General features: G+C 68.4%; 52 protein-coding genes and 1 pseudogene (1 of these 53 running past the window's edge). 22 read left to right on the top strand and 31 right to left on the bottom strand.

Annotated elements, in window-relative coordinates; all coding sequences use genetic code 11:
- The 4 genes from pstC to RJ03_RS03100 form a co-directional block, all read right to left on the bottom strand.
- A protein-coding gene (gene pstC, locus RJ03_RS03115; protein ID WP_036497844.1) for a phosphate ABC transporter permease subunit PstC crosses the window boundary here: on the bottom strand, window positions 1-940 show its 5' portion. Its footprint begins 32 nt before the window's first position; 940 of the gene's 972 nt are visible here — the first part of the coding sequence; the start codon lies at window positions 938-940; the stop codon falls past the left edge of the window.
- 104 nt (window positions 941-1,044) lie between these two features.
- A complete protein-coding gene (gene pstS, locus RJ03_RS03110; RefSeq protein WP_036497804.1) occupies window positions 1,045-2,157 on the bottom strand; it encodes a phosphate ABC transporter substrate-binding protein PstS in 1,113 nt (370 codons plus the stop codon).
- A gap of 228 nt (window positions 2,158-2,385) precedes the next feature.
- Entirely contained in the window at window positions 2,386-3,366 is a 981-nt protein-coding gene (gene mshD, locus RJ03_RS03105; protein WP_036497803.1) for a mycothiol synthase, read from the bottom strand.
- A 210-nt stretch (window positions 3,367-3,576) separates the two neighbouring features.
- On the bottom strand, window positions 3,577-4,350 hold the full coding sequence (locus RJ03_RS03100; RefSeq protein WP_036497800.1) for a winged helix-turn-helix transcriptional regulator: 774 nt from the start codon (window positions 4,348-4,350) through the stop codon (window positions 3,577-3,579).
- Window positions 4,351-4,651: 301 nt separating this feature from the next.
- Between RJ03_RS03100 and RJ03_RS03095 the strand changes: the two genes are divergently transcribed.
- The 6 genes from RJ03_RS03095 to RJ03_RS03065 all read left to right on the top strand — a co-directional run bounded on the left by RJ03_RS03095 (window position 4,652) and on the right by RJ03_RS03065 (window position 8,938).
- Window positions 4,652-5,458, top strand: a complete 807-nt coding sequence (locus tag RJ03_RS03095) for an LmeA family phospholipid-binding protein (protein ID WP_036497841.1) — start codon at window positions 4,652-4,654, stop codon at window positions 5,456-5,458.
- Window positions 5,455-5,901: a thioredoxin family protein gene (locus RJ03_RS03090; RefSeq protein ID WP_036497799.1), complete on the top strand. Its 447-nt coding sequence runs from the start codon at window positions 5,455-5,457 to the stop codon at window positions 5,899-5,901. The genes RJ03_RS03095 and RJ03_RS03090 overlap by 4 nt, the downstream gene beginning before the upstream one ends.
- A gap of 359 nt (window positions 5,902-6,260) precedes the next feature.
- Window positions 6,261-6,746, top strand: coding sequence for a DUF4395 domain-containing protein (locus RJ03_RS03085; RefSeq protein ID WP_036497797.1), 486 nt, complete (start codon window positions 6,261-6,263; stop codon window positions 6,744-6,746).
- Window positions 6,747-6,810: 64 nt separating this feature from the next.
- A complete protein-coding gene (locus RJ03_RS03080) occupies window positions 6,811-7,644 on the top strand; it encodes a sulfurtransferase (RefSeq protein ID WP_036497794.1) in 834 nt (277 codons plus the stop codon).
- Window positions 7,645-7,650: 6 nt separating this feature from the next.
- Complete coding sequence (locus RJ03_RS03075) at window positions 7,651-7,956, top strand: DUF1416 domain-containing protein (RefSeq protein WP_036497793.1); 306 nt, start codon at window positions 7,651-7,653, stop codon at window positions 7,954-7,956.
- 214 nt (window positions 7,957-8,170) lie between these two features.
- Complete coding sequence (locus RJ03_RS03065) at window positions 8,171-8,938, top strand: heme-binding beta-barrel domain-containing protein (protein WP_036497791.1); 768 nt, start codon at window positions 8,171-8,173, stop codon at window positions 8,936-8,938.
- Window positions 8,939-9,294: 356 nt separating this feature from the next.
- On the opposite strand, the gene cydC is transcribed toward RJ03_RS03065, so the two are convergent.
- The 5 genes from cydC to RJ03_RS03040 all read right to left on the bottom strand — a co-directional run bounded on the left by cydC (window position 9,295) and on the right by RJ03_RS03040 (window position 16,645).
- The gene (gene cydC, locus RJ03_RS03060) at window positions 9,295-11,028 is read right to left on the bottom strand and encodes a thiol reductant ABC exporter subunit CydC (protein ID WP_083870569.1); all 1,734 of its coding nucleotides are present in this window, start codon (window positions 11,026-11,028) and stop codon (window positions 9,295-9,297) included.
- On the bottom strand, window positions 11,025-13,037 hold the full coding sequence (gene cydD, locus RJ03_RS03055; protein WP_063820329.1) for a thiol reductant ABC exporter subunit CydD: 2,013 nt from the start codon (window positions 13,035-13,037) through the stop codon (window positions 11,025-11,027). The genes cydC and cydD overlap by 4 nt, the downstream gene beginning before the upstream one ends.
- Before the next feature lie 6 nt (window positions 13,038-13,043).
- Window positions 13,044-14,105, bottom strand: coding sequence for a cytochrome d ubiquinol oxidase subunit II (gene cydB, locus RJ03_RS03050; RefSeq protein WP_036497788.1), 1,062 nt, complete (start codon window positions 14,103-14,105; stop codon window positions 13,044-13,046).
- A gap of 10 nt (window positions 14,106-14,115) precedes the next feature.
- A complete protein-coding gene (locus tag RJ03_RS03045) occupies window positions 14,116-15,564 on the bottom strand; it encodes a cytochrome ubiquinol oxidase subunit I (RefSeq protein ID WP_036497787.1) in 1,449 nt (482 codons plus the stop codon).
- Window positions 15,565-15,730: 166 nt separating this feature from the next.
- The gene (locus RJ03_RS03040) at window positions 15,731-16,645 is read right to left on the bottom strand and encodes an aminodeoxychorismate lyase (protein WP_036497786.1); all 915 of its coding nucleotides are present in this window, start codon (window positions 16,643-16,645) and stop codon (window positions 15,731-15,733) included.
- A gap of 165 nt (window positions 16,646-16,810) precedes the next feature.
- On the opposite strand from RJ03_RS03040, the gene ygfZ reads away from it, so the two are divergent.
- The 4 genes and pseudogenes from ygfZ (at window position 16,811) to RJ03_RS03020 (ending at window position 20,146) form a co-directional block, all read left to right on the top strand.
- Complete coding sequence (gene ygfZ / locus RJ03_RS03035) at window positions 16,811-17,926, top strand: CAF17-like 4Fe-4S cluster assembly/insertion protein YgfZ (RefSeq protein ID WP_371507507.1); 1,116 nt, start codon at window positions 16,811-16,813, stop codon at window positions 17,924-17,926.
- Window positions 17,927-17,949: 23 nt separating this feature from the next.
- Window positions 17,950-18,573 (top strand): annotated as a pseudogene (locus tag RJ03_RS03030) (MOSC domain-containing protein); the annotation flags it as partial.
- Window positions 18,574-18,791: 218 nt separating this feature from the next.
- A complete protein-coding gene (locus tag RJ03_RS03025; protein ID WP_036497780.1) occupies window positions 18,792-19,754 on the top strand; it encodes an asparaginase in 963 nt (320 codons plus the stop codon).
- A gap of 185 nt (window positions 19,755-19,939) precedes the next feature.
- Entirely contained in the window at window positions 19,940-20,146 is a 207-nt protein-coding gene (locus RJ03_RS03020) for a DUF3073 domain-containing protein (RefSeq protein ID WP_036497777.1), read from the top strand.
- A 297-nt stretch (window positions 20,147-20,443) separates the two neighbouring features.
- Here the strand turns inward: RJ03_RS03020 and purM are convergent, their stop codons facing one another.
- Window positions 20,444-21,562, bottom strand: a complete 1,119-nt coding sequence (gene purM, locus RJ03_RS03015) for a phosphoribosylformylglycinamidine cyclo-ligase (protein WP_051024195.1) — start codon at window positions 21,560-21,562, stop codon at window positions 20,444-20,446.
- A gap of 187 nt (window positions 21,563-21,749) precedes the next feature.
- On the opposite strand from purM, the gene RJ03_RS03010 reads away from it, so the two are divergent.
- Entirely contained in the window at window positions 21,750-22,616 is an 867-nt protein-coding gene (locus RJ03_RS03010; protein ID WP_036497774.1) for an alpha/beta fold hydrolase, read from the top strand.
- Complete coding sequence (locus RJ03_RS03005) at window positions 22,603-23,226, top strand: TetR/AcrR family transcriptional regulator (RefSeq protein ID WP_036497772.1); 624 nt, start codon at window positions 22,603-22,605, stop codon at window positions 23,224-23,226. The genes RJ03_RS03010 and RJ03_RS03005 overlap by 14 nt, the downstream gene beginning before the upstream one ends.
- A gap of 115 nt (window positions 23,227-23,341) precedes the next feature.
- Here RJ03_RS03005 and purF read toward each other — a convergent pair whose 3' ends face one another.
- Window positions 23,342-24,946 carry an amidophosphoribosyltransferase gene (gene purF / locus RJ03_RS03000; protein ID WP_036497769.1) on the bottom strand — a complete coding sequence of 535 codons (1,605 nt, stop codon included), beginning with the start codon at window positions 24,944-24,946 and terminating at the stop codon, window positions 23,342-23,344.
- Between the two features lie 175 nt (window positions 24,947-25,121).
- Between purF and RJ03_RS02995 the strand changes: the two genes are divergently transcribed.
- Complete coding sequence (locus RJ03_RS02995) at window positions 25,122-26,399, top strand: YhgE/Pip domain-containing protein (protein WP_036497832.1); 1,278 nt, start codon at window positions 25,122-25,124, stop codon at window positions 26,397-26,399.
- Window positions 26,400-26,420: 21 nt separating this feature from the next.
- On the opposite strand, the gene RJ03_RS02990 is transcribed toward RJ03_RS02995, so the two are convergent.
- Genes RJ03_RS02990 through RJ03_RS02980 form a run of 3 tightly spaced genes read right to left on the bottom strand, consistent with a single transcriptional unit; the run spans window position 26,421 to window position 29,266 of the window.
- Window positions 26,421-26,807 (bottom strand): sterol carrier family protein, encoded by a 387-nt coding sequence (locus RJ03_RS02990; RefSeq protein ID WP_036497768.1) that lies wholly within the window; start codon window positions 26,805-26,807, stop codon window positions 26,421-26,423.
- Window positions 26,767-27,462 carry a CPBP family intramembrane glutamic endopeptidase gene (locus tag RJ03_RS02985; RefSeq protein ID WP_063820328.1) on the bottom strand — a complete coding sequence of 232 codons (696 nt, stop codon included), beginning with the start codon at window positions 27,460-27,462 and terminating at the stop codon, window positions 26,767-26,769. The genes RJ03_RS02990 and RJ03_RS02985 overlap by 41 nt, the downstream gene beginning before the upstream one ends.
- 46 nt (window positions 27,463-27,508) lie before the next feature.
- On the bottom strand, window positions 27,509-29,266 hold the full coding sequence (locus RJ03_RS02980) for an alpha/beta hydrolase (protein WP_051024193.1): 1,758 nt from the start codon (window positions 29,264-29,266) through the stop codon (window positions 27,509-27,511).
- Between the two features lie 21 nt (window positions 29,267-29,287).
- Here RJ03_RS02980 and RJ03_RS39230 point away from each other — a divergent pair, with 21 nt between their 5' ends.
- Window positions 29,288-29,650 carry a YiaA/YiaB family inner membrane protein gene (locus tag RJ03_RS39230; protein ID WP_506329745.1) on the top strand — a complete coding sequence of 121 codons (363 nt, stop codon included), beginning with the start codon at window positions 29,288-29,290 and terminating at the stop codon, window positions 29,648-29,650.
- Window positions 29,651-29,709: 59 nt separating this feature from the next.
- On the opposite strand, the gene purL is transcribed toward RJ03_RS39230, so the two are convergent.
- Entirely contained in the window at window positions 29,710-32,004 is a 2,295-nt protein-coding gene (gene purL / locus RJ03_RS02970) for a phosphoribosylformylglycinamidine synthase subunit PurL (protein WP_036497766.1), read from the bottom strand.
- 160 nt (window positions 32,005-32,164) lie between these two features.
- Here purL and RJ03_RS02965 point away from each other — a divergent pair, with 160 nt between their 5' ends.
- The gene (locus RJ03_RS02965) at window positions 32,165-33,460 is read left to right on the top strand and encodes a glycosyltransferase 87 family protein (protein WP_245552166.1); all 1,296 of its coding nucleotides are present in this window, start codon (window positions 32,165-32,167) and stop codon (window positions 33,458-33,460) included.
- Here the strand turns inward: RJ03_RS02965 and RJ03_RS02960 are convergent.
- Both RJ03_RS02960 and RJ03_RS02955 read right to left on the bottom strand, forming a co-directional pair.
- The gene (locus tag RJ03_RS02960) at window positions 33,430-34,758 is read right to left on the bottom strand and encodes a M18 family aminopeptidase (RefSeq protein WP_051024190.1); all 1,329 of its coding nucleotides are present in this window, start codon (window positions 34,756-34,758) and stop codon (window positions 33,430-33,432) included. The genes RJ03_RS02965 and RJ03_RS02960 overlap by 31 nt on opposite strands.
- Before the next feature lie 69 nt (window positions 34,759-34,827).
- Window positions 34,828-35,262 (bottom strand): MarR family winged helix-turn-helix transcriptional regulator, encoded by a 435-nt coding sequence (locus tag RJ03_RS02955; RefSeq protein WP_036497765.1) that lies wholly within the window; start codon window positions 35,260-35,262, stop codon window positions 34,828-34,830.
- A gap of 45 nt (window positions 35,263-35,307) precedes the next feature.
- Here RJ03_RS02955 and RJ03_RS02950 point away from each other — a divergent pair, with 45 nt between their 5' ends.
- Window positions 35,308-36,375 (top strand): substrate-binding domain-containing protein, encoded by a 1,068-nt coding sequence (locus tag RJ03_RS02950; protein ID WP_036497763.1) that lies wholly within the window; start codon window positions 35,308-35,310, stop codon window positions 36,373-36,375.
- A gap of 21 nt (window positions 36,376-36,396) precedes the next feature.
- On the opposite strand, the gene RJ03_RS02945 is transcribed toward RJ03_RS02950, so the two are convergent.
- Window positions 36,397-37,395, bottom strand: coding sequence for a LysR family transcriptional regulator (locus RJ03_RS02945; protein ID WP_051024189.1), 999 nt, complete (start codon window positions 37,393-37,395; stop codon window positions 36,397-36,399).
- A 319-nt stretch (window positions 37,396-37,714) separates the two neighbouring features.
- Between RJ03_RS02945 and RJ03_RS02940 the strand changes: the two genes are divergently transcribed.
- Window positions 37,715-38,857, top strand: a complete 1,143-nt coding sequence (locus RJ03_RS02940; protein WP_036497819.1) for a Glu/Leu/Phe/Val dehydrogenase dimerization domain-containing protein — start codon at window positions 37,715-37,717, stop codon at window positions 38,855-38,857.
- 12 nt (window positions 38,858-38,869) lie between these two features.
- On the opposite strand, the gene purQ is transcribed toward RJ03_RS02940, so the two are convergent.
- On the bottom strand, window positions 38,870-39,556 hold the full coding sequence (gene purQ, locus RJ03_RS02935) for a phosphoribosylformylglycinamidine synthase subunit PurQ (RefSeq protein ID WP_036497761.1): 687 nt from the start codon (window positions 39,554-39,556) through the stop codon (window positions 38,870-38,872).
- A complete protein-coding gene (purS, locus tag RJ03_RS02930; protein WP_030517414.1) occupies window positions 39,553-39,789 on the bottom strand; it encodes a phosphoribosylformylglycinamidine synthase subunit PurS in 237 nt (78 codons plus the stop codon). The genes purQ and purS overlap by 4 nt, the downstream gene beginning before the upstream one ends.
- A 191-nt stretch (window positions 39,790-39,980) precedes the next feature.
- Here purS and RJ03_RS02925 point away from each other — a divergent pair, with 191 nt between their 5' ends.
- Complete coding sequence (locus RJ03_RS02925) at window positions 39,981-40,625, top strand: MBL fold metallo-hydrolase (RefSeq protein ID WP_036497758.1); 645 nt, start codon at window positions 39,981-39,983, stop codon at window positions 40,623-40,625.
- A 25-nt stretch (window positions 40,626-40,650) separates the two neighbouring features.
- On the opposite strand, the gene RJ03_RS02920 is transcribed toward RJ03_RS02925, so the two are convergent.
- On the bottom strand, window positions 40,651-42,021 hold the full coding sequence (locus RJ03_RS02920; RefSeq protein ID WP_036497755.1) for a dipeptidase: 1,371 nt from the start codon (window positions 42,019-42,021) through the stop codon (window positions 40,651-40,653).
- A gap of 162 nt (window positions 42,022-42,183) precedes the next feature.
- Between RJ03_RS02920 and gad the strand changes: the two genes are divergently transcribed.
- Window positions 42,184-43,629 carry a glutamate decarboxylase gene (gad, locus tag RJ03_RS02915; protein WP_051024187.1) on the top strand — a complete coding sequence of 482 codons (1,446 nt, stop codon included), beginning with the start codon at window positions 42,184-42,186 and terminating at the stop codon, window positions 43,627-43,629.
- Window positions 43,630-43,641: 12 nt separating this feature from the next.
- On the opposite strand, the gene RJ03_RS02910 is transcribed toward gad, so the two are convergent.
- From RJ03_RS02910 to RJ03_RS02900, 3 genes are all read right to left on the bottom strand, one after another.
- Entirely contained in the window at window positions 43,642-44,361 is a 720-nt protein-coding gene (locus tag RJ03_RS02910) for a DUF2334 domain-containing protein (protein WP_036497753.1), read from the bottom strand.
- A gap of 106 nt (window positions 44,362-44,467) precedes the next feature.
- On the bottom strand, window positions 44,468-46,645 hold the full coding sequence (locus tag RJ03_RS02905) for a S9 family peptidase (RefSeq protein ID WP_051024207.1): 2,178 nt from the start codon (window positions 46,643-46,645) through the stop codon (window positions 44,468-44,470).
- 99 nt (window positions 46,646-46,744) lie between these two features.
- Complete coding sequence (locus tag RJ03_RS02900) at window positions 46,745-46,957, bottom strand: hypothetical protein (RefSeq protein ID WP_063065915.1); 213 nt, start codon at window positions 46,955-46,957, stop codon at window positions 46,745-46,747.
- A gap of 310 nt (window positions 46,958-47,267) precedes the next feature.
- Between RJ03_RS02900 and RJ03_RS02895 the strand changes: the two genes are divergently transcribed.
- On the top strand, window positions 47,268-47,492 hold the full coding sequence (locus tag RJ03_RS02895) for a DUF397 domain-containing protein (RefSeq protein WP_223273481.1): 225 nt from the start codon (window positions 47,268-47,270) through the stop codon (window positions 47,490-47,492).
- 66 nt (window positions 47,493-47,558) lie between these two features.
- On the opposite strand, the gene RJ03_RS02890 is transcribed toward RJ03_RS02895, so the two are convergent.
- The 5 genes from RJ03_RS02890 to RJ03_RS02870 form a co-directional block, all read right to left on the bottom strand.
- Window positions 47,559-48,518, bottom strand: a complete 960-nt coding sequence (locus RJ03_RS02890; RefSeq protein WP_036497749.1) for an alpha/beta hydrolase — start codon at window positions 48,516-48,518, stop codon at window positions 47,559-47,561.
- 118 nt (window positions 48,519-48,636) lie between these two features.
- On the bottom strand, window positions 48,637-49,107 hold the full coding sequence (locus tag RJ03_RS02885; protein ID WP_051024205.1) for an HIT family protein: 471 nt from the start codon (window positions 49,105-49,107) through the stop codon (window positions 48,637-48,639).
- A gap of 155 nt (window positions 49,108-49,262) precedes the next feature.
- Window positions 49,263-50,696: an adenylosuccinate lyase gene (purB, locus tag RJ03_RS02880; RefSeq protein ID WP_036497748.1), complete on the bottom strand. Its 1,434-nt coding sequence runs from the start codon at window positions 50,694-50,696 to the stop codon at window positions 49,263-49,265.
- A gap of 6 nt (window positions 50,697-50,702) precedes the next feature.
- Complete coding sequence (locus RJ03_RS02875; protein ID WP_083870566.1) at window positions 50,703-51,407, bottom strand: TetR/AcrR family transcriptional regulator; 705 nt, start codon at window positions 51,405-51,407, stop codon at window positions 50,703-50,705.
- Window positions 51,408-51,654: 247 nt separating this feature from the next.
- Window positions 51,655-52,824, bottom strand: a complete 1,170-nt coding sequence (locus RJ03_RS02870) for a pyridoxal phosphate-dependent aminotransferase (protein WP_036497811.1) — start codon at window positions 52,822-52,824, stop codon at window positions 51,655-51,657.
- Between the two features lie 131 nt (window positions 52,825-52,955).
- Between RJ03_RS02870 and RJ03_RS02865 the strand changes: the two genes are divergently transcribed.
- Entirely contained in the window at window positions 52,956-53,960 is a 1,005-nt protein-coding gene (locus RJ03_RS02865; protein ID WP_036497746.1) for a M23 family metallopeptidase, read from the top strand.
- A gap of 18 nt (window positions 53,961-53,978) precedes the next feature.
- On the opposite strand, the gene purD is transcribed toward RJ03_RS02865, so the two are convergent.
- Window positions 53,979-55,265, bottom strand: coding sequence for a phosphoribosylamine--glycine ligase (purD, locus tag RJ03_RS02860; RefSeq protein WP_036497744.1), 1,287 nt, complete (start codon window positions 55,263-55,265; stop codon window positions 53,979-53,981).
- Between the two features lie 105 nt (window positions 55,266-55,370).
- On the opposite strand from purD, the gene RJ03_RS02855 reads away from it, so the two are divergent.
- On the top strand, window positions 55,371-55,796 hold the full coding sequence (locus RJ03_RS02855) for an HIT family protein (RefSeq protein ID WP_036497809.1): 426 nt from the start codon (window positions 55,371-55,373) through the stop codon (window positions 55,794-55,796).
- Window positions 55,797-56,767: 971 nt separating this feature from the next.
- On the opposite strand, the gene RJ03_RS02850 is transcribed toward RJ03_RS02855, so the two are convergent.
- Window positions 56,768-57,671, bottom strand: a 904-nt coding sequence (locus tag RJ03_RS02850) for a HAMP domain-containing sensor histidine kinase (protein ID WP_036497743.1), incomplete at its 5' end; no start/stop codon positions are given.

Raw genomic sequence — 57,671 nt, 5'->3', positions numbered from 1 at the left:
GAGCCAGGGCATTGACGATGAAGGTCAGCGCGAACAGGACGAAGCCCGCCGCGATGTAGGCGCCGGTGGGCAGCGCCTGGCTGAATTCCGAAGCGGCCGAGGCGATCTTGGAGGCGAAGGTGTAACCGCCGTCGAACAGCGACCAGTGGCCGGGTGTCGCGGCGGTACGCAGCACGATCAGCACCGCGATGGTTTCACCGAGCGCGCGGCCGAGGCCCAGCATGGAACCGGCGATCACACCGCTGCGGCCGTACGGCAGCACGGTCATCCGCACCACCTCCCACTTGGTGGCGCCCAGGGCCTGCGCGGCCTCGATGTGCGCCCGGGGAGTCAGGTGGAAGACCTCGCGGCTGACCGAGGTGATGATCGGCAGGATCATCACCGCGAGCACGACACCGGCGGTGAAGATCGTGCCACCGCCGCTGATGGAGACGTTGCCTTCCTTGAACAGGAAGAACCAGCCCAATTTGTCGTTCAGGAATTGTTCGAAGGGTGCCAGCTTCTCGGCCAGCACCAGGAAACCCCACAGACCGAACACGATCGAAGGCACCGCCGCGAGCAGATCGACCAGCATCGCGAACGGACGCGACAACACCTTCGGCGCGTACTGCGTCAGGAACAACGCGATACCGACGCCCAGCGGCACGGCGATCAGCAGTGCCAGCAGCGAACTCAGCACCGTGACCATGAACAGGTCGCGGATGCCGAAGTGCATGTTGTCGGCGTTGGTGACGTTGAACTCGGCGCTGGTGAAGAAGTTCGCCTTGTTCGCCGCCACCGACGGCACCGCGCGAATCAGCAGAAACAGCGCGATGAGCGCGATCGCCGCGACGATCGTCGCCCCGGCGGCCGTGGCCAGGGAACGGAAAACGGTCTCCCCCCGGCGGCTGTGACCGCCGGCGTTGCGACCGGCCGGCTTGGTGCTCGACTCACTCGGCATGGAGGAAGTATCTCCCGGCGGGACTTCGTTGCCCGTCCGCGGGCCGGTCGAATCCGACTGGCCCGCGGCGGTGACTTCGTCGTGGACGGTCATGGGTTTCGCAATCAGGAGATGGCGTTGATCGCGGTGGTCAGCTTGGTCTTGAACGCATCCGGGATCGGCACGTAGCCGGAGTCCTCGAGGCCGTTCTGACCGTTGGAGATCGCCGAGGTCAGGAACGCCTTGACGGCCTTGCCGGTGTCGGCGTCGGCGTACTTCGAGCACACGATCTCGTAGGTGGCCAGCATGATCGGGTAGGCGCCCGGATCGGTCGGCTTGTAGAACGACTTGGTGTCGATGATCAGGTCGTTGCCCTCGCCGACGATCTTCGCGGAGGCGATGGCCTTACCGGCCGACTCCGCGTTGAGCGCCACCGGCTTCACGGCGGCATCGGTGATGATCTGCGCGGTGGACAGGTTCTGCGACCGTGCGAAGGACCACTCGTTGTACGTGATGGAGCCCTTGGTGCTCTTGATGGCGGCCGAGGTGCCCTCGTTGCCCTTCGCGCCCTCGCCGACACCGCCGGCGAACGCCTTGCCCGCACCCTTGCCCCACGCACCGTTGGAGGCGGCGTCCAGGTAACGCTGGAAGTTGTCGGTGGTGCCCGACTCGTCGCTGCGGAAGATCACGTGGATCTGGTCCGACGGCAGGTTCACGCCCTGGTTCAGGCCCTTGATCGCCGGGTCGTCCCAGTTGGTGATGGTGCCGTTGAAGATCTTCGCCGCGGTCGGGCCGTCGAGGGTCAGGTTGGTGACACCGTCGAGGTTGTAGGTGACGGCGATCGGACCGAAGACCGTCGGCAGGTTCCAGGCCGGTGCGCCACAGCGGTCGGCGGCCTTCTTCGGCTCGTCCTTCTTCGGGTCCAGAGCCGAGTCCGAACCACCGAAATCGGTCTGGCCCCCGACGAACTCGTTCACGCCGGCGCCGGAGCCGCTGGAGGTGTAGTCCAGCTTCGCGCCGTCGCAGTTCTGCTCGTAGGCGGCGATGAAGCGGTCCATCGCGTTCTTCTGAGCGGAGGATCCGCTGGCCTTCAGAGCCTTCTTGCCACCGCAGGCCACGTCGACCTTGGTGGTGTTACCGGTCGCGGCCGAGTTGTCGTCGCTACCACAGGCAGTCAGTGTCAGAGTGCCGGCTGCCGCCAGCACGCCGAGGAGAGCGCCGCTGCGCTTGAAATTCACCTGTTCCTCCGGGAAACGCTTCGTACGCGTCCGATCCCTCAACGACCGGACGAGTCCAGTGGGTGGCCGTTCGCAGAGAACTTGCGCACCGAGCAGCGAATGCCGCCCACGATCAAAGTAGATTCGTCCGGTTGACAGCGGGACCTGGGCAAGTGAACGCAGAGTGAACAACCCGGCGCGATTGCGGTTCAAACCTGTGAGATTTGCCGCAGCGTTACTGCGAGCGAATCACCGGGCGGTGTAGGCGGCGTCGATGTGGGCCGTCTCGAACCCGAGACGAGTGTAGGTGTGCACGGCCGCGGTGTTGTCGGCCTCGGTGTAGAGGATCACCGCGCCGAGACCCCGATCGCGCAGATAGTGCAGGCCCGCGAGGGTGAGCACGCGCCCCAGACCGCGGCCCTGAGCGGCCGGGTCGATGGCCACCACGTAGACCTCCCCGACCGCGTCCGAGTTCTCGTCCGGGTCGTGCACCTTGGTCCAGTGAAAGCCCAGAATATGCGTGGGATCCGCGGGATCGGCGGCGATGAACAGCCCCTTCGGGTCGAACCAGGGCGCCGCCCTCCGGACCGCGATCTCGGCCTCGGTCCAGCCGCCCTGTTCGGGATGCCAGTCGAAGGCGGCCTTGTTGACCCGCAGAATCTCCGCGTCGTCGGCGGGCCCGGCATAGGTCCGCAGCACGATGTCGGCGGGCACCTTCAATTCCGGTAGCTCAGCGGTTGCCCGATCGCCGTCCGGAGCCTGCGTCAGGGCCCGTCGCATCTGCCACAGCTCGCGCGCGACGGTCAGTCCGAGCCGCCCCGCGACCGCCCGCGCCGGCGCCAGATTGCCGTGCGCCCAGATCCGCGCACCCGGGCCCCCCGCGTCGAGGGCCGCGGCGACGAGCGTCGCGCCGATCCCGCGTCCGCGCACCCGCGGATCCACCACGGCCTCGGCCATCGCCGGGTGATCACCGTGCGCGGGAACGAGATTCGCGTACGCGACGAGTTCGCCGTCGCGCTCGACGGCGAGGTGCCGCGTCCGCCCGACCGGCGCATCGGTATCGGTATCGACATCGGCCTGCCCGGATGCGGTCACCGAGAGCACCGCTTGTTCGGAGATCGGCGCGACCGCGTCGGCGGCACCCGCGCGTTCCACCAGGTCCACGATCTTGGCCGCGGTCGCTGGAGCCAATTCGGTGGTCCAGTCCGGCACCTGCACGCTCACACCCATCCCTCGCTCATCCGTTCACATCCGCCGGCACACCGGCTGTTCCGACAACCGGCCCTTCCGACAACCGGCTCGGCTACCGCCCTGATTCCCGCCCGCGGCGAACACCCGTCCCGGCTGCGGGTGTCCTTTCGGCGCAATCCTTTTCGCCGGCCGATCGTCCGGGCCGCGACCACCGCACCGGCATCCCGTTCGCGTCCCGGCCCACCGGCCTCAGGACGGACTGCCGTTGACCTGGGTCAACTGGTTGTCGTCGGCGCCGTCGTCGCCCTCGTCCGGTATGCCGGCCGCCTGCTCACCGCCCTTGTTGTTGGCCGAGCGCGCCGGGCGAACCGCCTTGTAACCGACGTTGCGGACGGTGCCGATCAGCGACTCGTATTCGCTGCCGAGTTTGGCTCGCAACCGCCGCACGTGCACGTCGACCGTGCGGGTGCCACCGAAGAAGTCGTAACCCCACACCTCCTGCAGCAACTGCGCGCGGGTGAAGACCCGGCCGGCGTGCTGCGCGAGATATTTCAGCAGCTCGAATTCCTTGTAGGTCAGGTCGAGCGGGCGGCCGCGCAACCGCGCGGTATAGGTGCCCTCGTCGATGACCAGTTCGCCGAGCGTGATCTTGCCGGTGTTCTCCGGACTGGCCGCGCCGCCGTTGCGGGCGACCAGCAGACGCAGCCGGGCGTCCAGTTCCGCGGGGCCGGTTCCCGGCAGCAGAATGTCGTCCAGCCCCCAATCGGCGTTGACCGCCACCAGACCGCCCTCGGTCAGCACCGCCACCACCGGCACCGAGGAACCGGTGCTGCCGAGCAGTCTGCACAGTCCGCGCGCGGCGGCCAGATCGGTGCGGGCATCGACCAGAGCCACATCCGCGGTTCCCGCCTCGAGCAGCGACGCCACCTCGGTGGGCGCGGGCCGCACGTTGTGCGGCAGCAGCGCCAGGGACGGCAGCACGGCTTCCGGGTTCGGATCGGAGGTCAGCAGGAGCAGCTCCACCGGCTCTCCTCCCAATCTGGCATGTCCGCGGGCAACCTCGACGTCATTCGCGAATCCATGCGCGTCGGCACAGGTAATTCGTGCCTACATTAGCGCGTGCGGGGCCCCGATCATGTATTCCGCACTCGCACGGGGACCAGCGGTGATGGCCACCGCCGGGCCCACACCCGCGCGGCCGGCACGGTCCGGGCAGATATCTTCGTACCGGGTAGCCTCTCCTCGGGACACCCACGCCTCGCACCCCTCCGCGCGCGACCGCTGTGTACCGCGCGCCCGGACGGCCTGAACTCGGAGCATGTGGATGAGAAAACTGATCGTCGGGCTGCTGCTGGTGGTCGCGATCGCCGTAGTGGTCGATTTCACTGCGGCGGCCTACTCGGAGTACCGGGTTTCGCGGTCGCTGCGGGCCGGCGGTGAACTCAGCGCCGATCCCGAGGTGACCATCCACGGATTCCCGTTCCTGGCCCAGACCGCGCGCGGTGACTACCGCAATCTCGAGATCCGGGCGCGCGCGAACCGCCCCGACATTCCCGGCGAAATCCTGGTCGAAGCCACACTGAACGGCGTCCACCTGTCGATGCACGATCTGGTGGACAACGACATGCGCTCGGTGATGGTCGACCAGGTGGCCGGCCGGATGCGGATCGAACCGGTCGAACTGGGACGGCTGTTCAACATTCCCGACCTCGAGGTGGTCACCCGCCCGGCCGACAAATCCGACGGCACCGGCGGTTCCGGTGGCTCCGGCATGACCACCCAGGGCGCGCTGGTCCTCACCGGCACCATCCAGCTCGGACCCGAGACCCGCAGTACCGATCGGGTCAGCGTGAAGGCCGATCTGTTCCTCGACGGCGATCAGATCAAACTGGTCGCCACCGACCTCTATCACGGCGGCGTCGAGAGCAACGCGCCGACGACCACCGCCGCCGAACTGGGTCCCGACCTGGACAAGGCCGCGGTCCTGGCCCGCTTCACCCGCACCATCGACACCAAGGATCTGCCGTTCGGGGTGCCCCCGAAGAAGGTGCAGGCCATCGGCGGCAATATCGTGGTAGAGGGGGAAGGGGAGAATATTCGCATTGATATGGACAGGTTTGCCCGACCATGATTGAACTCACGATTCTGGCCGTCGTCCTGCTGGCCGGGGTGGCCGCGGGTATCGCCCTGCGCTACCGCGAGGGCCGCGTGCGGCCGGCCGGCACCACCGAGATCGCGGGTTCGCGCACCGAACTGCTCAGCGCGGTCGGTGTCACCGAGGCGGTGCCGACCGTTCTGCACTTCTCCGCCGAATGGTGCGGTCCCTGCGCCGCGGTCCGGCGGGTGGTGGCCGGAGTGGTCGCCGATCTGGCCGATACCGTGCGGCCGCCCCGCGACGTCGAGATCGATATCGACGCCGAGGCCGAACTCGCGCGCGAACTCAACGTCCTGTCGCTGCCCACCACGTTCGTCTTCGACGCCAACGGGCGTGAGCGGTTCCGGATCTCCGGTGTGCCCAAGGCCACCGATCTGCGTAGTGCCCTTGCGCCGCTGACGGTCCCCGAGGCGGCCTGAACCTCCTGCTCACGAGGGCTTTCCGAACATCTTTGCGCGCGGCGTGCGAGCCGTCCACGCGCCCGGCGTCGGGTCGAGTTTCGTACCCCGGGTCCAATTCCCTCCCGAAACCGGGTAAACTGCTTGGCGTGCAAACCCGCCGAGAGCTGATGCTCACCCGACGCCGCACAGTCGATCTGTGCCGCCTCGGCGGTTGTTGCTGCCTGTGCATGTAGCCGGTCGGCCTTTCGTATCCCTGCCGCCGACCGGTTTCTCCACCGCGTGTGAGATCTCGTCGATCCCCCGGTGATCCGACCTATCTGACGGATAACCCGCAACCGGATAAGCCAGATAAGCCTTCCTTCAGCGCAGGAGCCCCCGTGCCTCAGAACACCAACTCACCCACCGGTCAGGTGGACGTCCGCGGACCGCGGTTCGCGGCGTGGATCACCACCGGTGTCCTCGTGCTGGTCCTGATCGTCTCCGCCTTCTCCACGGCCGCCGCGGCGGTGCTGATCGCTGTGCAGGCGATCGTCTTCGCGCTCGGCGCGCTGTACGGTCCGCGGCGCAGCCCCTACGGGTGGTTGTTCGCCACCTTCGTCGCGCCGCGTGTCGGCCCGGCGACCGAGACCGAGCCGGTACCGCCGCTGCGGTTCGCGCAGCTGGTCGGTTTCGTCTTCGCGATCGTCGGCTTCGTCGGCTTCGCGGCCGGATCCGGCGTGGTGGGCGCGATCTTCACCGCCTTCGCACTGTTCGCGGCGTTCCTCAACGCGGCGTTCGGAATCTGCCTGGGCTGCAAGATCTATCCCCTCACCCAGCGGTTCACCTCGCGAACCCCGGTCGCTTCGAGCAGCTCGACGAACTGACCGGCCCCACAATCCACCGTTCATCTCTCCACATACCCCGGCAAGTCACATCGAAAGGAACAACATGGCTCGCTCCGATGTCCTGGTCTCCGCAGACTGGGTCGAAGAGAACCTCAACACCCCCGGCGTCGTGATCGTCGAGGTCGACGAGGACACCTCCGCCTACGACACGGGCCACATCGAAGGTGCCGTCAAGCTCGACTGGAAGAAGGATCTGCAGGATCCGGTTCGGCGTGACTTCGTCAACCGGGAGCAGTTCTCGGATCTGCTGTCGGCCCGCGGTATCGGCAACGACGACACCGTCGTTCTCTACGGTGGCAACAACAACTGGTTCGCGGCGTACGCGTACTGGTACTTCAAGCTCTACGGTCACCAGAACGTCAAGCTGCTCGACGGCGGCCGCAAGAAGTGGGAGCTCGACGCCCGCCCGCTGTCGACCGATGCAGTGACCCGTCCGGCGACCACCTACAAGGCCTCCGAGCAGGACCTGTCGATCCGCGCCTTCCGCGACGACGCCATCCAGGCCATCGGCGTCAAGAACCTCGTCGACGTGCGTTCGCCCGACGAGTTCTCCGGCAAGATTCTCGCTCCCGCGCACCTGCCGCAGGAGCAGAGCCAGCGTCCCGGCCACATCCCCGGCGCCATCAACGTGCCGTGGAGCAAGGCCGCGAACGAGGACGGCACCTTCAAGTCCGACGAGGAACTGGCTTCCATCTACAAGGAAGCGGGCCTCGACGGCGAGAAGGAGACCATCGCCTACTGCCGCATCGGTGAGCGCTCGTCGCACACCTGGTTCGTGCTGCAGGAGCTGCTGGGCCACAAGAACGTCAAGAACTACGACGGGAGCTGGACCGAATACGGCTCCCTCGTCGGTGCACCGATCGAGTTGGGAGCGTAAATAGATATGTGTGCAGCACCTACCCAGGGTCAGGCCCTTCCGGCCAACGTCGACACCGAGAAGGAGACCGTCCTCACCGGACGCGTCCTCGATGCGGACGGTAACCCGGTAGGCGGCGCCTTCGTCCGCCTGCTGGACTCGAGCGACGAGTTCACCGCCGAGGTCGTGGCCTCCGGCACCGGTGATTTCCGCTTCTTCGCCGCGCCCGGCACCTGGACCATCCGGGCCCTGTCGTCGGCCGGCAACGGTTCGGCCAAGGTCAGCCCCGAAGGGGCGGGCGTCCACAACGTCGACGTGAGCGTCGCCAAGTAACACCGACGCGGAGCGTCGCCGGCAGGCGCCGGAAACTGCGCTCATCGCACGCGAACGGCCCCGGGATTCGTTTTCCCGGGGCCGTTTTCGTCTTCGCCGAGCGGGTCGTTAAACTCCGATATGTGGTCTTAACCTTCGAGATTCTGCTGGTCATCTGCTCCGTGCTGATCGCCTGGTTCGGGCTCTACGTCCTCTACCGGCTCTTCACCGAGTCGTGACCGATTCGGCGAGCGAGAACGTCGAAAACGCAGCGACCAACGGTCACGCCTCACAGGCGCACGCCGAGGGCCGCGAGCCCGATGACGCGGCTCGCCGCAGTACGGACGACGCGGCTCGCCGCAGTCCCGACGACGCGGCTCGCCGCAGTGGCGACGAGGCGGTAGCCGACGCTGCCGAGCGCGCCAAATCGACCGGCGGCCGCAACATCCCGCAGCTGCCCGGTCTGCCGCTGCCCGAGGACACCGCGAATCTGCGGCTGGGTCCCGATCTGAGCGCCTCCATGCTCGCGCTGCTGCCCCTGGTGGGCGTCTGGCGCGGTGAAGGCGAGGGCAACGATCCCGAGCGCGGCGGCGACTACCACTTCGGGCAGCAGATCATCGTCTCCCACGACGGTGGCGACTATCTGGCCTGGGATTCCCGTTCCTGGGTCATCGACGCCGAAGGCAACTACTCCGGCCCCGATCTGCGCGAAAGCGGCTTCTGGCGGGTCGGCATCGACGGCGACGACGAGGTCATCGAACTCCTGCTGACCCACAGCTCCGGAATCGTCGAACTCTTCTACGGTCAGGCCCTCACCCAGTCGTCCTGGGAACTGGCCACCGATGTCGTGATCCGCAGCCAGTCCGGCGCGGTGGTCGGCGGCGCCAAACGCCTGTACGGCATCGTCGAAGGCGGCGACCTCGGCTACGTCGAGGAACGAGTGGAAGCCGACGGCGCCTTGAAGCCCCGCCTCTCCGCCCGCCTCCAGCGCTACATCGGCTGAGCCGAGCCCAAACCCCCGAATACGCGGCGAGGCGGAAACGGGTACGGCCCCCGAGCCTTACCGCGGAGATCTCGTCTCTCGCGATTCCCGGTCGGACAAACCGGGGGCTCGGGGGCCGGGTGACTGCCTTGGATTAGTTCAGCGCTCGCGCGGGGACCGAATCCACTGCAGCGGGCCGCGGTACGGGGACCGCGGCTGTGGCGCTCAACCGGCAGCCACCTCACGCGTCCTCTGAATATCCATTCTTCGAACCACCTCCTTTCCCGTGTACAGACGAAACTACCGGCCGTGGACGCGGGGCTGCAACGGATTTTTCGCAGAGCCGAATTCCGGTGCCGACCTGGGCATTCGCCGGGTCATGCGGAGACGCGCCGAGTGATCGATATCTCGCCGCCGGGTGCGACCGTGACCACCGTGTCGGCACGGTGGTCCGGGGGCAGCTGGTGGGTGACGACGACCACCGTGCGGTCCGGGTCGACGAGACCGCTGGTTTCATCGAGCAGTGCGCGCAGCAGTTCGGCACCCGCCGCCGCCTCCATATGTTCGGTCGGTTCGTCCAGCAGCAGGGTGTCGGTAGGAGCGACGAGTGCGCGCGCCAGCAGCAGACGGCGGCGCTGCCCGCCCGAGAGTGCGGCCGCGCCGCCGACCAGATCCGTGTCCACACCCTCCGGCAGGACGTCGAGCCACGGACCGGAACCGACCGCACGCAGGGCGTTTTCTGCCTCCGCATCGGTCACGTCGCCGCGGGCCACCCGGAGGTTCTCCAGGACGGACGTGCCGAAGACGTGGGCATCCTCGGCGAAGAAGGTCCGGCCGGGGCGCGGTGTGTCGAACAGTCCGGCCCAGCTCATCAGCAGCGTGGTCTTACCCGCCCCGCTCGGACCGACCACCGCGATCCGGCGGCCCGGCGGCAGGTCGGGCAGCGCGCGAATCAGGCGGGCCCGCAGATCACCGGACGCGTGATCGGCCGGCGCCGAGGCATCGTCGTCGGTCACGACGTCGTCGGTAGCGACCGCCCGCGCCGACTCGGCCGGGTCGAGGGCACGAATGCGGCGTAGGGCGGCACGGCCCTTGGTGAGGGCCTGCGCGGCGGCCGGCAGCACCGCCACGGCCTCGAATGCCGACAGTGGCAGCAGCACCAGTATCGCGAAGGCCATCGGGGTGATACCGCCGGCCGGCGCGGGTTGCAGCGGCTCGGACGGTGCGCCGAAGCCGTTGCCGTACAACGTGATTCCGATGAGCAACGCGCCGAGCACACTGGCTCCGACGGACAGCGGGGTCGCCGCGGCGGCCCAGGCGCTGCGTGCGGCCGCTCGGTCCTCGGCGCGTACCGCGCGTGCCGAGGCGGTCGTGGCTGCCGTCGTCGCCGCGTCGAGCCGGCCGGCGACCCGTAGCTCGGCGGCGTGATCGAGCACGGTGACGGCCGCGGCCCGGAACTCGGCACGATCGGATTGCACGGCCAGTTCGGCGTCCCTGGCCGCCCGCGCGGACAGCCAGGGGGCGAACCCGCCGGAGACCAGCAGGGCGACCGCGAGGATCACACCGGCAGGTACGGAAATGGTGGCGAGCAGGGCGACGGCGGTGACCGAGAGCAGGATCGCCACGGCGATGGGAACCACCGCCCGCACGACCACGGCGCCCAGGTCGTCGATATCCGCACCGATCCGGGTGAGCAGATCGCCCCGGCGCAGCAGACCGGTCCCCCGTCCGGCACCGCTACCCGAGTCCGGACGGCCCTCGGACCGGCCGTCGCGTCGCAGCGTCCAGAAATCGGCGCGGGCGAGGGCCGCGTACACCGACGTACGGGCGGTGGTCATCGCGCGCAGTGCCACATCGTGGCTCGCCAGCCGCTCGATGTAGCGGAACAGCCCGCGGGAGATACCCAGCGCCCGCACCGCGACCACGGCGACACTGAGGTCCAGCACCGGCGGCATCTGCCACGCCCGAGCGATCAGCCACGCCGCCAGCGCCGCCAGCGCGAGTCCACTGCCCAGCGCGATCGTCCCCCAGCAGATCGATACGACCACGCGCCACGGAGAGATCTCCGAAACTCGCCGCAGCTCGCGCAGTTCGGCCCACAGGGATTTCACGGCGTCCACTCCCCCGTCTTCGTCGGGCCGACTCCGATCGGCGCAACGGGCGTGCCCGAGGCGGGCGCATCGCCCCGCCGCACCTCGCCGACCCGATGCGTCAGCCCTGCTTCGACGTCGTCGTACGCCCGAGAGCCGCCGGACCCGTCGATCGATGGCTGCGCCCGGCGAAGTCCGGGATCGTCCGACTCCCGTTGCGCGGCACGCTGTTCCGCCGGCTTCGGCTCCGTCCGCGCGGGTACCTCGATGATGTGATCGGCGATGGCGAGCACCGAGGGCCGGTGCGCTACCACGACGACCGTCGCACCCGCGCGCGCCCGTTCGGTAAGGGCGGCGAGAACAGTGGCTTCGCTGCGCTCGTCGAGATGGGCGGTGGGCTCGTCGAACAGCAGTATCGGCCGGTCGGCGGCCAGCACGCGCACCAATGCCAGGCGTTGGCGCTGGCCGAGCGACAGGCCGAGGCCGCCGGGGCCCACCACGGTGTCCCACCCGTCCGGAAGTTCGGCGAGGACCGCGTCGAAACCCGTTGCCGCGCAGGCCTTGTCGACGGCGTCGGCGCGGCGGGCCGCCTCGTCGCCGCCCTCACCGCACCCGGCGTCGCGGGCTCGGGCGCCGAAGAGTTCGAGGTTCTCGCGCAAGGTGCCGGGCAGCAGCACCGGGCGTTGCGGCAACCAGGCGATATGCGACCACCATGCGTCCGGATCGAACTCGCCGACCGGGCGCCCGCCCACCAGAACCGCACCCCGGTCCGGTGCCATCAAACCCAATATCACCTGCAGCGCAGTCGATTTCCCGCTGCCGTTGGGGCCGGCGAGAGCGGTCACCGCCCCCGGACGCAGCACACCCGACAATCCGGCGGGTGCGTACCCGTCCCGCGCGCGCACCCACACGTCACACAGCTCGATATCTCCGGCCCCCGGTTCGACCGTCACCGGGACTCGCACCGCGGGCGGCTCGCCGGATCGCCGAGCGGTGCGGGCATCTGCTCGCGGAGGTCCGCTGGGCGCGGGGACCGCCACCGAGCCGTCCGGGTCCAATACCGCGAAAGCCCGTTCGGCAGCGGCCATTCCGTCCTGCGCGGCATGGAATCTCTCCCCCACCGCACGCAGCGGCAGATAGACCTCCGGGGCGAGGATCAGGCCCAGCAGGCCCGCGTACAACCCCATATGCCCGAAGACCAGCCGCATGCCGATCGACACGGCGACCAGCGCCACGCACAGGGTGGCCAGCATTTCCAGCACCATCGACGACAGGAACGCCATCCGCAGGGTGGCCATGGTCCGCTTGTGCAACGCCTCGCCCAGCTCGCGGACCCGATGCCGCATGGTCGGCGAACCGTCTTCGGCCACACCGGTTTCCCGGCCGAGCGCCCGCAGCGTCGGCATCCCCGCGAACAGGTCGAGCATCTGCTCCGACAGCCGGGTGGTGGCGGCCAGGGCGTCGGCGGCACGGCCCTGGGTCATCAGCCCGATCAGGATCATGAAGATCGGAATCAGCGGCAGCGTCACCAGGATGATGATCGCCGCGGTGAGGTCGTGCACGGCGATCACGGTCAGCACGATGGGCGGTACCAGCACCGCGAGCAGCAGCGCCGGCAGATAGCCGGTGAGATAGGCGCGCAGACCGCCCAGACCGTCGCCGACCACCACCGCGAGTTCGGTACGCCGGCTTTCCATTTCGCGCGGCGGTAGGGCGGCTCCGGCGGCCAGTACGGAAGTCTCCAATTCCGCGACCACCTGCGCGCCGGCCCGATGCGCGAGCCGCGACTGCCACCAACTCGCCAGCGTCCGCACCGCGATCGCCGCCGCCAGGATCGCCGACTCGGTCGTCCACGCACCGACCGTGCGCAGGCCGGGATCGGTGATGACGCCCGCCGCGATCCGGGCCAGCATCAGCGCCGCGACCACGATGCCCGCCGTGATCACCAGCGACAGTCCCACGCTGATGATCAGGTAGCGGCGGGCCGAGCGGGCGTGGCGCCACAGCCGGGGATCGACGGGTCGGGCCATCGGGACCTACCGCGCGCCGCTGCGCATCGACAGGCCGATCGGCGCCGGAATCTGCTCGACGGTGATGCGTTTGCGGAAGACCCAGTACGTCCAGCCCTGGTAGATCAGCACGACCGGGGTCAGCACCACCGCGACCCAGCTCATCACGACCAGCGTGTAGTGCGTGGAGGAGGCGGCGACGGTGGGATGCCCGTCGACCATCCGGCCGTCGACGGTGAGCCCGTAGGCGGCGTCGATGGTGGACGGCAGCACGTACGGGAACAGCGCGCCGAACAGCAGCACGATCGCGGCGACCACGGTGACGGCGGTGCCGGTGAACGCCCAGCCGTCACGGTGCCGAAGCACCGCACCGCCCGCGAGCAACAGGCCGAAGACCGCCACGCCCAGCGGAATCCACGTCCAGCCCTGGCCGTGGGCCAACTGCGTCCACAGCGCGAACGCGCCGGCGACCACGGTGGCGGGCAACCAGACAACCCGGGCGATCCGCTCGGCGCTCTCGCGAATATCGCCACCGGTCTTCAAGGCGATGAACACCGCGCCGTGCAGGATGAACAACAGCAGCAGCGTCAGGGCGCCGAGCAGGCCGTAGGGGTTGATCAAGCCGAGCAGACCGCCCTCGATCTGCTTGTGCGCGTTGAGCTGTACTCCGTGCACGATATTCGCGAAGGCCAGCCCCCAGGCCAGCGCGGGCACCCAGGAACCGAAGACGATCGCGGCGTCACACCACTTGTACCAGCGCGGATCATGGATCTTGCCGCGCCATTCGATCGCCACCGCGCGCACGATCAACGCCACCAGAATCAGCAGCAGCGCCAGATAGAACCCGGAGAACAGACTGGCGTACCACTCCGGGAAGGCGGCGAACATCGCACCGCCCGCGGTGATCAGCCACACCTCGTTGCCGTCCCAGACCGGCCCGATCGTGTTGAGTACGGCGCGTTTTCGCGTTTGGTCGCCGCGGCCGATGATCGGCATCAGTATGCCGACGCCGAAATCGAAACCCTCGAGCACGAAGTAGCCGGTGAACAGCACACCGATCAGCAAGAACCAGAATTCGGGCAGACTCATCCTCGGCTCCTCAGTACGCGAACGAAAGCTTCTCGACCGCAGGCGTTTCCGTCTCCGCGGGTGGCTGTTCGGGTCCCTCGATCACATAGCGCCGCATCAGGAAGAACCACACGACCGCCAGGGCGCCGTACAGCAGCGTGAAGATGATCAGCGATGTCAGCACGGTGCCGGCGGTATGCCCGGAGACCGCCTGCTGCACGGTCATCCGGATGGCGGGGTTACCGGTCGGATTCGGGGCGACCACCCACGGTTGCCGGCCCATCTCGGTGAAGACCCAGCCCGCGCTGTTGGCCAGGAAGGGCGTCGGAATGCAGATCAGGCTCAGCCATTTGAACCAGGGCTGATCCGGTACCCTCCCACGCCGGGTCATCCAGAAGCCCAGCAGCGCGATTGCCGCGGAACCGGCCGCCCAGCCGATCATGGCGCGGAAGGTCCAGTAGGTGACGAACAGGTTGGGCCGGTAGTCACCCGGTCCGAATTTCTCGTTGTAGCTCGCCTGCAGGTCCTTGACGCCCTGCAACGTCACGCCGCTGAATTTGCCTTCGGCGAGGTACGGCAGCACACCGGGCACCTCGATGACGCGGGTGATGCTGTCGCAGTTGTTGTGGGTGCCGACGGTCAACACCGAGAAGTCCGGATCGGTTTCGGTGTGGCACAACGATTCCGCCGAGGCCATCTTCATCGGCTGCTGTTTGAACATCAGCTTGCCCTGGATGTCGCCGGTGAATATCAGCGCGATACCGGCGATCACGATCACCCACATCCCGGCGCGGGCGGCGGGCCGCCACATACCGCGCGCCTCCGCCATCAACTCCGGATGACCCGAGCGGGCGTTGCGGACCATCCACCAGCCGCCGATACCGGCGACGAAGGTGCCGGCCGTGAGGAACGCGCCCGCGACGACGTGCGGGAAGGCCGCCAGCGCGGTGTTGTTGGTCAACAGGGCGCCGATGCTCTCCAGTTCGGCGCGGCCGGATTCGGGGTTGTAGCGGGCGCCGACCGGATGCTGCATGAACGAGTTCGCGGCGATGATGAAGTAGGCGGAGGCGTTCACGCCGATCGCGACCAGCCAGATGGTGGCCAGGTGGACCAGTTTCGGCAGCCGCGACCAGCCGAAGATCCACAGGCCCAGGAAGGTCGATTCCAGGAAGAACGCGGCCAGGCCCTCCATGGCCAGCGGAGCGCCGAAGACATCGCCGACGAAGCGCGAGTATTCGCTCCAGTTCATACCGAACTGGAACTCCTGCACGATGCCGGTGGCGACGCCGAGCGCGAAGTTGATCATGAACAACTTGCCGAAGAACTTCGTCAGCCGGTACCAATGATCCTTACCCGTGATCACCCATGCGGTCTGCATCCCGGCGACCAAGGGCGCGAGGCCGATGGTGAGCGGTACGAAGATGAAGTGATAGACGGTCGTGATCCCGAACTGCCAACGTGAGACGTCGACGACATCCATCCGGCGGCCTCCTGTGTCATGCGGGACATCCACACGTACTACGACATGTCGTAGTAGAGCCTACGCCGGAACAGCCGTGGAGCAACGAGTCCTACGTCACGACATTCCAACAATTATTGCTGCGCGGTAACGAGTTCCGATCCGACGCTCCGACACGACGATCGAATCAGGTCCAGTCGGCGATATTCCAGGCTCGCTCGATCCCGCGATTCACCAGATCCGCGATCTCCTCGGCACAATCCGGCGCCGACATCCGCAGCCCGTCCAACGTCGCCACCCGCGCGGCGAGCGTGATGCTCGACAGTAGCCAAACACTATCGGCGGTAACGAGATCCGCGGTGAACAGCGATTTGTAGCTGCAGTCCCAGCCGGCTTTCCCCGCCTCGGCGAACAGGGCTCGCTGAGTGATGCCGGGCAGCACGCCGTCGCGCGCGGGCGGGGTGAGCAACTGCTTGTCGCGCTGGATCACGACCGTCGAGCGCGGTCCCTCCAGCACGCGATGCTCGGTGCTGGTGAAGATCACGTCGTCGGCGTCCTGGCGGGCCGCGAAGCGCAGCGCCGCCATATTCGTCGCATAGGAGAGCGTCTTGGCGCCGAGCAACAGCCACGGAGCGGTGGTCGCGAGTTCGGTGGAGATGCCGCGGGTGAGGGTGATCACCGAAATACCTTCGGCGCGAGCCTTACTCACCCGCTCGGCGACCGCGCTCACCAGTACGTAGCCGGTGAGATCCGGTGCCGGGCCCGACAGTTCGCCCGAACCGACCCGTCTGGACTCGGCGCCGTCGCGACCCCGGGTCACGATCATGCGCAACACGCCCTCGCGGTCGGACCCCCATTCCTTGACCGCGGATTCCACCGCGGTGCGCCACTGGGCGACGTCGGGGTCCGGCAGGTCCAGCGCCTGGGCCGAGCGGCGTAGCCGAGCCAGGTGTAATTCCAATGCACTCGCTTTACCGTCACGCACCAGCACCGTCTCGAAGACGCCGTCGCCGCGCAACGCGCCGATGTCGTCCGCGAAGAGCAACGGCTCGTCCGGATTCCGGACGGTACCGTCGAGTGTCACCAGAACTCGATCCACCATGCGTGGCAGCCTAGGCGAATCGAGCGCTCCAGGCGTGGGTACGCAATCGTCCGGCAACGCCCGGGCGAGCCCCGCGCCCACAGGCGTATCCACGGCATACTCACCGCACACCTGCGGCAACCCGCTGCGCGGCGCGGGTCGGCGCGACCGCCTATTGTGGAAAACGTGTCCGTGGTTGCCGCCCCCAGTCCACTGCTCGGTCTCCCAGGGGCCGTGCCCGGCCCGCCCGAAAGTCCCGATGCCGCGGTCGCCTGGCATTACGGCGATCCCTTCGGGGAACAGCGTGCCGCGGCCCAGCGTGTCGCTCTCGTGGACCGTTCCCACCGTTTCGTGGCGAGGATCACCGGCGCCGAACGGCTGAGCTGGCTGCACACGATTTCCAGCCAGCACATCGCCGACCTGAGCGACGGCCGGTCCGCCGAGAATCTGGATCTGGACCTCAACGGACGCGTCCAGCACCATTTCGTGCTCACCGAGCTCGACGGCACGGTGTGGATCGATACCGAAGCCGACCGCGGCCCCGCGCTGCTCGACTTCCTGCAGAAGATGGTCTTCTGGGCCGACGCGAAACCCGAGGCCGCACCCGATCACGCGGTCCTGAGCCTGCTCGGACCACGAGTGAGCGACCTGACCGAGACGCTCGGAATCGCGGCCCTGCCGCAGGTGTACGGCGCGGTCGCCCTGCCCGGCGGCGGATTCCTGCGCCGGATGCCGTGGCCCACCGAGGACTCCTACGACCTGGTCGTACCGCGCGAGCGGTTGAGCGAGCTGTGGACGGCGCTGACCGCGGCCGGCGCCGAACCGGCCGGACTGTGGGCATTCGAGGCGCTGCGAGTGGCCGCGCTACGCCCGCGTATCGGCGTCGACACCGACGATCGGACCATTCCGCACGAGGCCCATTGGATCGGCGGCCCGGACGAATTCGGCGCGGTCCATCTGAACAAGGGTTGCTATCGCGGGCAGGAAACCGTCGCCCGCGTGCACAATCTCGGTAAACCGCCGCGGCATCTGGTGCTGCTGCACCTGGACGGCTCCGCCGATGCCCGGCCCGCGGCCGGTGACGCGGTGACCGCCGGCGGCCGCGCGGTCGGCCGGCTCGGCACGGTGATCGACCATTTCGAACTGGGGCCGATCGCACTCGCGCTGATCAAACGCGCCATCCCCGCCGACACCCGGCTGGAGGCCGGTCCGATGGCCGCCGCCATCGATCCGGATTCGATCCCGTCCGATGACGAGCCGCAGGCCGGCCGGCTCGCCGTGGACAAGTTGCGCGGCCGGTGAGCGCGCCCGCAGCGCCCCGGGAAATCGGCGCGATCGGCCACGTGCTCGCGGTCTGCGTTCTGCATGCCGAACTCGAGGTGCCCGCGAAGGTGAGCCGGGTCGGCCGGACCGCGATCGACAAGCGCCCGGTCGCCGACCGGGTCGCGGTCCGCACACTGGGCCTGGCCGGTGACCACGTCTGCGGTACGAAACATCACGGCGGCGTCCACCAGGCCGTCTACGCCTATGCCGACGAGGACGCGCGGCAGTGGGGCGAGCAACTGGGCCGCACACTGGCTCCCGGCTGGTTCGGTGAGAATCTGCGGGTGACCGGGCTGCCGGTCAGCGATGCGGTGATCGGTGAACGGTGGCGCGTCGGTGAGGCGGTGCTCGAGGTGAGCGCACCGCGCGTGCCGTGCGCGACCTTCGGGCACTGGTCCGGTGAGAAGCAGTGGGTCAAGCGCTTCACCCTGCAGGCCGATACCGGCGCCTACCTGCGTGTGCTGACCGAGGGCACGATCGGGGCCGGTGACCGGGTGCACGTCGAACACATTCCCGGACACGGCATCACGGTCCGCGACCTGTTCACCGGCCACGATCCGGCCCGGCTGGAGCATCTGCTCGCCGCCGAACCGACGATCTCCGACGATGTGCGCATGCAGATCGCCCGGCATGCGCGGCGGGCCGCCAACGCGGCGCGGACCACCGCGCCCTCCGAAGGGCTCGGCATCGCGGCGAGGTCGGATGCGACGGCCGGCCGGACGGCGTCGAAGCCGGCGGCGACCGGGGCCGGAACGCCGCACTCGGCGATGCCGAGCGGGGCGGTGCTGCGGGCGGAGGCATCGGGCGCGACGGCTGCCGGCAGCGCGGAGGGAGGAGACCGGCCATGAGTGTGGAACTGGTGGAAGTGGTTCGCTCCGGCTTCCGCGAATGTGTGCACCGCGGGTCGGTGGTGATCGTCGAACCCGACGGGGAGCCCTCGCTCGCCCTGGGTGAGGTGCATCTGCCGATCTTCCCGCGATCGACCAACAAACCCATGCAGGCGATCACCTTGCTGCGTAACGGTTTCGAGCCGGTGGACGAGGCCGAACTGGCCATCGCCACCGCCTCGCATTTCGGCGAACCCGACCATCTGGCGCTGGTACGGCGGTTGCTGGAGCGCTTCGGCTTCGACGAGAACAGCCTGGAGTGCCCGCCGGATCTGCCGATGGGCGAACAGGCCCGCGCCGAGGCGCTGGCCTGGCGCGATCGTCACTCGGCCCCCCGCAAGATCTACATGAACTGCTCGGGCAAACATGCCGCGATGCTGGCGACCTGTGTGGTCAACGGCTGGCCGGCGACCGGATATCTCGACCCCTCCCATCCGCTGCAGCAGGCGGTCACGGCGACGATCGCCGACATCACCGGCGAACCCGAGACCGACCTCGGCATCGACGGCTGCGGCCTGCCGATCGTCCCGGTCTCGCTGATCAATCTGGCCCGCGCCTACGCCCGTCTCGCCACCGCCGCCTTCGGATCGCCGGAACGCCGGGTCGCGGACGCGATTCGCCACCACCCCCGAGTGATTTCGGGCACGGACGCCCCCGATCTCGAGACCATGCGCGCGACCCCGGGACTGGTCTGCAAGATCGGGGCGGACGGTGTGCACGCGGGGGCCCTACCGGACGGCCGCGCCTTCGCCTACAAGATCGATGACGGCCACGACCGCGCCCGGATGCCGCTGACGCAGGCGATTCTCCAGCGTATGGGGGTCGAGTGGACCGAGGCCCACACCGCGCTCGCCGGGCCGCCGGTACTGGGCGGCGGGGCGCGGGTCGGCATCATCCGGGCAATCCCGGGTGCGGTGTAGAAGCTCACCATTTCGCCGAAGCCCCGTTCGACCGCCCCGCCGACGGTGGATGTTCCGCAGTCTTCACCCACTCCTGGAAGCGCGACCGCGTGACACACGCTAAAGTGTCTGTCAGGAAGATTATTAATTCGAACGGGGCCGCCAACCACCCCAGGCCGCCCCGCAGTGACGCGAGGGGGTCAGCCATGGGCCGTGGCCGGGCTAAGGCAAAGCAGACCAAGGTTGCACGCGAGCTGAAGTACAGCTCGCCGTCGACCGACTTCGCGAGCCTTCAGCGCGAGCTGTCGGGGCACACCCCCCGGCGGAGCGGTGTGCTGTCCGAAGAACACGATTCGGACGAATCGCTCAAGCGCTGGGAGGAAGATGAGGACTACGACGACTGGCGCCGCTGACTCCGATCGACGCGTTGCAGGGGGAGGCCTGAGGGGCCTCCCCCTTCGCACGTCGCGCAGCGTTTTCGGCCGATAGGGTCGACCGATCCCACCTCGATGAGGGCTCGTAGTACGGGTTGCCGCCGCGGGTATCAGTGATACCGAGGGCGGCACTACCCGCGTTGAACGTGCCTCGGCACATTGCCGCCCGGCCGCGCTTCCGCCGGTCGCCTTCGGATGCCGCAGCGGCTCAACCGAACGACAATCGCCTCCCCGAACCGGGCCGTACCCGGGTCGAGGAGGCGATCGTATTTCCGGTCAGAATCGGGGATGTTCGCCGAGCAGCGCCACGCGCGCGGCGTCGGCGTCCTTGGCCTTCTTGACCGATCCCAGGGTCCAGCATTCGATATGCCGCGCGGTCAGCACCGCGAGCGCACGATCGGCATCCTCGGGGGCGACGACGGCGACCATGCCGACGCCCATGTTGAAGGTCTTCTCCATCTCCGCCCGCTCGACCCGGCCGCGCTGCGCGATCAGCTTGAAGATCGGCGCGGGATTCCAGGTGCCGCGGTCGATTTCGGCGACGAGCCCGGCCGGCAGCACGCGAGCCAGATTGTTCGCCAGGCCGCCGCCGGTGACGTGCGCGAAGGTGCGCACATCGGTCTCGGCGATCAGCGCCAGACAATCCTTGGCATAGATCTTGGTAGGTTCCAGCAACTCTTCGCCCAGGGTGCGGCCGAATTCCTCGACGTGCCCGGTGAGCGCCATCCGATCGATGTCGAGCAGCACCCGGCGCGCCAGGCTGTAGCCGTTGGAATGCAGGCCCGAGGAGCCCATCGCGATGACGACGTCGCCGGGGCGGACCCGGTCCGGTCCCAGCACCTCGTCCGCCTCCACGACGCCGACGCCGGTCGCGGAGATGTCGTAGTCGTCGGCGCCCATCAGGCCCGGATGCTCGGCCGTCTCGCCGCCCAGCAGCGCACATCCGGCCTGGATGCAGCCCTCGGCGATACCGGACACGATCTGCGCGACTCGTTCCGGAACCACCTTGCCGACCGCGATGTAGTCCTGCAGGAACAGCGGTTCCGCGCCGCAGACGACAAGGTCGTCGACGACCATGGCGACCAGGTCCAGGCCGACCGTGTCGTGTTTGTCCAGCGCCTGCGCGACCGCGATCTTGGTGCCCACACCGTCGGTGGAGGCGGCCAGCAGCGGTTCCCGGTAGCCACCCTTGAGCGCGAACAATCCGGCGAAACCGCCCAGACCGCCCTGCACCTCGGGCCGGCTGGCCTTCTTGGCCAGCGGCGCGAACAACTCGACTGCGCGGTCGCCGGCCTCGATGTCGACACCGGCGGCGGCATACGACGCGCCTCCGGATTGGGCCTCGTCGGCGCCGGTGTCGTTCACACCGGCACCACTCGGGGTCTGCTCAGTCATTGTTCGGGAAAGCTCCAAACCGAATCGGCGGACAGATGCCTGATCACGCTACCGGAGCCGGATAACGAGACTGCACCGGTATTGGGCTGCACGTACGGATTCGAGGCTACCGTCACATCCGCCATTGACATACATACGGTATGTAGGTAACTCTGGAACACATCACCCCCACTCCGGAAGGCATGTCATGGGAATCAGCACCAGCCTCGGCCCGATTCGACACGTCGCGGTGCCGGGCGGCCGCATCCGCTATCACGACACCGGTTCCGGTTCGCCGGTGGTCTTCGTGCACGGCCTGCTCGTCAATGCCGATCTGTGGCGCAAGGTGGTGCCGGACGTCGCCGCGGCCGGGCATCGCTGCCTCACCCCGGACTGGCCGTTCGGCTCGCATTCGGAGCCGATGCCCGCCGCCGACCTGTCCCCGGCCGGCGCGGCCGACCTGATCGCGGCGTTCCTGCGGGAACTCGATCTCACCGACGTCACCCTGGTGGCCAACGACACCGGCGGTGCGATCACGCAGATCATGCTGTCGCGCGACCGCAGCCGCGTCGGACGCGTGGTGTTCACCAACTGCGACGCCTACGAGAAGTTCTTCCCGCAGCCGTTCACTCCGCTGCCGCGACTCTCGCGCGTGCCCGGCCTGCTCACCGCGGTTCTGCAGAGCCTGCGTTTCCGGCCGGCGCAGCGTCTGCCCATCGCCTACGGGCTGGTCACGAAACAGCCGCTGCCGCACGAGATCGCGGATTCGTATCTGCTGCCGAGCCGCAACTCCGCGGCGATCCGCGCCGACCTGCGCCGGTTCCTGCGCGATATCCACAAGCGTCACACCCTCGCGGCCGCACGCAGTTTCGGCGAGTGGGATCTGCCGGTGCTGCTGGCCTGGGCGCCCGAGGACAAGGTGTTCCGGCTCGAGTTCGCGCAGCGGCTGGCACACGATCTGCCCGATGCCACCCTGCGCACGATCGACGATTCGCTCACCTTCATCGCCGAGGACCAGCCCGAGTTGCTCAGCCAGTTGATCGTGGAGTTCACTCGGCTGCATGCCACGCCGTAGCCAGGAGGACAGATCACGCGCGACGCGGGCGAGTCTCGAGGCGGTCGGGCGGCGGCTGTTCGCCGAACGCGGATATTCCGCGGTGTCGGCGGAAGAGATCGTCGCCGCGGCCGGTGTCACCCGCGGCGCGCTGCATCATCACTACGGCGACAAGCGTGGCCTGTTCATCGCGGTACTGGAACAGCTCGAGGCGGACAACACCGAGGAGATCAGGGATGCGATCGACACCCTGCCCGACCCGACCGATCTGCTGGCCGCGATGGCGACCGGCCTGCACACCTTCCTCGTGATCAGCCGCCGCCCGGAAACGGTCCGGATCGCCATGTCGGACGGTCCGGCGGTACTCGGCTGGCAGGGCTGGCGGGAGATGGAAGCGCGCCACGGCCTCGGCCTGATCATGAATCAGCTGGAACTGGCCGTGGAGTCCGGACTCGCGCCCGCGGTCCCGGTCCGTACCCTGGCCCAATTGATTCTGGCCGCTGTCACCGAGGCGGGCATGATCGTCGCGCACGCCGACGATCCGGATGCGGCCGGCGCCGAGGCCGAGCAGTGCATTCTGATGATGGTCGGCGGATTGCTCACACCGCCGAGCACGTCACCGAGCCCCTAGGCCGGCGAACCGGAACGACGGCGAATGCGCTTGCGCCACAGGCCGATTCGGCCAGTTCCTCGACGAACGCGCCGGGCCGCCACGACGACAGGCCCGGCCACGTCAGCCGTGCCGCTCAGGGGCGGCTGAGCGCGCTCGCGTTGGCGTTCTCGCCCAGCAGTTCCGATTCCGGCTTACCGGAGAGAATCCCCTCGAGCACGTTCTTGCCCACGGCGGCCTCGTCGGGCAGCGGGATCGGGTATTTGCCGTCGAAGCAGGCGCAGCACAACCGGGTGCGCGGCTGCTCGGTGGCGGCGATCATGCCATCGAGCGAGATATAGCCCAGGCTGTCGGCGCCGATGGAACGGCGCACGCTCTCGACCATGGCCGCTTCCGAATCCTGCGAGCCCTCCGCCAGTTCCGGTCCGGCGCCGTTGGCGATCAACTCGGCCGGCGAGGCGAAGTCGATGCCGTAGAAGCACGGCCACTTGACCGGCGGTGAGGCGATGCGCACGTGGATCTCCAGCGCCCCGGCCTCGCGCAGCATCCGGATCAGGGCGCGCTGGGTGTTGCCGCGGACGATCGAGTCGTCGACCACGATCAACCGCTTCCCGCGAATCACCTCGCGCAACGGGTTGAGCTTGAGCCGGATACCGAGCTGGCGGATGGTCTGGCTGGGCTGGATGAAGGTACGGCCCACATAGGCGTTCTTCATCAGTCCCTGGCCGTAGGGCACACCGGATCCCTGGGCGTAGCCCACCGCGGCGGGCGTACCGGATTCCGGGACCGGGATCACCAGATCGGCGTCGACGGGATGTTCGGCAGCCAGCCGGCGGCCGATGTCGACCCGGGTGGCGTGCACCGAGCGACCGGCGATCGTCGAATCCGGCCGGGCCAGGTAGACGTATTCGAAGACACAGCCCTTGGGTTCGGGATTGGCGAACCGCAGCGAACGCACCCCGTCCGCGTCGATCGCCAGCAGTTCGCCCGGCTCGATCTCGCGGACGAACGAAGCGCCCACGATGTCGAGTGCGGCGGTCTCGCTGGCAACCACCCAGCCGCGGTCGAGGCGGCCCAGGCACAGCGGCCGCACACCCTGCGGGTCTCGCGCCGCGTAGAGGGTGTGCTCGTCCATGAAGGTCAGGCAGAAGGCGCCGCGCAGCGTGGGCAGCAACTCCATGGCCGCCTGCTCGATGCTCTTGTCGGCCGCGGCATGGGCCAGCAGCGCGGTCATCACATCCGAATCCGAGGTGGCGGTGATCGCGCTGCCCGGCAGGCGGCCGTTGATCAGACCCAATTCCCGGGCCCGGGTCGCCAATTCGGCGGTGTTGACCAGATTTCCGTTGTGTCCCAACGCGAGTCCGGTGCCGACCGCGGTGGTCCGGAAGATCGGCTGCGCGTTCTCCCAGATGGTGGAACCGGTGGTCGAGTAACGGCAGTGCCCGATGGCGATATGCCCGGGCATCGCCGCCAGCGTCTGCTCGTCGAAGACTTGCGAGACCAGACCCAGGTCTTTGAACACCAGCACCTGCGCACCGTCGGCGACCGCGATACCGGCGGCCTCCTGTCCGCGGTGCTGCAAGGCATAGAGGCCGTAATACGTGAGCTTGGCCACATCCTCGCCCGGAGCCCAGACGCCGAAGACGCCACACTCCTCGCGGGGCTCGTTCTCAGGCTCGTCGACTGCGGAGGTGTTTCGGCCTGCGGCGGTCTTCGGGATAGACAGATCGGCGTGGGTCACCGTTTGCTCCCTGTTAGTCGGGCGGGGGGCACTCATCATTCTACGGGTCATCCGCGCGAAACCCACGTCCGGATCCGCCGGGTGGCGAGCTGTTTGCTGCTACGGTTCGACCGTGGCGAGCACCGACACCGCACTACAAAGTCGAAATCTGCGGCGGCTGATTCCGTTTCGATGGATGTTCCCTGTGGCGGTCCTCTCAGTGGTGGCGGCGTTGCTGGGCCTGCTGTATCTCGACTACGTCGTCGATCCGCAGCGAAATCTGCACGACTTCCCGATCGCCCTGGTCAACCAGGACGTGGGCGAGACGCTCGGCGCAGCCGGCCAGGAAAAACACGTGAACTTCGGCGACCAGGTCGCCGACGGACTGCGTGCCGCCGTGCCCGCCGATCAGATCGATCTGCGCGTACTCGGGCTGCCGGAGGCCCAGCAGCAGATGCAGAACGGCCAGGTCTACGGCGCGGTCGTCATTCCCAGCGATTTCAGCAAGCGGCTGGGGATCCTGGGTGTGGGCAGTGTCATACCGGGCGATATCGAGCGTCCGATCATCACCCTGATGACCAATCCGCGTTCGGGCACCTACGCCACCCAGATCGTGGTGCGTTTCGGTAATCAGGCGCTGCCGCAGATCAACGACAAGGTCGGTCAGCAGCTCGTCGAGCAGGTGCGGGCTCAGCTCACGCCGGCGCCGGGCGGCCCGCCCGCCCCCGAGCTGTCCGGCGCGACCCGCCTCACGCTGGCGCAACCGCTGGAGATCCTGGTGCAGGAGTTCCACCCCCTGCCGGGCGGATCCGGTCAGGGGCTGACCGCCTTCTTCTACGCACTGTTGTTGCTGATGGCCGGCATGCTCGGCGCGATGATCGTGCACACGATGATCGACTCGGCCCTCGGGTTCGTGCCGACCGAATACGGGCCGTGGTACGTGCACTATCCCGCCACACCGGTCTCCAGACTCCGCACGCTGTTGATCAAGTGGGCGGTCATGGCGGTCGCCGCGGTGGTGGTCTCCGCGATTCTGCTCGGTATCGGCGCGGCGCTGGGGATGCCTCTGGACAATCCGCTGGGCCTGTATCTCTACGGGGTGCTCGCGATCATCGCGGTCGGATTCACCGGTATCTCCATCCTGGCCGCGATCGGCTCGGCGGGTCTGCTGGTGAACATGATCCTGTTCATCGTGCTGGGACTGCCGTCGTCGGGTGGCACGGTGCCGATCGAGGCGACGCCGAAGTACCTGGGCTGGCTGGCCACCTTCGAACCCATGCATCAGGTGTTCCTGGCGGTGCGTTCGCTGCTGTATTTCGACGGCAACGGCGCGGCCGGTTTCACCCGTGGATTCTGGATGACCGTGCTCGGCCTCGGAATCGGTGTGGCGCTCGGGTTGATCGTGACGCGCTTCTACGACCGAAAAGGATTGGAGCGCAAGCCGATCAACCGCACCGAGCCCGCCCCGGCCTAGTTCACCGAGGCCGCCCCGGATTCACAGCGCCACCAGCGGCAGCCAGCGGGCCAACTCTCCCGCCCGGATTCCGGAGGCGCTCAGCGCGCCCGTTTCCACCGCGGTCTCGAAATCGAGCAGTCCCGTCGCGAGCAACAGCCACGTCCGCGCGTCGGTCTCCACCACGTTCGGCGGCGTCCCGCGCGTGTGCCGCGGACCCTCGATGCACTGCACCGCCACGAAGGGCGGTACCCGCACCTCCACCGAGGCGCCCGGCGCCGCCGCGGCCAGACTGCGCGCGGTTGCGCGCACGGCCGCCGCCAGCTCGGACCGCCCCGGCTGCGCCGCCGACTCGTCGCGCAGCCACGCACCGACCGCTGCCACCGAATCACGCACCTGAGCAGGGTCCACAGCCGAATGTCGCGCCATTCCACCGAGCGTAGCGGTGAGACGGGCTCCGTCGGCGCAGCGCCGCGGCCGCCGGCGGGGCCAGCGCACCGCCGGCATTCAGGGCGAGGTGGGCGAGGGCGGGCGCCGTCGCGCTGCCGGTGCGGCGGCGAAGCCACGAGAAGAGCAGGCCGCCCGCGGTGGTGACGGCGACGGTCATCGGGACGCTGTCGCCTGCGGAGCGCGCCGGAAGAATATGCCAGAGGCCGAATACCAGTGCGCCGCAATGTCTTCGCACGGGCCCCGCATCCTCGAACAGCCGATCCAGCGTGCCCCGGAAGATCAGCTCCTCGCTGTAGACGGTGCCCATCGGAATGTGCAGGCCGACCCATTCGGCCGTACTCACCTCCGGCGCACGATCGGCGACCCCCGCTATCCGATCACGGATGCCCGGCACGACGAGGCCCACGCCGTACGCAGCACCGACCGCGCCGAATGCGGCTGCGCCCCAGCCGAATCCGCGCCGGGACAGCCACTCCGGCCGGCCGCCGAAGACAGCGGCGTATCCGGTCGCGAACACGGCGTTGGCGAGCGTGCGGCCGCGTATGCCCGACCCCAGCCGCGGCAGCACGAGATTGCTCCACGCCAGGGCGAGGCAGGATGCCAGAAGGGTGCGTACCGAGCCTCGGCGACTCATCGACCCGCACCGTGCGAATGCGGTTTCGTGGCGACGACTACGCCTCTCATTTCACCGCGCGTTCGAACGCTTCCGACAGTTCCAGCTGGGTCCGAATGCTCTCCTGCAGTTGCGGATTCCAGTCCGGCGGCGGCAGCACGGCCGCCCACCCGTCGAGGACCATGGTGCCGTAGTTGTGGCCGTGCCCGTCGCTGACGCCCTGGGCGTTGGTCAGGTCGGCGGCGACCTGCCAGAAGGTGACCAGCGGCCACCAGCGCATCTGCGTGGACACGTCGGAGCCGCGCGGTTCGGAGAGCCAATCCGGTTGGGAGAGAATCAGATCCGGCGACCACCAGACGATCGGGTCGGAGGGATGTTGCAGATAGGCGATGCGCGGATGCCGCCATTCCGGTGACGGTTTCGCCAGATCCGGTGCGCCGGAAGCGAAGCGGACCACGAGGCCGTCGGCGTAGATCGGCTCCACCTCGCGGGTGCCGGGATCGCGGCGCTCGACGAACTGCTTCCACAGCCGATTCGAATTCGGCGGTCCCACCCACAGCGCGCCGTCCACCTCGGCGCGCAGATCGGCCAGCCCGTCGAAGGCGGCCTCCGAGCCCTGCGAGCCCAGGCTCTCCCCGTAGACCAGTAGTTTCGGCCGCGACTGCGGCGGCCGCGCCGACCAGGCGGCGTACACCGCGTCGAACATCTTCTTCCCGGCCACCGCGACCTTCTCCCGGTCCGCGAGGAACGACAGCACGCTGGGCAGATAGGAGTACTGCGAGGCCAGGATCGCGGTATCGCCGCCGTACATGTACTCGAGCGCACCGGCTGACGCCGAGTTCACCCATCCGGTTCCGGTGGTGGTGACGATGACCAGCACCTTGCGGTCGAAGGCGTGGGTGCGTTCGAGTTCGGCGACCGCCAGCTGCTCCTGGGTCTGCCCCTCGCCCGCCGAGCCGAGGCCGACGTAGACCCGGACCGGTTCGCGCGCGGGCTTACCCGTCACCGCGCCGATCCGGAAGGCATCGGGTCCGTGCGAGACGAACCATCGCCCCTCCGAACCGAGCGTGTCCCATTTGGCCAGCGATGCGGGGCTGCCGGAGCGTCCGGGGTCGCTCGGCTGCACCGCGTAGGGCGTCATCTTGTCGTTGCGCACGCTGAACGCCGAATTGGCGACGGTGAAGAAGGCCTCCGACAGCACACCGTTGAACAGCAGCACCGCCACCACGGCCAGCACGATCGCACCGGCGCTCGGAGCCAGCTGCGGCGGCACCCGCACCCAGCGGCTGAGCAGCCGTGCGAAGAACCGCACGATCCACCGCACCGTCCGGTAGATCGCCACCACCAGCGCCGCCACCGCGAGACTGAGCCCACCGGTGCGCAGATAGGCGGCGCGCGTGGTGCCCTCCATATCCATCAGTTCGTAGATCTGCCGTTGCCAGTCGGCCGAGAGGACGAGCATGTAGATCGCGGTGAGCAGGCAGATCGTCAGGATCGTCACCTTCACCGCATAGCGAATCCGCAGCGACGGTGTGCGAAAACGCAAGCGCGGCCGGATCAATCTGCGGAAACCCCACTCCAGCAGACAGCCCACGCCGTAGCCGATGGCGGCGTTGAGGCCGCTGATCAGGCCTTGGAACAACCAGTCGCGCGGCAGTAGCGACGGTGTCACCGACCACGCGAAAAATACTGTCGCGGTGACGAGTCCGACGTAATTGAGCGCGATGATGTCGTCCTCGAGCCGTCGCAACAGCCGCAGGCCTCGCCGATAGACCACAACGCCGCGCGTACGCAGCGTTGTGAGAGTCTCGGCGGTATCGAGCACCCGTCAAGTATGGCGGTCGGCGTGCGGAAATCGGGGAACTCGCCACGTGAGGCAAACAACTGCTACGACGGGAATTACCCGGGGTACTCGAGTAGTTCTACGCACGATCCCCGCGGCCCCGGACCGCAGACTCGAGGGTATGAGCACTTCTCCCAGCAGAAGAGCAGCCCCGCATTCCAGGCCCAGGCCGCGATCGCCTTCGGTGTCAGTTTCGTCGCCGCCACCGCCGGCATCGTCTATCTGCCGCCGGACATCTGGCAGCGTGGGTTCCTGCTGATGACAACGCTGTTCATGGTCTCGAGCGCCTTCACCCTCGCCAAGGTGATCCGCGACCGGTTCGAATCCGCACGCGTGCATCAGCGCATCGCCGCGTGGAAAAGCTGATGGCCGAGCACGATCCGTTCCGGATGTGAGCGGACCGCGGCGCCGCGGTCCGCATCGGGTCACTTCGCGGTGGCGCCGAACAGCGCGGGCAGCGTGCCCTCGTGGGCGGTGCGCAGTTCGTCCATCGTGATCGAGAACTGGCCCTGCACCTCGACCGAGTCCGAGCCCTGATCCACGACGCCGATGCGCACCCACGGCAGTTCGCGGGCGGTGCACATCTTGGTGAAACGCGTCTCCTCCGACCGCGGCACCGCGACGAGGACGCGTCCGGCCGATTCCGAGAACAGCGTGACGAACGGGTCGTCGCCCTCGGGAAGCAGGATGCGGACGCCGGTTTCACCGGCCAGCGCCCCTTCGACCACCGCCTGGGCCAGTCCCCCCTCGCTGAGATCGTGCGCGGCGCTGATCATTCCGTCGCGAGAACCGGCGGTCAGCACCTCGGCGAGCAACTGTTCGCGGGCGAAGTCCACCCGCGGCGGCACACCGCCCAGGTGCTCGTGCTCGACCTGCGACCAGATCGATCCGTCGAATTCGTCGCGGGTCTCGCCGAGCAGAATCAGCGTCTCACCCGGTTCGGTGCCGAATCCGGTCGGAATGCGCCGGTGCACATCGTCGATGACGCCGAGCACGCCGACCACTGGGGTCGGCAGGATCGCGGTCTGACCGGTCTGGTTGTAGAAGCTGACGTTGCCGCCGGTGACCGGAATGCCCAGGGCCACACAGCCGTCCGCGAGGCCGCGCACGGCCTGCTGGAACTGCCACATCACGCCCGGATCCTCGGGGGAACCGAAGTTGAGGCAGTTGGTGACGGCCTTCGGGGTGGCGCCGGTGCTGGCGACGTTGCGGTAGGCCTCGGCCAGCGCCAGCTGCGCGCCGGTGTACGGGTCGAGTTTGGTGTAGCGACCCGAGGCGTCGGTGGCCAGCGCGATGCCCCGGCCGGACTCCTCGTCGATGCGGATCACACCCGCGTCGGCGTGTTCGGCGAGCACCGTGTTGCCGCGCACGTACCGGTCGTACTGCTCGACGATCCACTTGCGGCTGCACAGCTGCGGGCTGGAGATCAGCTTCAGCAGCGTGGCCCGCAGGTCGTCGCCGGACTTCGGCCGGGCCAGCCCGGCGGTGGTGTCGGCGACCAGTGCGTCCTGCTCCTCGGGGCGCCGCACGGGGCGCTCGTAGACGGGGCCCTCGTGCGCGACGGTGCGCGGCGGCACGTCCACCACGGTTTCGCCGTGCCAGTTCACCACCAGGCGGTCGCCGTCGGTGACCTCGCCGATCACGGTGGCCAGCACATCCCACTTGTGGCACACGGCCATGAACGCCTCGACGTTGTCCGGCGTCACCACCGCGCACATGCGTTCCTGCGATTCGCTGGAAAGCACCTCCGCGGGAGTCATATTCGCCGCGCGCAGCGGCACCTTGTCCAGGTCGATACGCATACCGCCGTCGCCGGCCGCCGCCAACTCCGATGTCGCACAGGACAATCCGGCGCCGCCGAGATCCTGGATACCGACCACCAGTCCGGCGTGGTACAGCTCGAGACAGCACTCGATGAGCACCTTCTCGGCGAACGGGTCACCCACCTGCACACTGGGCAGTTTCTTACGGCCGGAACCGGATTCGTCACCCGAGAAGGTGTCCGAGGCCAGCACCGACACACCGCCGATGCCGTCCAGACCGGTCCGCGCGCCGAACAGCACGATCTTGTTGCCGGTGCCGGAGGCGAAGGCCAGGTGCAGATCCTCCACCCGCATCACACCCGCGCACAGCGCGTTCACCAGCGGATTGCCCTGATAGGAGGCGTCGAACACGGTCTCGCCGCCGATATTGGGCAGGCCGAGGGAGTTGCCGTAGCCGCCGACACCGCGGACCACACCGTCGACCACGCGCCGGGTGTCGGGGTGGTCGGCAGCGCCGAAGCGCAGCTGGTCCATCACAGCGATCGGCCGCGCGCCCATCGCCATGATGTCGCGCACGATGCCGCCGACGCCGGTGGCCGCACCCTGATACGGCTCGACATAGGAGGGATGGTTGTGGCTTTCCACCTTGAAGGTGACCGCCCAGCCGTCACCGATGTCCACCACGCCCGCGTTCTCGCCGATACCGGCCAGCATGGAGGCGCGCATCTCGTCGGTGGTGGTCTGGCCGAAGTAGCGCAGATGCACCTTCGAGGATTTGTAGGAGCAGTGTTCGCTCCACATCACCGAGTACATCGCCAGCTCGGCATCGGTGGGGCGGCGGCCCAGAATGTCGCGGATGCGCGCGTATTCGTCGTTCTTGAGACCCAGCTCCTTGTACGGCTGCGGGGTATCCGGGGTGGCTGCGGCGGCGCTGACGGTGTCGACGTGGACAGTCACGGTGGGCTACCTAGGTCCTTTCGGCCGGGCAAACGTGCAGCTACGAGCTCCGACGCTGGAGTGAGAGACGGAATGCACGCGGATGGGGAGTCGAGGACAGTCTAGTGGGTGCCAAACCCACCTCGACCAGCCAGCACCTGTTCACCGGTACGCTGAGCCGGTGAACGATCGATCCAGGGTCGCGGATCCGGACGAACTGCCCGCGACCACGTCGTCCGCGCGGTCCACCGGGGGGCTGACGACTCGGCAGCGACGGCTGCTCATGATCGCGATCGCCCTGTTCGTCGTCTCGGCGATCGTCTCCTGGGCCACCCACATCTGGACCGGCTACATCGATCTCCAGGTCTACCGCAACGGCGCGCACACGTGGCTCGACGGCGGCGACCTGTACGGGCCGATGCCCAAGGTCGAGGGCATCGGGCTGCCGTTCACCTATCCGCCGCTGGCCGCGCTGTTCTTCGCGCCGCTCGCGCTGATGCCGCTCGCCGTCGCCGAATGGCTGGTGCTGCTCACCTCGATGGCGAGCCTGGCGGTCACGCTGTGGCTGGTGCTGGTCCGGGTGCGGCCGGGGATGGACCGCTCCACCCGGGTGATTCTGCTGATCGGGGCGCTCGCCGTACTCGGCCTGTCCGAACCGGTGCGCCAGACCTACAACTTCGGCCAGATCAATCTGATCCTGATGGCGGCCGTCGCGCTCGACGTGTTGGTGCGCAAACCGTTCTGGCCGCGCGGCATACTGATCGGAATCACGGTGTCGGTGAAGCTGATTCCGGCCGGCTATCTGCTGTACTTCCTGCTGCGCCGGGACTGGCGGGCGTGCCTGACCCTCATCGCCTCGGCGATCGGCGCGATCGCGCTGGCATTCCTGCTGTTCCCGCACGATTCCACCGAATACTGGTTCCACACGCTGATGGATACCGGTCGCATCGGGCCGCCGCAGTACGCCGGCAATCAGTCGCTCAAGGGTTTCGCATTCCGCCTGGGCGTCTCCGACGCGGCCGCGACGGGGATCTGGATCGGGTTGTCGCTCATCGCGATCGGGCTGGCCGCGCTCTGGATGAAGCGGCTGCTCGACGCCGGCCACCAGGTATCCGCGCTGCTGGTCAATTCGGCCGCGGTCCTGCTGGTCTCGCCGGTCTCGTGGTCGCACCACTGGGTGTGGGTCGCCCCGGCGCTCCTGGTCGCGGGCGACCTGATCGCCCGCATGCCGGCCGCGGACGCCCCGGACACACCGGGGCGCGCGGCACGGCGGCGGCGGATGTGGATCGCGGTCACCGCCGCTGTCACCGTGCTGTTCATGGTCGGCCCGCAGTGGGTGCTGCCGCACAACGCCGACCGCGAACTGCGCTGGGCGTGGTGGCAGCAGATCATCGGCAGCAGCTATGTGCTGGTGACCTTCGCCGCCCTGGTGATCGCGGCGATCGCCTACCGGCCCGCGGTGTCCGATTCGGCGTGAGCGACGCGGCCCGCCGGGGTGAGGAAGGCCGCCAGCGCCGCCGAATAGGAGTGCACGTCCGCGGCGCCCATCAGTTCGCGGGCCGAATGCATCGCCAGCTGCGGTGCACCCACGTCGACGGTCGGCATGCCGGTGCGCGCCGCGGTCATCGGGCCGATGGTCGAACCGCACGGCAGATCCGCGCGATGCACGTACCGCTGCAACGGGACGCCGACCTGCGCACAGGCCAGGGCGAAGGCTCCGGCGCCGACCGCGTCGGTGGCGTAGCGCAGATTCTGGTTCACCTTCAGCACCGGGCCACCGCCGACCTCGATGCGATGCGAGGGCTCGTGCCGGTCCGGATAGTTGGGATGGGTGGCATGGGCCATATCGCCGGAGGCGCAGATCGAACCCGCCAGTGCCGCAAGGTAATCCGCGCGACCACCGCCGCGGGCGAGCACGATCCGCTCCAGGATCGTGGGTAGCAGATCCGATTGCGCGCCGCGGTCGGATTGGCTGCCGACCTCTTCGTGATCGAACATCGCCAGCACCGGGGTGACGTCGCCGTCCCGGTCGGCGGCGGCCAGGAACGCGTGCAGTCCGGCATAGCAGGTGGCCTGATTGTCCAGCCGCGGCGCGCTCACCAGATCCTGATCGCGCCCGACCACCCGGCTCGGTTCCAGGTCATGGGTCATCAGTTCCCATCCGAGCACGTCGCCGGCGGGGACGCCGGCCTGCTCGGCGACGTAGGCGATGAACGAACGCGGCCGCTCCCCCAGCCCCCAGATACCGTTGACATGGCGTTGCGGATCCAGCGTCACCCCGCGGCGGTCCTCGGACAGGTGGATGGCCAGTTGCGGCACCCGCACCAGCGGATCGTCGATGCGCACCAGCCGCTGCCCCAGCCCGTCGCCCTCGCGCACGGTGAGCCGGCCGGAGATGCCGAGATCGCGGTCCAGCCAGGAATTGAGCCAGGCGCCGCCGTAGGGTTCCAGGCCGATCATCTGCCAGCCCGCGACGGCCATATCGGGATGCTGTTTGACGCGCAGATTCGGGCTGTCGGTATGCGCGCCGACCACCCGGAACGCCCCGGCCGGATCGGTGTTCTTCGCGGCCCATGCCACCAGCGATCCGCCGCGGATCACGAAGTAGCGGCCCACTGCCCCGTTCGCCTCGGGCCACGGCCGGGGCTCGGGCAGTTCGGTGAATCCGTGGCCCGCCAATTCGGCTGCCACGGTGCGGCATACGTGGAACGGAGACGGCGAGGCATCGACGAAGGCGCACAGCCCGGAGGCCGTCGCGGTGGTGGAGACCGGCATACCGGCGATCCTAACGGCTGCCGGAATTGCCGTATTTTTGCCGAGTCGGCCGTCGCACCCCGAACGGGATCACTCCGACTGCGTCTCGACCATCAACTCGAGTAGCCGGAGCAATTCCGCGTGATTTCGCGCGCCGATTCGTTTCCGCAATTCCTCTTCGGCCAGTGACTCCTGCTCGCGCACCGAATCCACCAGATCCTTGCCGCGGTGGGTCAAACCGATGAGAATGCGGCGGCGATCATCCTCGGCCGCAATTCGAAAGATCAGGCCGCGTTCGGCCAGAGCGTCGGCGTGGCGGGTGGCCGACGAGGGCGGTAGCTGGGCGCGAACCGCCAGCTCGCTCATGGTGATGCCGGAGCGGTCGGACAGATTCGACAGCATGGCCCACTGGTCGGCGGTCAGCTGCCTGGCACACAGTGCCGCGTCGAGGTGCCGGAGCCAACCGCGTTCCGCAGCGCGCAGCGCCCCGTGCAGCGTGGCGACGCCACTTACAATGGTCGACATATTCTCCGCCCCATCATTTCGCTCGGATACGAAGAAGGGTACCGAATGTTCTCCTTCGGCGAGAGCCCGGACGAAGTGGTCGAGGTACTGAATATCGTCCCGCTGCAGGGCCCCGTCGGAATTGTCGCGCCGTCCTGTGAAGCCGCGATTTCCTTGGCCGCAAAAGAAATCAACAGTGGCACAGGAATTCTGGGCCGCCAGGTGCGGGTGACGACCATCGACGGCGGCCGCAGTCCGGCCGAGGTCGCCGACGAGATCTCGGCGCTGCTGGCCACCGGAATGGTCGATGCGATCACCGGTTGGCACATCTCGGCGGTACGCCAGGCGGTTGCCCGGGTCACCGGCGGGCGGGTCCCCTATCTGTTCGCCAACGTCTACGAGGAGTTGCCGAACGAACCGGCCGAGGTGGTGATGATCGGCGAGGCGCCCAGCGGCCACATCCTGCCGGCCATGCGGTGGCTGTCGCGGGAATTCGGCACCCGGCGCTGGGCGATCATCGGCAACGACTACATCTGGCCGGTGGCCACCGGTCGCGACGTCCGTGCCGCGTACCGCGAGGCCGTCCACTACGAGCGCTACGTGCCGCTGGGCACCCGGGACTTCGGATCGATCCTCACCGATCCGCTGCTGGACCGGGTCGACGGCATCGTGATGCTGCTGGTCGGGATGGACGCGGTCCGGTTCAATCAGCAGTTCACCGCGATGGGCCGCGCCGCGACGCAACTGCGGGTCAGCCCGGTCGTCGACGAACAACTCCTGCTCGCCGCCGGTCCCGGCGCCAACACCGATCTCTATGTCGCGTCCAGTCTGTTCCCGAACGTGAACGCCGATCCCGACCGGCTCGCGCGCTACCACCACATGCACGGCCGCTTCGCGCCGAAACTCACCTACTTCGGCAACACCGCCTACGAGGCGCTGCACACGCTGCGAGCGATGGCCCATGCGGTCGGCTCCCTCGAGGTGCCGCGGATGCGGGCCGCGCTCGAGGACGGGGTGGTGCTGGAGACGCCGTCGGGTGCCCGGATGTACCGCGACAATCACGTGGTCCGCCCGCCCAGCCTGATCGCCCGCGCGGAGGGCGTGGACCTGCGGATTCTGGACACTCTCTACTGACGCCGGGCACCGGCGCCCGGCTCACTCGAGCCCGAGCGCCTTGTGGGTGATCTCGACCGAATCATTCGGTGGCGCAACGGTTTCCGGGCCCGGCGCGGCGAGCAACGGCCGGTCCGGACCGAGTCCCTTGTCGACGGCGGCGGCCCGGACCGCGTTGACGACGAACAGCAGCGCCGCCCGGCGTGCCGTATTGGTGCGGTAGGCCAGCGAGACGGTCCTGGTGAGCCCCTCGCCGAGTCCGACGATATCCACGCCCGCCGGGCGCAACGCCAGCCCCAGATCCGAGACCAGCGTGACGCCCAATCCGGCCGCGACCAACGCCATCGCGGTCGACTGCTCCTCCACCTCGTGGTCGATGCGCGGTTCCACCCCGCCGGATTGGAAGGCCAGCCGTACCGCATGACCGAAATGGGAGCGAGCGGGCGCGAGGATCCACGGATGTTCGGCCAGATCCGCCAACGTCGCCGTCCGCGCCGGCACCGCTCCGGCCGGAACCGCCGCGTAGAGCCGCTCGACCGCGATGACGGCACGTTCCAGACCGCGGTCCCAGGTCATCGGATAATTCGAATAGTCGAGCACGAACGACAGGTCCAGAGTGCCGTCGCGCACCGCGGCGGCCGTCGCCTCCGGCGCGAGTTCCCTGGTCCGCACCAGAATGCCCGGGTGGGCGCGGGCGAGCGCGGTGAGCGCGTCGGGCAGCAGCCCCGAGGCGACCGAGGCCCACACTCCGGCGGTGAGGGTCGCCGACACCGACTCCCCGGACTCCTCGAGCGCCTGTGTCGCCCGCTCCACCGAGGCGAGGATCTCCTCGGCGTGCTCGGCGAGCAGCACCCCACGATCGGTGAGCTGCAGCCGGCGTCCGCGCCGCTCGAACAGGCGCAGCCCCACGTCCCGCTCCAACTGCGCGAGTTGCTGCGACACCGCCGACGCCGTGTAGTGCAGCGCACTCGCGGCCGCGGTGATCGTGCCGCGCCGATGGAGCTCGCGCAGCATGCGCAGTCGGGGCAGCGACAGATCCATGGCATCGAGCGTAAGCGGTTCCCGGGCTCGGCCACCGCTGTGTAGGAGCACTGAACGATGCCGTGAACGAACCGTAAATAGACGTGTGACCGGGCAGGACGCAGTCTGGGGGCAGCGAATCACCAGCCGGGACGACGAGGTCCGGACGCCGACAGCGCGACTCGACGTGTCCCGCGGGTGGTGGTCGGACATCCGAACGCGCAGGAGGTAGTTCGCCGTGACGACGATCCACAACCCGGCAGAGGACACCGCACCGGCCGCCCCGGCGGTGCCCGCGACCGCCCCGGTCATCCCCGCGATCCGCCGCCCCGAGCCGTACATGCGACTGCAGTGGACCGATGCGGCCACCGGTGCCGTCGGCTACCTCGTCGTCCACACCCTGCGCGGCGGACTGGCCACGGGCGGCACCCGCATGCGCGCCGGCTGCACGTTGAGCGAGGTGGAGGATCTGGCGCGCGGGATGGCCGCCAAGACCGCGACCTTCGACCTGCCGATCGGCGGCGCGAAGGGCGGTATCGACTTCGACCCGAAAGATCCGCGCGCCGTCGGCGTGCTGGAGCGATTCTGCGAGGCCATGCGCCCGTGGATCGACGCGCACTGGGTGACCGCGGAGGACCTGGGCGTCCCGCAGCATCTGATCGACGAGATCTTCGAGAAACTGGGCCTGGGCCAGAGCTATCACGCCGCGATCCGCCGCGCCGCCGATCCGGCCGCCACCCTGGAACGGGTCCGCGACGGCCTGAACGCGGCGGTCGAGGGCGGTTTCCTGCTGGGCGATGTGATCGGCGGCTACGGTGTCGCGCACGCCTGCCTCGCCACGGCCGTCTCCTGGGGCCGGATGCCGGCCGAGACGACGGTCGCGATTCAGGGCGTCGGCACGATGGGCGGCGCCGCGGCCTACTACCTGCACGAGGCGGGTATGCGCGTCACCACCGTGGCCGATGCGGCCGGGGCCCTGCACCGGGCGGGCGGACTGGATATCCCGGCACTCCTGGAGCTGCGCGACGACTACGGCGAGATCGATCGCTCCCGGCTGCCGGCCGATGTCGAGCAGCTGCCACGCACCGCGGTGCTGTCCGCCGAGGTCGACATTCTGGTCCCCGCGGCCATCTCGTATGCGATCACGCCGGACAACTCGTTCGACGTGCGCGCCCGCGTCGTCGTCGAGGCGGCCAACGCCGCCACCACCCCGGAGGCGGAGGCCATGCTCGCCGCCCGCGGCGTTCCGGTACTGCCGGACTTCGTCGCCAATGCCGGTGCGGTGGCCTGGGCGTGGTGGCTGCTGCTCGGTGAGGTCGACGACGTGCCGGACACGTCCTTCGATCGCCTGCGCACCACCATGCACACCAAGGTCGCGCGGTTGCTGTCCGCCTGGACCGACGACGGCATCACACCGCGCGAGACCGGCCGACGCTGGGCGGAAGACCCGGCACCGGCCACCGGCGCGGTCGTGATTCCCTGAGCGCCGGCCCGATCAGGCCGTGGTGACGAGGCTGTCGAGGACCGACAGGAAGATTCCCAGTCCGTCGTCACTCGGCCCGGTCAGCGGCTCGGTGGCGTGTTCCGGGTGCGGCATGAGACCGACGACGCGACCGTTCGGCGAGGCGATACCGGCGATATCGCGCTGCGAACCGTTGGGGTTGCCGCCCACATAGCGGAAGACCACCCGGCCCTCGCCCTCGAGTTCGTCGAGCACGGCCTGTGAGGCCTGGTAGCGGCCCTCGGCGTTCTTCACCGGGACCAGAATCTGCGCACCCGCGTCGTAGCGCGAGGACCACGCGGTCGCGGTGGACTCCACCCGCAGCCACTGATCCCGGCAGACGAAGTGCAGACCCTCGTTGCGGGTCAGCGCGCCCGGCAGCAGTCCGGCCTCGCACAGCACCTGGAAACCGTTGCAGATTCCCAGCACCGGCATACCTTTGCCGGCGGCCTCGACGACCTTGCCCATCACGGGCGCGAACCGGGCGATGGCACCGGCGCGCAGATAGTCGCCGTAGGAGAATCCGCCCGGCACCACCACCGCGTCGACACCCTTGAGGTCGGCGTCGGCATGCCACAGGCTCACCGCTTCGGCGCCGGCCAGCCGGACCGCGCGCGCCGCGTCGACGTCGTCGAGCGTGCCGGGGAAGGTGATGACACCGATTCGCGCAGAGCTGGTCACGGCAGCCGCACCACTTTCCAGTCCTCGATCACCGTGTTGGCGAGCAGGGCCTCGGCGATCTTCTCGAGCTCGGCATCGCTGACGCTGTCGTCGATGTCGAGCTCGAACCGCTTGCCCTGCCGCACATCCGACACACCCGGGAAACCCAGGCGTCCGAGCGCGCCGGCAATGGCCTGACCCTGGGGATCCAGGATCTCGGCCTTCGGCATCACCTCGACCACAACTCGTGCCACGCGTTGCTCCTCAAGCTGGTGGGGGGATTACCACAACAGCTTAATCGGGGCTACTCCCGGGCGCCGCGCCGGGCCGCGGCCCCTGCGAGGGACGTCACAGCGCCTGTCGGCCGGCCTCCGTGCGGCCCTCCGTGGTTACGCATGCTGCCCGCCTCGGCCCACGCTGCGGCCGGGGGATATAGCGTGAATCCATGCGCATCGCCCACTTCGGTCATTCCTGCGTCCTCGTCGAATTGAACGGCACGAAGATCCTGTTCGATCCGGGCACTTTCTCGCACGGCTTCGAAGGCATCACGGGTCTCGACGCGATCGCTATCACCCATCAGCATCCCGACCACATCGATCCCAACCGGATCGAGGCCCTGGTCGACGCGAATCCGAGCGCCCGCCTGCTCAGCGATCCGCAAACCGCACAGCAGCGCGGTGAACCGTGGCAGGCCGTACACGCGGGCAATATCGTCACCATCGGCGATCTGCAGATCACCGGGGGCGGCGGCAAGCACGCGGTGATCCATCCGGAGCTGCCGGTCGTCGACAACACCGTCTTCCAGCTCGGCACCGCCGACGATCCGGCACAGTTCGTCCACCCGGGCGATTCGCTGTGGGTGCCGCCGGTATCGGTCGGAGTGTTGGCGGTGCCGGCGGTCGCGCCGTGGATGAAGATCAGCGAGGCGGTGGACTATCTGCGCGCCGTGGCGCCGCGCACCGCCGTCCCCATCCACTACGGCATCATCGCGCCGGAGGCACAGGGCATCTACTTCGGCCGCCTGTCCGAAATGCGCCCGGCCGACACCGAATTCGCGCTCATCGAGCCGGAGGACAACAAGACCTTCTAGCGGGCGCCTCCGGTCCTCGAACCCCTCACCGCGTATACGAGGACAGGAACAATGCCTCCGCCAGCGCCACGTGCTCGATCTCGCTGGGATCGACGCTCTCGTTCGGGGCGTGGATGAGGCATTTCGGCTCCTCGACGCCGAGCAGCATGATCTCGGCGTCGGGATAGGTCTCGGCGAAGACGTTGCACAGCGGAATCGAACCGCCCTGCCCCTGCGTGGTGGCGGTGCGGCCGTAGGCGGCGGCGAAGGCGTCCTCCATCGCCAGCCGCGCCGGGCCGCCGGTCCCGGACCGGAACGGCGCACCGGTGCCCTCGGTCTCGACCCGCACCCGCGCACCCCATGGCGTATGCGATTCCAGATGCGCGGTAAGGGCTTTCAATGCCGGAGCCGGATCGACGCCGGGCGGGATCCGCAGATTCAATCGGGCCCGCGCGCTCGGCTGGACGGCCGCCGCCGATCCCACCACCGGCGGCACATCGATGCCCAGTACGGTCAGGGCCGGGCGCGCCCAGAGCATGTCCGAGATACTGCCGCTGCCCAGCACCTGCACCCCGTCGAGGATGCCGGCGTCGACCCGGAACTGCTCGACCGGATACTGCGCGCCGTCCCAGACCTGATCGGCCGCCAACCCGTCCACCGTGGTGTTCCCGTGTTCGTCCCGCAGCGTCGCGAGTAGGTGGATCAGGGCGGCGACGGCATCCGGAGCGGCCCCGCCGAACATGCCGGAATGTAGAGGGCCGGAGAGGGTTTCGACGGTGACGAGCACGTTCACGTTTCCGCGCAGGGTCTGGGTGAAGGTCGGGACGCCCGCCGCGAAATTACCGCAGTCACCGATCAGCAGTGCGTCGGCGCGCAGCAGGTCCGCGTGCCGCGGAACGAATTCCTCCAGACCGCCGGTGCCCTGCTCCTCGGAGCCCTCGCAGACCAGCGTGATGCCGACCGGATAACCCTTGTCCCCCAGCGTGTTCCGCAACGCCCGCAGGGCGGTCAGGTGGACGACGATATTGCCCTTGCAGTCGGCCGCGCCGCGCCCGTACCAGCGGCCGTCGCGCTCGGTGAGCTCCCACACCGGCGTCTCCCAGGCGGCCTCGTCCACCGGCGGCTGCACGTCGTAGTGGCTGTACAGCAGCACCGTGGGAGCGCCGGGCGGAGCCGGATACCGGGCCACGACGGCCTCGCTACCGTCGGGCGTCTCGTGCAGGCCGACGTCGGTGAAACCGAGGTCGGCGAAGGCGTCGGCGACCCATCGCGCCGCCCGATGACATTCCTCCGGCGGAAACTGCCGGGCATCGGCCACGGACCGATACGAAACCAACTGGGCCAGATCGGCTTTCGCCTGCGGCATCAAGGCGCGCACCTGTTCGCGCAGGGCCGCCGTCCGAGATTCGTCGGTCATATACCCAACCTATCCCCCTTCCGGGATCGACGGCATCGGCGCCGGGCGCGGCACGGGCCGGAATTCGCCCGATTTGTCCCTCGCGTACGCGACCGTCCCGCTACCGCGGCGGGGCATGATGAGAGAGAGCTCGACCGCGATCCGACCACCGGAGAGGACGAGATGTCTGCATCATCGGAATCCGACGACCTGTTCGCGATGCCCGATCTGGATCGCGGCGCACCCAAACACCACTTTCCGCACCGCGAGATGCCGGGCCCGGAGGCCTATCAGATCGTGCACGACGAGCTGATGCTCGACGGCGTGTCGCGGATGAATCTGGCCACCTTCTGCACCACCTGGATCGACGACAATGCCCGGCGGCTGATGGCGCAGAGCCTGGCGAAGAACATCGTCGACAAGGACGAATATCCGCAGACCGCCGAACTCGAGCGCCGGTGCGTGCGCATGGTGGCCGACCTGTGGCACTGCCCCGATCCCGGTTCGACGCGCGGCACCTCCACCACCGGGTCCAGTGAGGCGGCGATGCTCGGCGGGCTCGCCGCGAAGACGCGCTGGCGTAAGAACGGCGGCCAGGGCATCCCCAATTTCGTCTGCGGCCCGGTGCAGGTGTGCTGGGAGAAGTTCGCGCGATATTTCGACGTCGAGATCCGGCAGGTGCCGCTGCGCGGGAACTGGTACACGCTGGAGCCGGATGACATTGCCGCACACTGTGATTCGAATACGATCATGGTCGTCGCGACGATGGGACAGACCTTCACCGGACTGTTCGAGGACGTCGCCGCGATGAGCGCGGCCCTCGACGATCTGGAGGACCGCACCGGCCTGGACATCCCGCTGCACGTCGATGCCGCCAGCGGTGGATTCCTCGCCCCGTTCACCGCGCCGGATCTGGTGTGGGACTTCCGGCTGGCGCGGGTGAAGTCGATCAACGCCTCCGGGCACAAGACCGGCCTGGCCCCGCTGGGCGCAGGCTGGGCGCTCTGGCGCACGGCCGCCGACCTCCCGGACGAACTCGTGTTCAACGTCGACTACCTCGGCGGCAGTATGGCCACCTTCAATCTGAACTTCTCCCGTCCCGGCGGCCAGGCGATCACCCAGTACTACGACTTCATCCGGCTCGGCCGCACGGGTTACACCCGGCTGCAGTCGGCGATCTACCGCGTCGCCGAACATCTGGCCCACGGACTCACCGAGACGGGGATGTTCGAGACGATCCACGACGGCACCCCCACCCGGGGCATCAGCGCGGTGTCGTGGCGGCTGCGCGAGGATCCCGGCTTCAATCTGTACGACCTGTCGGAACGGCTGCGCTCGCGCGGCTGGCTGATCGCCGCCTATCCGCTCCCCGCCGACCGGCAGGACGAGACGATCATGCGCGCGGTCGTCCGGCACGGCTTCACCCACGATATGGCCGATCTGCTGCTGGCCGATATCGACCGCTGCGTCGACCAGCTGAAGAAGCATCCGCTGTCCACCTCACTCACCCGTAGGGAGGCGGGCGGCTTCACCCACGACGCCACCGCCGTCGTGTCGGACGAGGCGATCGTCACCGAAGTGCAGGACATGCGGCGCGCGGCCGGCGAGGACCAGGCCGACGTCCGCTGAGATGGAGCCTGCTCACGCCGCGTGCGGCATGGCGTACGGTTCCCACCGGTAGACATCCGGAACCGCTTCGTGGAACAACGCCAGATCGACCGCGTCCAGCATGGCCTGGTGCGGTCCGGGCCGGGACAGTTGCGCGGCGGAGACGGCCAGCCGCAGCGTTCCGCCGCGCCGCGCGATGCGGGCCGCGCTCATGATCAGTGCGTGGCACCACCACGGTTCGGCCCGGAAACCCTCACCGACGCCGTGCACCCAGCAGCGTTGCGTCGTGTCCCGTTCCAGATCGTGGATGGCGGTCAACCCCAGCGCCAGCCGGAAGCCGACCTCGGGCAGGGCTGCGACGGCGCCCTCGGAGGCCGTCCAGCGCGGTGCCGCGAACAGCCGGGTGCGCAGGCCGATCTGCTCCATCACCCGATCGGCGGCGGTCAGGCGCAGGCGCGCCTCGTGGGTGGGCAGCGCGGCGAATTCGGCGCGGCGACGTTTGGTCGCGGCCTGGTCGTAGCCGTGCAGCACGATCGCGTCGCCCGCGGCACGCCGATCCCGCAGCCACTGCTGGGTGCGCGGATCCTCGGTGAGCCGGTATTTCCCCTTCAACCGCGGCGCCACCAGCAGCGACAGCCGTACCCCGCGGCCGTCCATCTCGGCCGCGAAGGCACGAGCCTGGTCCAGTGTGGTGTCGCGAATACCCGACACCGAGACGATCAGCTGCCCGAACCCCCGGTCGTTGCCGCTCATGCCTCCACTGTGCGCGCGGCAGGTGTCGGCCCCGTGCAGCCGAAGTGACGCCCCGACGAATTCCCGGCGCGGGCACCCGGCCGCACGGTCCGGCCGAAACCTGTCCTCAGCCGACCTCGCCGAGACCGACCCGGTCGAGCACCCAGGCGTATTCGAAGGCGACTTCCTTCCACTTCTCGTAGCGGCCGCTGACGCCACCGTGCCCGGCGCTCATCTCCGTCTTCAGCAGGAGCTGGGCATCGCCGGTTTTCGTGGCCCGCAGCGCGGCGACCCACTTCGCGGGCTCGACGTAGAGCACGCGGGTGTCGTTGATGCTGGTGATCGCCAGGATCGCCGGATAGTCCACGGCCGCCACGTTCTCGTACGGCGAATAGGACTTCATATAGGCGTAGACCTGCGGATCCTCCAGCGGATTGCCCCACTCGTCCCATTCGATGACCGTCAGCGGCAGCGACGGGTCCAGGATCGAGGTGAGTGGATCCACGAACGGCACGTTGGCGAGGATGCCCGCGAACAGTTCGGGAGCCAGATTGGCCACCGCGCCCATCAGCAGCCCACCGGCACTGCCACCGTCGGCCACCAGCACCTGCGGCGTGGTGACGGCGGTGTCGACGAGATGGCGGGCGCAGGAGACGAAATCGGTGAAGGTGTTCTTCTTGGTGAGCGTCTTGCCGTTCTCGTACCACAGCCGGCCCATCTCACCACCGCCGCGCACATGGGCGACCGCGAACACCATGCCGCGGTCGAGCAGCGACAGCCGCGACACCGAGAAACCGGGGTCGATACTGGCCTCGTAGGAGCCGTATCCGTAGAGCAGCAACGGTTTCGGACCGGAACCCTCACTGTCGCGGCGGCGCACCACCGAGATCGGAATCCGGGTGCCGTCCGCCGCGGTCGCCCAATCCCGGTGCTGCACATAGTCGTCCGGGTCGTAGCCGCCGAGTACCTGCTGCTGCTTGCGCAGCATCAGCTCACCGGTGGCGGGCACATAGTCGAAGACCTGCATCGGGGTGATGAACGAGGTCACGCCCAGCCGCAGCGTCGGCTGCGCCCATTCCGGGTTGGAGCCCACGCCGGCGGAGAACAGTTCCAGACCGAATTCCAGTTCGCGCAGTTCGCCGTAGCCTTCGGAAGTCAACGGCCACACCGCGACTCGCGGCAGCGCCTCGCGCCGATACGAGAGCACGAGGTGATCGCGGAAGCAGTCGACGTCCTCGAGCCGCACATCGTCGCGATGGCCGATGAGCATGGTCATCGCCGCCGGATCGTCCACCGGGGCCTCGGTGAGGACGAAATTCTCGGCCTTCACGCCGTCGACCACATCGTTGTGCAGGATGAGCAGCCGGTCCTGCCCGCCGATCACCGCGTGTTCGGCCGAATACTCCACGCCCTCGCGGCGCGGCAGCAGCACCCGGAACTCGCCCTCCGGATCGTCGGATTCGAGAATCCAGCCCTCGGTGGTGATCTTCGACCCGACCCAGATCATCAGGTACTTCTCGGACCGGGTGGCGCCGATGCTGACCCAGTAGCGCTCGTCGGGCTCGTGGAACACCGTGACGTCGTCGGTCTTCGCGGTGCCGAGGCGGTGGCGCCACACGGTGTCGGGCCGCCAGGATTCGTCGACGGTCTGGTAGAAGACGTGGGTTCCGTCCAGTGACCAGGTCGCCCCCGGCGCGGTGCCGGGGATCTCGTCGCCGAGCAGTTCGCCGCTGCGGAGATCCTTGAACCGCAGCACATATCGCTCGTCGCCGACCGTGTCGGTGGAATAGGCCAGCAGGGTGCCGTCGTGGCTGATCGAATAGGCGCCCAGGGCGAAGAAGTCGTGCCCCTCGGCCAGCACGTTGCTGTCGAGCAGAATCTCCTCGCCGGGGATCTCGATGTCTACCTCGAGTTGCGGCGGAGTCCAGTCGTCGCGGTCGGCGATCGGGCAGCGGCAGTGCACGCCGTACTGCTTGCCTTCGAAACTGCGCGAGTAGTACCAGTAGTCGCCCAGCCGCGCCGGAACCGACATATCGGTCTCCTGGGTGCGCGATTTGATCTCGTCGAAGATCCGCGCGCGCAGCGGGGCCAGGTGGGCGGTCTGGGCGTCGGTGTAGGCGTTCTCGGCCTCGAGATGGGCGATGACCTCGGGATCGTCCTTGTCCCGCAGCCATTCGTAGAAATCGACGAAGGTGTCACCGTGATGGGTGCGTTCGGCCGGGACCTTCTTGGCCACCGGCGGGGTTACCGCCGCCGCGTCGTCGCCGGCGTTCTGGATGGTTCCGGTACCACTGTCGAGAGCCATGGTGACCACCGTAATCGCGGTGGCCCGGTCCGGGCGCGCACCCCCACGCCCGCCGACACGAGCAGATCGGCGAGCACGGGGGCGCGAACTCGGTCCGCGCTACCCCAGGCCGGTGGTCCGCGGTGCAGGCCGACGCAGGTCACGCCCGTTGCCGCGGGCCGAACGACGAGATTCCATCAGGAAGAACAGTGCGGCTTTGCGGCGCGGGCATTGGTCGGTGGGACAGCTGCTGTGACTGTGCAGGATGTTGTGTGCCTGCTCGACGGTGAGGTGCCGGGGCACCACCGCGCAACTGTCGAAGACGGGTGCCATGCGGTGCTCCATCCTTGTCGTCCCTTCAGTGCGGCAGGGCACGCCCTCTCGGTCTCTTGACCAGTCGACGCCATCCAACTGCCACAGTGCATGGGGTTTCCGATCAGGTTGCGGCGTAAACCAGCGGTGTTGCCGGGACGGGTGGACGAATGCCACATTCCGCAGGTCGGCATATCGGTGTGATTCCGGCCATGCCCGTACGCGCGGATTCGGAAACGACGCCGGTGCGGCGGCTTGCGACCGCCTACGCTCGGGGACGGCAGCGCCCGGCGGATTCCGGCGGGCGATCACATCGATGCAGGAGCACAGGTTGGAAGCGAAGAATCGCGAGATCGAGCCCGGGGCGGTCTGGCAGCGCAGCGGCGACGGGGAGGGCGGTGTCGAGGTGGCTTTCCTGGCCAGCGGCAATATCGGGCTGCGCGATGCCAAGAATCCGGATGGGCCGGCGCTGATCTTCACTCCCGGCGAGTGGCGGGCCTTCGTCGCCGGCGCCAAGGACGGCGAATTCAACCGCCCGGGCGCCCAGCCGCACTGAACCGAGCCCTGAGGGAATCCGGTCGCGCGGGCCGTCCCGGGCCCGCGCCGATCGGACAGCCGGCGATCAGGCTCCGATCGCCGCGCCGACGGTCGGCCAGGACGCGTGCAGATAGTCCTGCCAGTACGACCACGAATGTGTCCCGACCGGGCTGTGATCGACCCGGGCCGGAATTCGCATACCGCGCAGTCGCTGTTCGAAGGCGGTGACACAGACGTCCACGCCGGCCTCGATCGGCCCGCCCAGGACGATGTTCTCCGGCAGCTGCGGTTTGATCTCGGTCTCGTGCGGACCGGGGATACCGGTGCCGGTGGACAGGTAGAGAGTCTTGCCGCGCAGCCGATCCGCCAGCAGCGCCGGATCGTGGGCACCCCACTCCGGACTTCCCGGCGCACCCCACATATCGAACGGATTGCCGCCGCGGTTGGCGATCGAGAACATGATCGCCCCCTGCGCGATACCCAGATCCGGGCACGCACTGTAGCCCGCCACCGCCTCGTACAGCTCCGGATGGCGAACGGCCAGAACGAACGCCGCGATTCCGCCCATCGACAGGCCGCCGATCGCGTTCACGCCGTTGCCGGAGAAGGTGGCGTCGATGATCGGCGGAAGTTCGCGCGTCAGGAACGTCTCCCACCGGTAGCGGCCGAAATGCGGATCGTCGCGCTGCCAGTCGGTGTAGTAGCTCGCCTGCCCGCCGATCGGCAGGACGACATTGACGTTCTTACCGTGGAAGAAGGGTTCGGCATCCGTGGCGTTGGTCCAGGTGCTCTGCTGCACACCGGGATCGAGCCCGTCGAGCAGATAGTACGAGGGCCGCGCACCCCCGCCGGCCGGATGCAGGACCTGGACCTGAATGGTGCGTCCCATGGCTGGCGAGTCGATGAACAGCGCCGTCCGGGTCGGGCTCATATCGTTTTCTCCGACCACCCGCGCCGCCGATGCGCGTGGCTGTGGGCCCATCCAGGGACCGAAGACGCCCAGCCCGACTGTCAGCACAACCGCAGCAACGAGTGAACGCCGCATCTCCCCACCTCCGTCGACCCACCACAACTGCTACTTAAAGTAACGCACACTGTGGTGCCGTGCGGAGCTTTCGACCTCATGGCGTTTCCTCAGCAAACCGCCCGGTCCGCACCACGACTCAGGTGAGCCACCACTTTCCGTCCTGTCCGCCCGCCGCATTCGGTTGCGCCCGCCCGGCCGCACCCCGGATCGATGCGGCCAGATAGTCCAGGTCCGCACGCGGCGGGGTCGTCGCTCGATTGCGCAGCCCGAAGCCGTCGCCGGGCGTGCGCGGAATGACGTGCAGATGGACGTGGAAGACCTCCTGCCCGGCCGTAACACCGTCCGCGAGAAAGAGATTCACCCCGTCGCAGCGCACCTCGGACTCCCGCAGCGCGGCCGCCAGGCGCTGCGCGACCTGAAAGAGCTTGCCGCCGATCACCGGATCGAGTTCGGCCAGGCTGCGCGCCGGCACCTTCGGAATCACCAGCAGATGACCGGGCGTCATGGGACGGATGTCCATGAAGGCGAGAACGTCGTCGTCCTCGTAGACCTTGGACGAGGGCGCCCGCCCGGCGACGATATCGGCGAAAATCGTATAGGGGTCCATATCCGGCAACCCTAGTCGGCGATTTCGCCTGCGCCGCCGCACCATTCGCACGGCACCGAGCACGCGCGAGACCACCGCACCGAGCACGCGCGACACCACCGCGCGCACGGCGGCGCCGGGCGGATTCGGTGCCGCGACCATCGGGCCGGTGGCGGTTACAGAATCGGCGAGGGGGTGTAGCGGGCGGCCTCCGGATGCGCGTCGATCAGCTTCTGCGCCTGGGCCACCACATCGCTCACCTGCGCCTCGGCGGCGCCGATGAACGCGGTCCGGTCCGCCAGGGCGGCCTCCAGCCCGGCGCGGTCCAGCGGCATCCGGTCGTCGGCCGCGAGGCGGTCCAGCAGATCCGGTTCGCGACCCTGCTCCCGCATGGCCAGCGCGACCGCGACCGCATGCTCCTTGATGACCTCGTGCGCACTCTCGCGCCCGACCCCGGCCCGTACGGCCGCCATCAGGATGCGGGTGGTGGCCAGGAAGGGCAGGTAGCGGTTGAGTTCGCGCTCGATCACGGCCGGATAGGCACCGAATTCGGCGAGGACGGTCAGGAAGGTCTCCATCATGCCGTCGATGGCGAAGAAGGCATCCGGCAGCGCGACCCGGCGCACCACGGAACAGAACACATCGCCCTCGTTCCATTGCGCGCCCGCCAGTTCGGCCGCCATCGAGCCGTAGCCGCGCAGCACCACCTGCAGACCGTTGACGCGCTCGCACGAGCGGGTGTTCATCTTGTGCGGCATCGCCGAACTGCCGACCTGGCCGGGCTGGAAACCCTCGGTGACCAGTTCGTGGCCGGCCATCAGGCGCACGGTGTGCGCGAACGACGAAGGGCCCGCGCCCAAGTGGACCAGCGCGGAGATCACGTCGTGGTCCAGTGAGCGGGGGTAGACCTGGCCGACGCTGGTGAGCACGGTCGCGAAGCCCAGATGCCGGGCGACCTTCTGCTCCAGCTCGGCGAGTTTGGCGGCGTCGCCGTCGAACAGATCGAGCATGTCCTGGGCGGTGCCCATCGGGCCCTTGATCCCGCGCAGCGGATACCGGTCGATCAGCTCGCCCACCCGGCGCAATGCGATCAGCACCTCGTCGGCCGCACTCGCGAACCGCTTGCCCAGCGTGGTGGCCTGCGCCGCCACGTTGTGCGATCGACCGGCCATCACCAGCGCCTGATACTCGGCGGCCCGCTCGGCCAGCCGGGCGGCGACCGCGACACCGTGTTCGTAGACGTGTTCCAGCGAGAGCCGGATCTGCAACTGTTCGACGTTCTCGGTCAGATCCCGGCTGGTCATGCCCTTGTGGATCTGCTCATGACCGGCGAGGGCGTTGAATTCCTCGATGCGCGCCTTCACATCGTGGCGGGTGATCCGCTCGCGCTCGGCGATCGAGGCCAGATCGACCTCGCCCAGCACCCGCTCGTAATCCTCGAGAACCTCGGCGGTGACCGCCTCGGTACCGGCGGCGCCGAGTTCGGTCTGGGCCCGCAGCACCTCGAGCCACAGCCGGCGCTCCAGCACGATCTTGTTCTCGGGCGACCACAACTGCACCAGTTGCGGGCTCGCGTACCGGGTGGCGAGGACGTTCGGGACAAGACTCACGAACAGTCAGTCTAGTGTTCGATGCCTGCTCGGTTGCTGGGGCATGGCCGCGGGCAGATGCTGTGCCGCTGCCGACGGCACGGTCTGCGGCGCCATCAGCGGTTGCGGCACCGGCGGCGCGATCACATCGATCAGTTCCAGTAGCGCGCCGCGGGCGGTGCGGCGCGGTTGCGGATCGGATTCGGCCAGCGCGGCGACCACCGCCCCGTCGACCACCGCCACCAGCCGGCGCAACTGATCGGTGCGCACCATGCGGTCGGATCGGCGCAGCACATCGGCCAGCAGGTCCTCGAGCTGGGCGCGCAACCGCAGCTGCACCTCGCGCAGTTCCGGATGCCGGGCCGAGGCCACCGAGCGCTCGTAACGGGCGATCAGCCGCCCGCGCGCGAATTCGTCGGGTCCGTCGGTGCCGACCATCAGATCCACGACCAGATCGACGGTCGCCTCGGCGCCGCGCTTGCGGTGGGTGACCTCGCCGATCCGGCGGCGCATCGACTCCAGTTCGGCATTGCCGCTGAACTCGACCGCGCGCGCGATCAGATCTTCGAGCGATTCGAAATAGTAGGTCGTGGATGCCAGGGGCAGGTCCGCGCGCGTCGCCACCGAACGGTGGCGCACGGCATCGAAGCCGCCTTCGAGTAGCAACTCCGCGGCAGCCGCAACCAACGCTTGGCGACGCCTTTCGCCTTTCGGGGTCGTCGCGGTGATCACCGTGTCATCGTGCCAGTCATCATCGGTTCATCCGTGCCAAATCGGTGCGATCTGTGCAAATCTGTGCGTCTGTGCAATCCCGGCCGAATCGTTGCTGTGCAATCGACCATGGGACCGCGCAAATTTCCGGGATCCGGTCCGAGCGGACAGCCGGGACCGGTTCGAAATAGCAAGGGTTGAAATCACAACCCGAATCATTTGTACCGCATCCACGCGCTCCGGTGGGCCGGTACGGAAAGTCTGTGCGTCAGCTCAGATATCGGCCCAGTCGCACGAGTGCCTCCTCGATATCCGCGGTCGCGCCGGCGAAGGAGAAGCGGACCGTGCGGTGTCCGTTACGGGTGTCGAAATCGATTCCGGGGGCGAGGGCGACACCCGTGTGCGCCAACAGATCCGCGCACCAGCGCGTCGAATCCTCGCTCAGGTGACCGATATCGGCGTAGGCGTAGAAGGCGCCGTCGGCGGGCGCCAGATCGGTGATCCCGAGCGCGGGCAGCCCCTCGAGCAGTAGCGCCCGGTTGCGGGCATAGCGGCGGACGTGTCCGTCGAGTTCGGATTTCGCCTCCGCGCCGAACGCGTGCGCCGCCGCGAATTGCGAGATCGCCGGCGGGCACACGGTCATATTGGAGGCCAGCCGCTGCAGCGCCGGGCGCAGCCGCGCGGGCGCCAGCATCCAGCCCAGCCGCCAGCCCGTCATCGAGAAATACTTCGACACCGACCCGATCACCACCGATTCCCGCGAGGTCTCCCAGGCCGAGCTCACCGGTTCGGTATCGCCGTCGTCTCCGGAATACGCGATGCCGTGATAGATCTCGTCGGAGATCAGCAGCGTGCCGTGGTCGTCGCACCAGCGGGCCAGCGCCGCCAGCTCGTCGGGGGCGATCATGGTGCCGGTCGGATTCGCCGGGCTGGCCACGATCACACCGGCGGGCGGTTCGGGCAGCTCCTCCAGCATCGCCACCGTCGGCTGGAACCGGGTCCGGGGCCCGCAGTCCAGTTCGATCACCCGGCAGCCCAGTGCCGTCAGGGTATTGCGGTAGGCCGGATAACCGGGGCGAGCGACCACGACGGTGTCACCGGCATCGAATGCGGCCAGGAAGATCAGCGTGAACGCGCCCGAGGAGCCGGTCGTGATCACCACGTCGTCGGCCTCGACCTCGACGCCGTAGGTGTCGCGGTGATGAGCCGCGATGGCGCTGCGCAGTTCCGGTATGCCGAAAGTCTCGGTGTAGCCGAGTAATTCGGCGTCGAGGGCCACCCGGGTGGCGCGCCGCACCGGCACCGGGGCGGGTGTGGAGGGCTGACCGGCCGCCAGGACCAGCACATCGCCGTGGGTGCGGGCGCGTTCGGCCGCGGCCTTCCAGACATCCATGACATAGAAGGTCGGAACGGTGGACCGCCGGGATTCACTGCGCACCAGACGACGGTAGAACACCGCGTCCGCCGGCCGGCGCGCAGCGTAGTCCTCGGCGCCGGGTGCCTGAGACGTTGCTGTGCGCCGCCGCGCCTGCCTGCGCGTCCGGGCGAGCCCCTGTTATCGTCGGCAGAATGCCTGACCAGGCACGCCGCGCGAAGTCGTACCAGGGGGGTTGGACCGTGATCCGCCCCGACTGGCGAACGACGCTGCGCCGCGACCGCCCCTCGATCGCCGGCCGGATACGGTCCTCGGCCCGTCGCTCACGCGAACAGGGGCAGGCCGCGGTGGTCGAATGGCGCGGGCGGTCGCGGCGGTGGCGCCGTGCGCTGCGGAATCGGGACTGGCGCGAGGAAGCCGAGACCCTGTGGCCCCGGCTGCGCGGCTGGGTCGGCGACCATCGGGTGCTGGTGATCGGAATGGTCGTGGTCGGACTGTTCGCCGCCGCCGACACCGTGGCGCCGCAGCCGATCGAGTCGACACCGAAACCCGGTGCGGCACAACGTATCGCGGTCGCCTACCCGCTGCAGGTGCAGGCCGAACCCGAAACCAGCAAGCGCTATCTGGCCGCCATCGACAACGGGGAGCGCATGCGCGAGGCGCAGGTGGTGGCCGCGGCCTCGCGAGCCACCCTCGACCGCGCGAAGGCCGAGGCCGCCGCGGCGGTCGCCGGGACGCCGCAACCGTGGCTGCCCGGACCCGCCACCACGATTCCCGGCGGCATCGCTCCGGGCGGAATCGCCCCGGGCATCGGCGGTTTCGCGCTACCCGCGCGCGGGGTCTTCACCTCCGGGTACGGCGGCCGGTGGGGCACCTTCCACTACGGGATCGATATCGCCGCGCCCATCGGCTCACCGATCTACGCCGTCGCCGACGGCACCGTCATCGACGCCGGGCCGGCGCAGGGCTTCGGACTGTGGGTACGCATCCGCCACGACGACGGCACCATCTCGGTGTACGGCCACATGTACGACTTCTCGGTCTCGGTCGGCGAGCGGGTGCGCGCCGGTCAGCAGATCGCCCGCATCGGCAACCGCGGCGATTCCACCGGCCCGCACCTGCACTTCGAAATCCTCATCGGCGGACAGCACGTGGACCCGCAGCCGTGGCTGGCCATGCACGGCATCCAGGTCGGCTGACCCGGACCACCGTTACGACTACACCCGCGTGGGCAGCGAGATCCGGTCCTCCACGGCGGCGAGGCCGATATCGGTGCGGAAGTGGCTACCGGGCAACTTGATTCCCGCGATGCGCTCGTAGGCGTTCGCCCGGGCCTCGGTCAGATCACCGCCCGTCGCAACGACATTCAGCACACGACCGCCGGCCGACAGCAGCGCGCCGTCCGCGCGCAGCGACGTACCGGCATGCAGCACTTCGGCATTCGAGCCCGCGGCCGGCGCGCTCTCGGTGCCGGAGATGACGTCGCCGGTGCGGGGACGGCCCGGGTAGTTCTCCGCCGCCAGCACCACCGTGATCGCCGCGCCGTCCTTCCAGACCGGCGGCTGCGCCTGCGCCAGTGTTCCGGTCGCGGTGGCGTGCAGCAGCGCGCCGAGCGGACTGTCGAGCAGGGCGAGCACGGCCTGGGTCTCGGGATCACCGAAGCGGCAGTTGAATTCGACGACCGCGGGACCGGCCTGGCCGATCGCGAGGCCCGCGTACAGCAGTCCGGAGAACGGGACGCCACGCCGAACCATTTCGGCGGCAACGGGTTTCACCACGTCGTCGACGATTTCGGTGACGGTCTCCGGGGGCAGCCACGGCAGCGGGGTGTAGGCGCCCATGCCGCCGGTGTTGGGACCGGTGTCGCCGTCGCCGACGCGCTTGTGATCCTGAGCGGGCAGCAGCGGCACCACGGTCTCACCGTCGACCAGGCAGAACAGCGAGACCTCGGGACCGTCGAGGAACGATTCCAGCAGCACCGGATGACCCTGTTCGAGCAGTTCGGCACCGTGATCACGAGCCGCCGACCGGTCGGCGGTGACCACCACGCCCTTCCCCGCGGCCAGCCCGTCGTCCTTGACGACCCAGGTCGGCCCGAAGCGATCCAGCGCGGCGTCGAGTTCGCCCGGATGATCGACGACCTCACTGTGCGCGGTGCGCACCCCGGCCGCGGCCATCACATCCTTGGCGAAGGCCTTCGATCCCTCGATCCGCGCGGCGGCGGCCGACGGGCCGAAACAGGCGATCCCCGCCGCCCGGACCGCGTCGGCGATACCGAGCACCAGCGGCACCTCGGGACCGATCACCACCAGATCGGCGGCGAAATCGCGGGCCAGGCCCACGACGGCCTCCGCACTGGCCGGATCGACCGCCCGCACCTCGGCGACCTGGCCGATCCCCGGATTACCGGGCGCGACCGCGATCGCGGTGACCCCGGGATCCCGCCGCAGGGCTTCCACCAGGGCGTGTTCACGGGCTCCGGATCCGATGACGAGTACGCGCACGCGTGACAGCTTAGGGGACGCGGGTGAACAGCAGATGCGGGTACCGGGAGGACAGCCGGCCGCCCCGGCCACCGCCGCCCGCCCGGGCGGGGCACTATGAAACCCATGCCATCTGTATTCAGCGCGATCATTGCCGGACAGCTGCCGGGGCGGTTCGTGTGGGAGGACGAGGAATTCGTCGCCTTCCTGACCATCGCCCCGGTCACCCAGGGTCATACACTCGTGGTTCCTCGCAAGGAGATCGACCAGTGGCAGGATCTGGATCCCGCCACGTTCGCGCGGCTCAACGAGGTCGCCCAGAAGATCGGCCAGGCGGTGCGCAAGGCGTGGGATGCGCCGCGGGCGGGCCTGCTGATCGCCGGGCTGGAGGTGCCGCATCTGCACGTGCACGTCTTCCCGGCGTTCGAACTGGGCGATTTCAACATCTCCGGCGCGGACACCGATCCGAGCGCGGAATCGCTGGACGAGGCGCAGGACAAGATCAAGCAGGCGCTGCGCGATCTCGGTTACGGCGCGAACGTCCCCGCCTGAATCACTCCTGAGCGCGCGACTTGTTCGAACCGCAGCCTCGTAGCGGTTAAGTGGCTTTGAGACGCATCTGCTCGTGAAGTGGAAGCCATTGACCGGACCACTCCACGAGCAGATGCCTGATTACGTCATCTCAATGGTCGAGCCAGAAGTAGAAGCCAGGACCGCCAGACTTGTCCGTGTAATAAATGCATGCGCCGCCACTTGCTCCCGAGGCCCCGGCGTCGAAATTGCAGGATTGGAAGTCCGGATACGGCCCATAGTATTTGCCATCGTCTGCCGATGCAACAGCGGTTGCTCCGATCGATATCGTAGCCGCTATCATCACAGTCGAAATAAGTTTGCCGACCATAACGCCTCCATCAATAAGAAACAAATACGGACTCACGCCCGATGAAACAGTCCACCCAGGCGTTCGACAATGAACGGCGCGGACGATAACCGCTCCGCCGACCTCTCGCTACGCTGTGCGTCACATAGCGCTCTGAGCTGCCCAGATCGTATACATAGCGCCGACGGCGGAGGTCCGAAAGCCTCTTTGCAATACCGCGCTCCCGCCCGCAGACAGACACGAGAAATACGATCTATCCAATAGACCCCCTGTCCCCGCCTCGACATCCCCCGTCGGGCACGACCAGATTAACCCAGTCCGATGCCGATAGCAACCACGGGGACGGCGGGCGCCATTACCGATACCTTGACGAAGCCTATGCTGTGCCGAGAGGCGAAAGAGAGCATCCTGCAGCCAATTTTAGTGAAACGCCTGCGTTCCCATCATTCCGCAAAACGCACATTGAACGTCCACTGAAATTCCCTACTCGGCATCTCCCGTTCACTGCAGAGTCCGACGCAAATCGGACCACGGATCGTTCCGAGCGGTCGGTCGGCAGCGACTCCGCTGGATGCGATTCGCAGGAGAGGCGGGCCCTGAACAGACGACCGGGCAGGTGGCTACCCGAATCCGCCTGCCTCGGTCATTGCGGCAATGACCGAGGCAGGCGCACGGCGAAAATGGTGCCCTTTCCGACCTCGCTGCGCACCGAGACCGTGCCGCCGTGCGCGGCGACCAGCGCCTGCACGATCGCCAGCCCCAGTCCGGTGCCACCACTGTCTCGGCTACGCGAGGTGTCGGTGCGGTAGAAGCGCTCGAAGATGCGCTCGGCGTCCTCGGCGGGCAGCCCCGGTCCGGTGTCGGCGACCTCGATGACGACCTCGTCCGGCCCGGGTGTCAGCGCGACGGTGACCGCCGCGTCGGGCGGGGTGTGGATCAGCGCGTTGTTGACCAGATTACCCAGTACCTGACGCAACCGCGCTTCGTCGCCGCGCACCTCCAAAGTCCCTGTCCCCGGGCGTACGTCGAGGTCGATAGGTCGGCGTGGCTCCTCGGACCGCTGCGCCGCGTCGACGGCCCGGGCGTTGTGCACCGCATCGCTGGCCAGTGCGAGCAGATCCACCGGCCGGCGTTCCACCGGGCGCTGCGCATCGAGGCGAGCCAGCATCAGCAGGTCCTCCACGAGCAGGCTCATCCGCTTGGATTCGCGTTCGATCCGATCCATGAACAGGGCCGGATCCGCCAGCGCCCCTTGCCGATACAACTCCGCGAAACCCTTGATCGTGGTCAGCGGGGTCCGCAGTTCGTGGCTGGCGTCGGCGACGAACCGCCGCATCCGGGCCTCCGAACGCCGCGCGGATTCCTCGGATGCCTCGGTCGCGGCGAAGGCGCTCTGAATCTGGGACAGCATGCCGTTGAGCGACTGTGAGAGCCGATCGACCTCGGTGTTGGTGCCCTGCACCGGAACTCGCCGATGCAGATCCCCGCCCGCGATGGCCGCGGCAGTGTACTCGACCTCGCCGAGCGGACGCAGACTACGCCGGATC

Source organism: Nocardia aobensis NBRC 100429 (assembly GCF_000308375.1).
GTDB classification, from domain to species: Bacteria; Actinomycetota; Actinomycetes; order Mycobacteriales; family Mycobacteriaceae; genus Nocardia; species Nocardia aobensis.
Note: the sequence above shows the minus strand (reverse complement) of the source record. Positions and strands in the feature narration are given on the sequence as shown.

Bases quoted from the DNA above. Each gene is read 5' to 3' on its own strand.
- RJ03_RS03040 (WP_036497786.1), bottom strand. From the start codon at position 16,645: ATGGTGGATCGAGTTCTGGTGACACTCGACGGTACCGTCCGGAATCCG.
- cydD (WP_063820329.1), bottom strand. From the start codon at position 13,037: ATGGCCCGACCCGTCGATCCCCGGCTGTGGCGCCACGCCCGCTCGGCC.
- RJ03_RS03025 (WP_036497780.1), top strand. From the start codon at position 18,792: ATGAGTGTGGAACTGGTGGAAGTGGTTCGCTCCGGCTTCCGCGAATGT.
- RJ03_RS02985 (WP_063820328.1), bottom strand. From the start codon at position 27,462: ATGAGTCGCCGAGGCTCGGTACGCACCCTTCTGGCATCCTGCCTCGCC.
- RJ03_RS02865 (WP_036497746.1), top strand. From the start codon at position 52,956: ATGCCTGACCAGGCACGCCGCGCGAAGTCGTACCAGGGGGGTTGGACC.
- RJ03_RS02890 (WP_036497749.1), bottom strand. From the start codon at position 48,518: ATGCGGCGTTCACTCGTTGCTGCGGTTGTGCTGACAGTCGGGCTGGGC.
- RJ03_RS02855 (WP_036497809.1), top strand. From the start codon at position 55,371: ATGCCATCTGTATTCAGCGCGATCATTGCCGGACAGCTGCCGGGGCGG.
- RJ03_RS03045 (WP_036497787.1), bottom strand. From the start codon at position 15,564: ATGGATGTCGTCGACGTCTCACGTTGGCAGTTCGGGATCACGACCGTC.
- RJ03_RS02995 (WP_036497832.1), top strand. From the start codon at position 25,122: ATGTTCCCTGTGGCGGTCCTCTCAGTGGTGGCGGCGTTGCTGGGCCTG.
- RJ03_RS02960 (WP_051024190.1), bottom strand. From the start codon at position 34,758: ATGCCGGTCTCCACCACCGCGACGGCCTCCGGGCTGTGCGCCTTCGTC.
- RJ03_RS03010 (WP_036497774.1), top strand. From the start codon at position 21,750: ATGGGAATCAGCACCAGCCTCGGCCCGATTCGACACGTCGCGGTGCCG.
- RJ03_RS02885 (WP_051024205.1), bottom strand. From the start codon at position 49,107: ATGGACCCCTATACGATTTTCGCCGATATCGTCGCCGGGCGGGCGCCC.
- RJ03_RS03095 (WP_036497841.1), top strand. From the start codon at position 4,652: ATGAGAAAACTGATCGTCGGGCTGCTGCTGGTGGTCGCGATCGCCGTA.
- purM (WP_051024195.1), bottom strand. From the start codon at position 21,562: ATGACTGAGCAGACCCCGAGTGGTGCCGGTGTGAACGACACCGGCGCC.
- RJ03_RS02910 (WP_036497753.1), bottom strand. From the start codon at position 44,361: ATGAGCGGCAACGACCGGGGGTTCGGGCAGCTGATCGTCTCGGTGTCG.
- RJ03_RS03080 (WP_036497794.1), top strand. From the start codon at position 6,811: ATGGCTCGCTCCGATGTCCTGGTCTCCGCAGACTGGGTCGAAGAGAAC.
- RJ03_RS02990 (WP_036497768.1), bottom strand. From the start codon at position 26,807: ATGGCGCGACATTCGGCTGTGGACCCTGCTCAGGTGCGTGATTCGGTG.
- RJ03_RS02940 (WP_036497819.1), top strand. From the start codon at position 37,715: ATGCGACTGCAGTGGACCGATGCGGCCACCGGTGCCGTCGGCTACCTC.
- RJ03_RS02900 (WP_063065915.1), bottom strand. From the start codon at position 46,957: ATGGCACCCGTCTTCGACAGTTGCGCGGTGGTGCCCCGGCACCTCACC.
- RJ03_RS03090 (WP_036497799.1), top strand. From the start codon at position 5,455: ATGATTGAACTCACGATTCTGGCCGTCGTCCTGCTGGCCGGGGTGGCC.
- RJ03_RS02945 (WP_051024189.1), bottom strand. From the start codon at position 37,395: ATGGATCTGTCGCTGCCCCGACTGCGCATGCTGCGCGAGCTCCATCGG.
- RJ03_RS03075 (WP_036497793.1), top strand. From the start codon at position 7,651: ATGTGTGCAGCACCTACCCAGGGTCAGGCCCTTCCGGCCAACGTCGAC.
- gad (WP_051024187.1), top strand. From the start codon at position 42,184: ATGTCTGCATCATCGGAATCCGACGACCTGTTCGCGATGCCCGATCTG.
- RJ03_RS02955 (WP_036497765.1), bottom strand. From the start codon at position 35,262: ATGTCGACCATTGTAAGTGGCGTCGCCACGCTGCACGGGGCGCTGCGC.
- cydB (WP_036497788.1), bottom strand. From the start codon at position 14,105: ATGAGTCTGCCCGAATTCTGGTTCTTGCTGATCGGTGTGCTGTTCACC.
- mshD (WP_036497803.1), bottom strand. From the start codon at position 3,366: ATGGGTGTGAGCGTGCAGGTGCCGGACTGGACCACCGAATTGGCTCCA.
- RJ03_RS02920 (WP_036497755.1), bottom strand. From the start codon at position 42,021: ATGACCGACGAATCTCGGACGGCGGCCCTGCGCGAACAGGTGCGCGCC.
- RJ03_RS03005 (WP_036497772.1), top strand. From the start codon at position 22,603: ATGCCACGCCGTAGCCAGGAGGACAGATCACGCGCGACGCGGGCGAGT.
- RJ03_RS02950 (WP_036497763.1), top strand. From the start codon at position 35,308: ATGTTCTCCTTCGGCGAGAGCCCGGACGAAGTGGTCGAGGTACTGAAT.
- RJ03_RS03020 (WP_036497777.1), top strand. From the start codon at position 19,940: ATGGGCCGTGGCCGGGCTAAGGCAAAGCAGACCAAGGTTGCACGCGAG.
- RJ03_RS02925 (WP_036497758.1), top strand. From the start codon at position 39,981: ATGCGCATCGCCCACTTCGGTCATTCCTGCGTCCTCGTCGAATTGAAC.
- RJ03_RS02905 (WP_051024207.1), bottom strand. From the start codon at position 46,645: ATGGCTCTCGACAGTGGTACCGGAACCATCCAGAACGCCGGCGACGAC.